This window comes from Stenotrophomonas sp. YJH_SMC_110 (assembly GCF_059369255.1).
The window spans coordinates 112,121-169,791 of sequence record NZ_JCAFSM010000002.1 but is presented as its reverse complement, the minus strand read 5'-3'; the positions used below and the strand labels follow the sequence as shown (position 1 = coordinate 169,791).

The window sequence follows — 57,671 nt, the reverse complement described above, 5'->3', positions numbered from 1 at the left end:
GACGACAGGGCCTGCTCAAGGCTGGCCTGCACGCTGGGACCACCCTCGCCCAGGTTCTGCCAGCCCCTGAAATCGCTGCCGTCGTACTCGACGCCAAGCGCGTAACGCATGTGCTACCTCGATGTTGCGGGAGGGGCGGCGCTCAGGCCGGATCGCGTTCGGACCAGACCGCCAGTTCGTTGCCACCGGGCTCGACGAACTGGAAGCGGCTGCCACCGGGGAAAGAAAACACCGGCCGTACGATCTCACCGCCAGCGTCGCGCACCGCCGCCTCGATGGGCGCCAGCTGGTCGGCATACAGCACCAGCAGCGGCGCGCCGCTGTCACTGGCCCGTTGCGGCTGGCCGCGGAAGAAGCCGCCCTGCAGGCGGCCATCGTCGAAGGCGGTGTAGTCGCTGCCATAGTCGACGAACGACCACCCGAACACCTTTTCGAAGAAGGCGCGGCTGTCGGCCGGGTCACTGGAGGCGAATTCAACGTAGTCGATACGGCGCTCGCGGCTCATGGCACGGTCCTTGTCGGCGGGTTCGGTCACGGCAGGCGGGCCAGCAGTTCGCGAGCCTGGGCCTGGCAGTGCAGGTCGCCGCCCTCGGCCACTTCCAGCAGCAACGTCCGTGCGGTCTGCGCATCGCCCAGGTCGAGGTAGGCGATGGCCAGTTCCAGGCGTTCCTGCCCGGCGCGCGGCGCCCAGCCGGCATCGCTGGCCGGCGCGGCAGTACCGTCTTCATGCGCGGCCGCGGCCAGCGCGTCGTGCGGCGCCGCGCTCGAATCCCCGCCGTCATGATGCTCGGCCGGCAGGTCGAACACGCCGCGGAACTGCGGCTGCTGTTCGGCGTGCAGCGCGTAGTCCGGCACTGCGATCTCGTCAGGGACCGCCTGCGCGGGCGGCTCATCCTGCACGGGGGTGTCCTGCATGGCCACCGGCTCGTCCCAGCGCGGCAGGTCGGTCACGGCCCCGGGCAGCTCCACTACTTCGTCATCGCGCAGCGTCTGCGCCTGCCAGTCAGTCTGGGCGGCGACGTCGGCGACCGCTTCGGCAGCCACGTCATCCTGCACCTCGGCTTCGGTCGCCCAGGCAGGCATCGCCGGTTCCTGGCGGCCACTGTCGGACACCGCCGTCGACCACGAAGACTGCTCGGCCAGCGTATCCAGCGCCGCGCCGGCCGGTACCGCAGCGGCCAGGCCGGCGGCGTCGCCTTCCTCGCGCAGCGGCGGCAGTGGCGACGGCTTGCGACGACGCAGCAGCCAGGCCGCGCCGGCCGCCAGCAACAGCACCGGCAGACCCAGCCAGTACCACGGCGTTGCCGCATCGCGGGCATCCGGTGCCTGCGCCAGGCGCTGCTGCGCCGCGGCCAGGTCGTTGTCCTTCATCGCGATCAGCGACTGCTGCTGTTCCTTGAGTTTTTCCAGGTCGGCCACCCGCTGCTTCAGCTCGCCGATCTCGGCATCGCGGGTCGCGATGTCCTCGCGTGCCTGGCGCAGTTGTTCGTTGCCCAGCATGTCACCCTCGCTGCCGGCTGCAGTGCCGGTGGTTGTGCCCGCGTGCGCGGCGTCGGAGGCCAGCGCCGGAGCGATTTCAAGTCGTGCCCCAGTGGCCGCAGCCGGGGAAGAAGCGTTCGTGGTTCCCGCCGTGGCGACCGGGGCGACAGTACCCGCCGGTTGCGGCACGGTGCGCGCCTGACGCCACTGTGCGGCATGCTCGCGCACCAGCGCGGCGGCCTCGGCGGCATCGACCGCCGCCAGTGCATCGCTGCCGGGCATACGCAGCACGGCGCCCTGCCTGAGCAGGTTGACGTTGCCACGGATGAAGGCCTCCGGGTTGGCCCGCAGCAGCGCAATCATTGCGCGGTCGCGGCTGACCTGGTTGCCGCGGGCCACCACGCTGGCGATCTGCGACAAGGTCTGCCCACGCTGGACGGTAACGCTGCCATCGGCTGCCGGTGCGGCAGCGGGTGCAGCCACTGCACGCGGACGAGCCGGTGCGGGTGCCGGCGTGGTGGCGGTGGACGGCGCAGGCGCGCTCACGCTCTCCGCGGCGGCGGGCGCCGGGGCGGCCTCACGGGCGATGGTGTTGGAGAGCGTACCTGCGGGTGCAATGATTTCCGGCTCGGCCACGGCCAGTGCGCTGGACGGTGCATCGACCAGCGCCGAGTACTCGCGCACCAGGCGGCCCTGGCCCCAGTCCGCCTCGATCAGGAAGCTCAGCGACGGGGTCTCGACCGGCGTCTGCGAGGTCACCCGCACCACTGCCCTGCCCTGCGCATTGCGGGTCAGTTCGAACTGCAGTTCGCCGACCAGCCCGGTCGGCCGCTGCAGGCCGACGCGCTCGAAGGTGACCGGTGAGGCCAACGCGACACGCAGGTTCTCCAGCTCGGACGGATCGGCCGAGACCACCGGGATTTCGGCCAGCAGGGGCTGGCCCGGCTTGGACAGGACACGGATGTCGCCCAAGCCCAGGGCAAGCGCCGAACTGCTGGCCAGGGCCAGCAGCGCGGTGGAAAGATAGAGGAGGGGGCGCTTTGCGCCCCTGGCCCGTTTATTCATGGCGACACTATAAAGCGTGCGGACCGCGGTCCGCACCCACCGATGGAGACCTTCGGTAGTGCCGGCCGCTGGCCGGCAGACACTCACGTGCCATCACGGCAATGCCGGCCAGCGGCCGGCACTACCGGTGAGGCAACCGCTGTGATCAGCGCTGCTCGGCGGCGACCAGCTCGGCCAGCTGCACGGCATTCAGGGCGGCGCCCTTGCGCACGTTGTCCGATACGATCCACAGGTTCAGGCCGCGCGGGTGCGACAGGTCCTCACGGATGCGGCCGACGTACACCGCGTCGGTGCCCGAGGCGTGGGTGACCGGGGTCGGGTAGCCACCGGCCTCGTGACGGTCCACCACTTCGATGCCCGGCGACTGCTCCAGCAGCGCACGTGCTTCGGCCACGGTGACCTTGTCGCGGGTTTCGATCGCCACCGACTCGGAATGGCCGTAGAACACCGGCACGCGCACTGCAGTCGGGTTCACCAGGATGCTGTCGTCGCCGAGGATCTTGCGGGTCTCCCAGATCAGCTTCATTTCTTCCTTGGTGAAGCCGTTGTCCTGGAAGTCGTCGATGTGCGGGATCAGGTTGAAGGCGATCTGCACCGGGAAGCGCTGCGGATCGATCTCCTGGAAGCTCAGCAGCTGGCCGGTCTGCTTGCCCAGCTCCTCGGTGGCCGAACGACCACCGCCGGACACCGACTGGTAGGTGGAGACGTTGATGCGCTCGATGCCGTACTTGCGGTGCAGCGGCGCCAGCGCCACCAGCATCTGCATGGTCGAGCAGTTCGGATTGGCGATGATGCCGCGCGGACGGTTGGCGACCTGTTCCGGGTTGACTTCGGACACCACCAGCGGCACGTCATCGTCGTAACGGAAGGCCGAGGAGTTGTCGATCACCACCGCACCTGCGGCGGCGAACTTCGGTGCGTATTCCTTGGACACGCTGCCACCGGCCGAGAACAGCGCGATCTCGACGCCGGCCGGATCGAAGGTGGCCAGGTCCTGGACCGTGACCTTCTGGCCGTTGAACTCGATCTCGCCACCGGCCGAACGCTCGGAGGCCAGGACGCTCAGGGTACCGACCGGGAAATCACGCTCGGCCAGGATCGACAACATGGTCTCGCCGACGGCGCCGGTGGCACCGACGACGGCGACGTGGAAACTGCGCTGTGCATTGCTCATGGGGGAACTCTCACGAAAACGGGAATGGGGAAAAACACGCACGACAGCTGGGTTCGGGGAACCTCCTCAAGCGGGGCGCGCGGAGGTTCCCTATCGTTTCCCGGTTTTTTTGCCCAGCGTCACGCGCGCGGCCATCGCCGCGTCAGCGTTGATCGCGCTCGGCATCCGCGACGGGCCGCCGTCCAGGCCGAGCCCGGCAAGCAGATTATCCACGGCCAGCTGTACCATCGCCGTGCGCGTGGCCAGCGAGGCGCTGCCGATATGCGGAGTGAGCACGACGTTGCGCAGCGCCAGCAGTTCCGGGCGTACCGTTGGCTCGCCTTCGTACACATCCAGACCCGCCGCAGCCAGGCGACCGTTGGCCAGCGCATCGGCCAGCGCGATCTCATCGACCAGGCCACCACGGGCGATATTCACCAGCGTCGCCGCCGGCTTCATCTTCGCCAGTGCGGCGGCATCGATCAGATGATGCGAGGCCGGCGTGTACGGCAGCACCAGCAGCAGGTGGTCGGACTGTGCCAGCAGCGTATCCAGGTCCACATAGGTCGCGCCCACTTCCGCCTCGGTCGCCGCCGGCAGCTGCGAACGGTTGTGGTACAGCACCTTCATGCCGAAACCGTGCGCGCCGCGACGGGCGATGCCCTGGCCGATGCGGCCCATGCCAAGGATGCCCAGCGTGCTGCCATGGATATCGGCACCGAGCATGGTCTGGAACGACCACTGCTGCCACTGCCCTTCGCGCAGCCAGCGCTCGGACTCGGTGATGCGGCGCGCGGTGGCCATCAGCAGGGCGAAACCGAGATCGGCGGTGGTTTCGGTCAGGACGTCCGGTGTGTTGCTGGCCAGGATGCCGGCCGCGCTGAGCGCGTCGACGTCCAGGTTGTTGTAGCCCACCCCGACATTGGCGATCACCTGCAGCTGCGCGGCGCCGGCCACCTGGGCCGCGCCGATGCGCTCGTTGAGCGTGATGATCGCGCCGTCGGCGCTGGCCAGTTGTCCGGCGATCTGGTCCGGGGCCCAGGCGGTGACGGTGTCGGTGCTGCGCAGCTGCACGCGATCGCGCAGCGGCGCGATGGCCGCGTCGATCAGCGGCTGGCTCACCCACACGGTCGGCCGCGTGTCAGCCATCGATCTGCCCGGGAATGCGCGGGGTGATCGTGCCCACATCGCCGCACTGCGCGCGGTGACGCAGCGCCTGGTCCATCAGCACCATCGCTACCATCGCCTCGGCGATCGGGGTGGCGCGGATGCCGACGCAGGGGTCGTGGCGGCCGGTGGTGACCACCTCGACCACGTTGCCGGACGTATCCAGCGACGGGCCCGGCAGGCGCAGGCTGGAGGTCGGCTTCAACGCGATCGAGGCGACCACCGGCTGGCCGGTGGAAATGCCACCGAGGATGCCACCCGCGTGATTGCTGGCGAAGCCCTGCGGGGTCAGCAGGTCGCGGTGTTCGGTGCCCTTCTGCGCGGCGCTGGCGAAACCGTCGCCGATCTCCACGCCCTTCACCGCGTTGATGCTCATCAGCGCGGCAGCCAGTTCACCGTCGAGTTTGCCGTAGATCGGCTCACCCCAGCCCGGCGGCACATTGTCGGCGACCACGTCCACGCGCGCGCCGACCGAATCTCCGGACTTGCGCAGCGCGTCCATGTACGCCTCCAGTTCGGGCACCTGTGCAGCGTGCGGCCAGAAGAACGGGTTGTCTTCCACCGCCGACCAGTCGAAACCGGCCGGGGTGATGTCGCCCAGCTGCGACAGGTAGCCACGCACGGTGACGCCGAAGCGCTCGGCCAGCCACTTCTTGGCGACCACGCCAGCGGCCACGCGCATGGTGGTCTCGCGTGCCGAGGAACGGCCGCCACCGCGCGGGTCGCGGATGCCGTACTTGTGCCAGTAGCTGTAGTCGGCATGGCCCGGCCGGAACTGCTGGCCGATGTTGGCGTAATCCTTGCTGCGCTGGTCGGTGTTGCGGATCAGCAGCGCGATCGGGGTGCCGGTGGTCAGGCCCTCGTACACGCCGGACAGGATCTCGACCTCGTCGGCCTCGCGCCGCGCCGAAGTATGCCGGCTCTTGCCGGTGGCGCGGCGCTGCAGGTCGTGGGCGAATTCGGCCGCGTCCAGCGCCAGCCCCGGCGGGCAGCCATCGATCACGCAGCCGATGGCCGGCCCGTGCGACTCGCCGAACGTGGTGACGGTGAACAGCTTGCCGAACGAATTGGAGCTCACGGGCGCTGCGCCGCCAGTTCGGTGATGCGTGCGCTGTGGGCGATCAGCTCGCGGCATTCAACCGCGAAGATACCCATCTGGCCGACCTTGAATTCGATCCAGGCGAAATCGACTTCCGGCAGCAGCTTGACCAGATGCTGCTCGGATTCGCCCACTTCACAGATCAGCAGGCCGTCCTCGCTCAGGTGCAGCGGGGCATCGCGCAGGATCTTCAGCACCAGGTCCAGGCCGTCGTCGCCGGCACGCAGGCCCATCTCCGGCTCGTAGGAGTATTCCTGCGGCAGGGCATCGGTCTCGTCGTTGGTGACGTATGGCGGATTGGTGACGATCAGGTCGTAGTGGCGGCCGGACAGGCCGTTGAACAGGTCCGACTTGATCAGGGTGACGTTGTGCGCCTGCAGGCGCTCCTTGTTTTCTTCGGCCAGCGACAGTGCATCGTCGCTCAGGTCGACGCCGTCCACCTGCCAGTTCGGGTAGTAGTGGCCCATGGCGATGGCGATGCAGCCCGAACCGGTGCACAGGTCCAGTGCACGGTACACGTCGCGGCCGGCCAGCCACGGCTCGAAGCCGCATTCGATCAGTTCGGCGATCGGCGAGCGCGGTACCAGGGCGCGCTTGTCGCTCTTGAAGCTCAATCCTGCAAACCAGGCCTCACCGGTCAGGTAGGCGGCCGGGATGCGTTCATCGATGCGGCGCTGGAACAGCTCCAGCACGCGCAACTTTTCGGCCTGCAGCAGGCGCGCCTGGCCGTAGGCCGGGCCGAGGTCGTGCGGCAGGTGCAGGCTGTGCAGCACCAGCTGGGTGGCCTCGTCCAGCGCGTTGTCGTAGCTGTGCCCGAAGGTCAGCCCGGCTTCGTTGAAACGGCTGGTGCCGTAGCGGATCAGATCGATGATCGTGTGGAGTTCGGCGGCCGTTTCAGCGGTCATGGCGGTACTGCGGGCAAAGTGGCCCCCGATTATAGGGGCTGGCGCCCGTGGCGGCATCCGTTGCGGCGGAAACGATTCGGGCCACAGCCGGTATGATGGGGCCCACTTCGCGCGGGAGCCCCCATGTTCAATCGCAACGCCGGCATCATCCTGCTGATCGCCCTGGCGGCGGGTCTCGGCCTGCTGGCCGCCCAGCAGGTGTTCGCGCCGAAGCCGCCGGCCAATGCCCCGGCCACCGAAGCGATCACGCTGTACCCACAGCCGCGCGAACTGCCCGACTTCAACCTGGCCCAGTCCGACGGCACCCGCCTGATCCCGGGCGAACTGAAGGGCCACTGGACCCTGGTGTTCCTGGGCTTCACCTTCTGCCCGGACGTCTGCCCGACCACGCTGGCCGCGCTGGCCGGCGCGCAGAACCAGTGGGAAGCCCTGCCCGACAGCCTGCGCCCACGCGTGCTGTTCATCTCGGTCGACCCCGACCGCGACAGCGCCACCCGGCTGGGCGAGTACGTGCACGGCTTCCACAAGGACACCCTGGCCGCCACCGCTGACGTTCCCTCGCTGGAGCGCTTCGCCACCTCGTTGGGCTTCGTGTTCCAGAAGGTGCCGGGCAAGCATTTCGACGAGAACCCCGAGGATTACACCGTCGAGCATTCGGCCAGCCTGGCCGTGCTCGACCCGCAGGGCCGCCTCGCCGGCCTGGTACGCCCCCCGTTCAACGCGCCGGCGATCGCCCGCGACCTGCAGAAGCTGACCGAGAAAACCGCCCCATGAGCCTCACCACCGCCCTGACGTATGCCCTGCCCCACCGCCTGCTGTCCTCGATGGCGCGTTCGCTGGCGTACTCGGACGATCCGCGCGTGTCGCGCTGGCTGATCGACACGGTCACCCGCAAGTTCAACGTCAACCTGGACGAAGCGGCCAACCCGGACCCGCGCAGCTATTCGACCTTCAACCAGTTCTTCACCCGTGCGCTGAAGCCGGGCGCACGCGTGGCCGATGCCGATCCGCGCAGCCTGGTGATGCCGGCCGACGGCCGCATCAGCCAGCTCGGCAGGATCGAGGCCGGCCGCATTTTCCAGGCCAAGGGCCAGTCATTCACCGCTGCCGAACTGCTGGGCAGTGACGAGGACGCCAAGCCATACAACGATGGCCTCTACGCCACGGTGTACCTGTCGCCGCGCGATTACCACCGCGTGCACATGCCGTGGACCGGCACCCTGCGTGAGACCGTGCACGTGCCGGGGCGCCTGTTCAGCGTTGGTCCGGCGGCAGTGAACGGCGTACCGCGCCTGTTCGCCCGCAACGAGCGCCTGGTCTGCCACTTCGACACCAGCTTCGGCCCGATGGTCAGCGTGATGGTCGGTGCACTGCTGGTGTCCGGCGTGGAAACCGTGTGGAGCGGCGAGGAGATTCCGCACTACGGCGACCGCATCACCCGCAAGGACTACCGCGGCCAGGGCATCAGGCTGGAGCGTTTCGCCGAGATGGCACGCTTCAACTACGGCTCGACCGTGATCGTGCTGCTGCCGCCGGGCGTGGCCGAATTCGCCCCGCAGCTGGGCGCCGAAAGCCCGGTACAGCTGGGCCAGGCCCTGGCGAAGCTGCGCTGATAAAAAGGGGACGGAGGGGATTAAGTCGTTTATGCATAAACGACTTAATCCCCTCCGTCCCCTTTTCCACAACGGGATGCCGGCCAGCGGCCGGCACTACCGGTACGCGCGTTACTGAAGGGCCGGGGCCGGGCCGACGTCCATGCCGTCGTAGTCTTCCACGCCCTTCTCCGCGGCCAGCGCTGCGAATTCCTGGTTGCGACGGTCCAGCGAGGCTTCGTCGTGGATCTCCACGCGCTCCACATGCAGCACGTGGAACGGCGCGTCACCCTCTTCCGGATCTTGTTCGAACAGTTCCACGAAGGTGTAGCCCTGCGCCTGCAGGTGCTCTGCCAGTGCCTGCAACGGCTCAGCAGTGGAGTGCACGAAGAAGTACCCCCACAGCAACGGGCCGTTGATGTCCCAGTCGGTGTTTTCGCGGAGGTTGGCGAACAGGTTGCGGGTGTCTTCGAGATCCATGCGGGTTCCAGGGGTCGAGGGAATTACTTGTCGCAGCCCTGCAGCTTCAGCGTCTGGCCGTGGCGCAGGCTGTAGGCCGGGGCCTTCAGGCCGTTGGCGCGGGCCAGGGTCGGCACGTCGCACTGGAACTTCGCCGCGATGGCGCCCAGGGTCTCGCCCTTGCCCACCTTGTGGCTGCGCACCGGCTTCGGGCGCGCGGCCGGCGCCGGGCGAGGCGTCGCCACCGCCGCCACCGGCGTGGTCGGCACACTGGTGGAGGCCGCAGCGTCGGCCACCGGCACCACGCCGCCCACGGCGACGCTGCCGGTGTAGCTGGCCGCGGTCGGGCGCTTGATCGCCGCGTTCAGATCGGCGGTGATCAGGGTGCGGGCCAGGTCGGCACGCGGGCCACTGACGCAGTTGCGCTGGTACAGCCCGGCGATGCGGGTGGTGGCGTTGATCAGGGTGCCGGCCGGAATCCAGCCATCGGCTTCATAGCGCGGGTTGAGGTTGCGCAGCGCGCGCATGTAGCCATCACGGGTGCCGTGGCTGCCCAGGCAGATGGTCAGTTCATAGATGGTGGTGGACTTGGCCAGGCGCAGCGTGGCCGGCTGCGCGCTGATCTTCGGGAACTCCACGCCATACTGCTGCGGGTGCAGGAAGATCCAGGCCGCGGCAATCACCATCGGCACATAGTCCTTGGTCTCGCCCGGGAACTGGTTGTAGACACTGTCGGTCCAGAAGCTCTGGCCGGCGCTCTGCTTGAACACGCGTGCGGCACGGCCTTCGCCACCGTTGTAGGCGGCCACCGACATTTCCACGTTGTTGTTCAGTTCGCGCAGGCGTTCGTTGAGGTAGCTGGCGCTGGCCTCGGCGGCGCTGCGCGCATCGAAGCGCGTGTCGAAGCCGGTGCCATCCGGGCCGAGGCCGAAGCGACGGCCAGTGGCCGGCATGAACTGCATCAGGCCGGCGGCGCCGGCACGCGAGGAGGCGTGCACGCGGCCGTTGGATTCCTTGGCCATGATGCCGAACAGCAGCGCCTCAGGCAGGCCACGCTTCTCCCACTCCGGCCACATCACCGCGCGCAGGTTCTGGTAGTTCTCGTAGCTGGTCAGCAGCGCAGGACGCATGTCGGTCAGCCAGCGACGGATGCCGGCCTGCACCGCCGGGTTGTACTCGACCATGCTGTCGAAGGCGTGCCGCTTGTCGTTCAGCAGCGCGGCAGCGCGCGCGGCCTCGGGCACATCCGCGGTCAGCGGGCCGATGTGATCCGGGTCGGCTTCCAGGCGGTCCCCCCCCTCGTCGGCCACGTCATCGCTGGCAGCGGCATCGGCGTCGTGCTTGAGCAGGCGCTTGTAGCTGGCCAGCAGGGTGCCCATCTGGCAGCCCTTCTGCTTCACGCAGTCGTTGAGGACATCTTCCATGTCCTCCAGCGCGGCGTCGGCCTCGTTGCTGCCCTTGGGGTCGGCATTGGCGACCAGCAGCAGGGCGTCGCTGTAGCGCTTTTCGGCGACGGTCATGCGCTGCTGCAGCGCATCCACCTTCACCTTGTCCCGGGCCGAAACCCGCTGCGCATGGGCGTCGGGCGCCAGGGAAACCAGGCCGGCCAGGGCCAGCAGCGGCCAACCGCGGGAAATCAGGACAGGAACGGGCATTGATGGCACTGTGTGCGAAACAGGCAGGCAGAGTAGCGGCGCCGCCAAGGTCCGGGCAAGCCGACCTTCGGACCGTCACTGCCGGCGGTTAACATTGGGCTATTCATCACAAGGGCTGGACCATGGATCCGATTCTGCTCGGCAAAGGCATTACCGACGATATTGCCGTCACCCTGCTGCCGAAACTCGGCAACCGCCACGGCCTGGTGGCCGGCGCCACCGGCACCGGCAAGACCGTGACCCTGATGACGCTGGCCGAGGGGTTTTCGCGACTGGGCGTGCCGGTGTTCCTGGCCGATGTGAAGGGCGATGTCTCCGGCCTGGCCGTGCCCGGCAGCGGTGCCGAGAACCTGCTGCAGCGTGCCGCCGAGATCGGCGTGGCCGACTATGCGCCGGCCGCCAGCCCCGCCATCTTCTGGGACCTGTACGGCAAGCTCGGCCATCCGGTGCGCACCACGGTCAGCGAAATGGGCCCGACCCTGCTGGCGCGCATCCTCGAGTTGAACGACACCCAGTCCGGCGTGCTCGACATCGTGTTCAAGCTGGCCGACGACCGCGGCCTGCTGCTGCTGGACATGGACGACCTGCGCGCCCTGCTCGGCCTCGTCGCCGAGGAGCGCAAGGACATCTCCACCGAGTACGGCCTGGTCAGCGCGCAGTCGATCGCCGCGATCCAGCGTTCGGTGCTGCGCCTGGCGCAGGACGGTGGCGAGCACTTCTTCGGCGAACCTGCGCTGGAGCTGGCCGACATCATGCGGGTCAACCACGACGGCCGCGGCATGATCGGCATCCTCGCCGCCGACCAGCTGGTACTCAAGCCCAAGCTGTACTCCACCTTCCTGCTGTGGCTGCTGTCGGAGCTGTTCGAGCAGCTGCCGGAAGTGGGCGACCTGGACAAGCCGAAGCTGGTCTTCATCTTCGACGAGGCGCACCTGCTGTTCGACGATGCGCCGCCATCGCTGGTGCAGCGCATCGAGCAGGTGGTGCGCCTGATCCGCTCCAAGGGCGTGGGCGTGTATTTCTGCTCGCAGTTCCCCGACGACGTGCCAGGCAACATCCTCGGCCAGCTCGGCAACCGCGTGCAGCACGCACTGCGCGCGTTCACCCCGCGCGACCAGAAGGCGGTGAAGACCGCGGCCGAAACCTTCGTGCCGAACCCGAAGCTGGACGTGGCCAAGGTACTGAGCCAGCTCGGCACTGGTGAGGCCCTGGTCTCCACGCTGCAGGACAAGGGCATCCCGATGCCGGTGCAGCAGACCATGATCGCGCCGCCACGCTGCCGGATGGGGCCGATCACCGAAGCCGAACGCGCCCAGGTGCGTGCCGGCAGCCCGGTCGGCAGTCGCTACGACACCGCGATCAACCGCGAATCGGCCGCCGAACTGCTGGCCCAGCGTGCACAGAAGACTGTCGAACAGGCGCAGGCGCCGGCCGCGCGCAGCCGCGAGCAGGACGAAGCGCAGGAAGGCGGTTTCGGCCAGGCGATCAAGGATGCGATCTTCGGCACCAAGCGCCGCCAGGGCATGATCGAGACGATGGCCAAGCAGACCACGCGCACCGTCGGCACCAAGCTGGGCAACCAGATCGTGCGCGGCATCCTGGGTGGCATCTTCGGCGGAAAGCGTTGATCTGCCACGGCCGGGGTCAGAGCCCTTTCCGCTGGAAAGGGATCTGACCCCAGGGTCGGATCCCCCCGCCAGGGAGGGCTCCGACCCCACTCCCCGTTCGTCATCCAGAAAAGAAGTCGTATTGCATGTCGCGTTGGCGCCCCCCCGCAGAAAAAAGCACGGCACTGATCACCGCCTCCGGGCATGCCCGGCTGAAGGCCGAACTGGATGAGCTGTGGCGCGTGCGCCGCCCGGAGGTGGTGAAGGCACTGGCCGCGGCCGCCGCGGAAGGTGACCGCTCCGAGAACGCCGAATACACCTATCGCAAGAAGCAGCTGGGCGAGATCGACCGTCGCGTGCGCTACCTGACCAAGCGGCTGGAATCACTGCGCGTGGTCGACACCACGCCGACCGACCCGCTGGCGGTGTTCTTCGGCGCATGGGTGGAACTGGAGAATGTGGACAGTGGCGAGACCAGCCGCTATCGCATTGTCGGGCCGGATGAGACCGATGCCGGGCTGGGCTGGATCAGCATCGATTCGCCGTTGGCGCGGGCGCTGCTGAAGAAGCGACTGGATGATGAATTCTCGGTGGAGCTGCCCGGCGGGCAATTCACCTTTGCGGTGATCGGGGTGGAGTACGCGCCGTTGTAGAGTCGAGTCATGCCCGACCTCGCTGCCGTTGTAGAGCCGAGCCCATGCTCGGCTGATGGGCAAACGCAGCCGAGCATGGACTCGGCTCTACAACGGCGGCGGATATGTGCGCCCTGCGCGCAACGGGCGGAAATACCCGGCATTGCGATAGAAGGCGGAATCCTGCACGCCGTGCCAGCCAGGAATACCGGCCAACGGCAGGGGCCGCAGCTGTAGCGGATCGGTCACTGCCCTGCCTTCGGCAATGGCCGCAGTCACCGCGTCAACGCAGGCAGCATCGGCATCACCCTGCACCACCACGCACTTGCCCACCAGCAATCGCCCCGGCAGCAGTGCCTGTTCCATCAACGCGTGCCCGAATACCGTGGCAATGGCGATGTCACCGCTCTGCCAGCGCGTTGGCTCGAACAACGCAGGCCAGTCATGCCCATCCCACGCGCGCAGCAACGTGACATCCCCCACACGCACGATCACGCCGGTTTCGTCGAACTGGGTCAAGGCGGCCTGCGCGCGGTTGCGCTGGCCGGGTGGCATGGCTTCGATATGCCGGCACTGCTGCACGTTGAGTGCCCGCTTGAGCTGCGGGTGGGAGGCCCACACCAGCGCGTTGAACAGGTCGTGCCAGTTGTCGGCACGGGTGGCGATGCGCCCCTGCGCGATGCGGGCCTCGTAGTGCAGGCCATCGGCCAGCAACGCGGCATCCTGTTCGACCAGCTGCCAACCCGGCAGGGACAGGCGTGCGTCAAGCGCCGCGATGGACGGCCAATGGGGGCCATCCAGCAGATCACGGAAATCCTGCAGCCCGGCAAACAGCGGCTGCGCGAACACCTGCGGATCGATCGCCGCACGTGGCGGCGGTACGAAGCGCCGGACGCCGCCCCCGTCATTGGCGGCGGTCGTCGCTGCGGTCACAGCATCTTGAGGTCGAATGCCGGGCGGGGAGCGGCGGGCAGCGCGTCACCGTACAGGTCGTGCTCGTCGCTCTCGGTGATTTCCACGTCGACGAAGTCGCCCACGCGCAGCGGCACCTGGTCGGCGTTCTGGATGTGCACCAGTCCGTCGATCTCCGGCGCATCGGCCCTGGAACGGGCCACGGCGATATCGCCTTCGATGGCGTCGACCAGGCACTGCTGCACGGTGCCGATCTTGGCCTCCAGGCGTGCGGCGGAGATCTGCGCCTGCTTCTCCATGAAGCGGGCCAGACGCTCCTGCTTCACTTCCTCCGGCACAGCATCGGGCAGATCGTTGGCGGTGGCCCCCTCGACCGGCGAATAGGCGAACGCGCCCACGCGATCCAGCTGCGCTTCGTCGAGGAACGACAGCAGTTCTTCGAACTCGGACTCGGTCTCGCCCGGGAAGCCGACGATGAAGGTCGAACGCACGGTGATGTCCGGCGCGATACGGCGCCAGTTCTGCACGCGCTCCAGGGTCTTCTCGACCGCACCGGGGCGCTTCATCAGGCGCAGGATGCGCGGACTCGCATGCTGGAACGGGATGTCCAGGTACGGCAGGATGCGGTTCTCGGCCATCAGCGGCACCACTTCGTCCACGTGCGGATACGGGTAGACGTAGTGCATGCGCACCCACGCATCCAGCTCGGACAGGCCTTCGCACAGCGCCTTCAGGCGGGTCTGGTAGGCCTTGTCGCGCCACATCTTCTCGGCGTACTTCACGTCCACGCCGTAGGCAGAGGTGTCCTGCGAAACCACCAGCAGCTCACGCACGCCACCACGCACCAGGCGCTCGGCTTCGCGCAGCACCTCATCCACCGGGCGCGAGACCAGCTTGCCGCGCATCGACGGAATGATGCAGAAGCTGCACTTGTGGTTGCAGCCTTCGGAAATCTTCAGGTAGGCGTAATGGCGCGGGGTCAGCTTGATGCCGTAGTCGGGCACCAGATCCACGAACGGATCGTGCTTGGGCGGCAGTGCTTCATGCACCGCTTCCATCACGCTCTGGTAATCCTGCGGGCCGGACACCGCCAGCACGTTGGGGTACGCCTCGCGGATCTGCTCAGGGCGCTTGCCCAGGCAGCCGGTGACGATGACCTTGCCGTTCTGGTTCATCGCCTCGCCAATGGCATCCAGCGACTCGGTCACCGCCGAATCGATGAAGCCACAGGTGTTGACCACCACCACGTCGGCCGAATCGTAGGACGGGACGATGTCGTAGCCTTCCGAGCGGAGCTGGGTGAGGATGCGCTCGGAATCGACGAGGGCCTTCGGGCAGCCAAGGCTGACGAAGCCGACTTTGGGGTTCAGCTGGGACATGGAATCGCGGGACTCTGGGGGCCTGGGCCCCTGCCGGCATGGCAGGGGTTCCTGGGGGCCGGGGCCTGAAAGGGCGCCAGTATACCGGGCTTCGGGCCAGCGCCCTGAATCGCCGCTGCCGCCTGCGGCGCCTGGCCCGTGAAGGGTCAGTACCCGGTCATATCCAGCACCACTGCAACCGCCCGGTCTCAGCCAGCGGCTGCTTCAATGGGCAGCGCTTCTTCCACCTCGATCGCCTCGAACCGGTACAGTGCCCCGAACTTCAAGGCATACGCATCCAGCGGCGATACCGGGATCACCATCTGCGGAAGAAGGTTCTCGCCCTCCGGCCGGAAATGCAGATTGACCACCCCCGACTGCTCCACTGCGCGGGTCAGCAGGACAAGACGTGCGTTGAACTTCATGTTCGATCTCCAAAAAAAGGGCCGCATCCACCGGCGGCCGGAACGGTTTTCATGCAGGGCACCCACCGCGACGGGCAGGTGCACGGGTCACCACACGCCCATGCGCACGCGCAGGCGTCCGGCTTCGTCATAGACCCGCCAGTTGCCATCGCTGTACTCGGTACGACGCCCGCCACCGGGGGCACTGACACTGAACGCGTCGGCCACCACATCGAAACGCGAGACCTGGCCGCTGGACGCCAGTTGCACGCCCCCTACCCGGCCATCTGCACGGACGTTGACCGACCACTGCGCGGAAGACTCGGTGCCTCCGGCCGACCAGGTGGGCGGGGCGGTTGCTGCCGCGTCCACCTGGCTGAGCATCGGGCGGAACATCCAGAAATAGGGCGTGTTTCCACCGGTGCCGATCACGATCACGCGAAAGCGAGCGAAGGTCGCCGTGGCGGGCGCCTTGGTGATCAGGAACGTGCGCGTCAAGCGGTCGAGCGTGATCGGGGTTCCGGTATCGCTCCTCACGCCCGGGCTGTGCACCAGCCCCAGGTGATTGCCGGCCGCATCGAAGAACGTCATCTCCAGCTTGGCTTCCACGCGATGGGTATTGATCCAGGCGGACGCGCAATAGGTCTTGCCGCCTTCGATGGCGATGTCGTACTCGGTTCCCCACCATGCCATTTCGCCTGCTGCGACGACGCCGGGCGTCACCGCGCCCAGCCCGAAGATCCCCTGCGGATGCCAGTTGTCATCGCCGGTGGGGTTGCCCAGTTCGGTCCACCGCCCGTTCGGATTACTGCCCCAGCCCCACCCCGAGCGCTGCCAGAAGGGGAACGTGGTGTTCATCAGCAGGTTGCCACCGGCGCCCAGATTCTTGACCTGTGCCTGCATGCTGGTGACCACGGCTGCATCCGCCTTGCCACCCAGTGAGGCCTGCACGCCATCGATCCGCCCGGACAGCGCGGTCAGTTGCGTACCCTGCTGGCTGACCTGGCTGTTCAGCTGCGAGAAGCCGCTGGCCGATACATCGCCCACCTGGGTCTTGAGCTGGGTCAGGTCACGCGCGGTGGTGTCCAGCTTGGTGCCCTGCTGGCTTACCGAGGTGCTCAGCCCCGTGATGGCCGAGGCATTGGCATCGTTGGCCACCTGGTCGGTGATGTCATAGACCTGGACGCTGTCCACCCGCACCTGACCGTTGTCGGGATGAACATAGAGGTTCAAGCGCCAGGCATCGATGCCGCTGTTGAAGGCATCGAAGTCGAACGATCTGGTCTCGAACGCCTCCACCGCGAACACGGCACGCAGATCCTGGTAGGACTGCTGGCCTGCCGCATTCTTGCGATATATCCGCACCAGCAGATTGTTGGCGCCGCCAGCACCGCAGGCGCGGACGATCACCCGCAGGCGGCGCGCGCCGTTGATCGGCACCCATTTGCCACCGTTGGCCTGCAGGGTCGGATTCACGTTCGTGTAGCGGTTGAGCAGCACACCTGGGCGTCCGTCGCCGTTGACCGTACTCCACACCGCCCCATTGGCCGCCGCCGATGCCGTCCACCCCCCCAGCCCTTCGGCGAAGTCGGGATTGGGCAGCAGGCCGCTTCCGGTGTTGAGCACGCCCTTCAGCCCGCTGGACAGGTCGGTGAGCTGCTGCGCCTGCGCGTCGACCTTCGTGCCCTGCTGATCGACTTTGGTGGTCAGCGCGGTCACCGCGGTGGCCGTGGCAGCGGCGCTCTGCTGCGCGGCGTAGGCGTCGGTGACATCGATCATGCGGATGTCGTCCACCTGCACGCGCACGCCCACTTCGCGCGCACCACTTCCTCCCGGAATGCTGACCAGCATCCGCCACTTCGCCGCAGACGCGGCGGTGTTCAGGTAGCCGCTGACCTTGGTCCAGCCATCCTTGCGCAGCGAGGCCAGTGCGTAAGCCTGCAAGGGCCACGAATTCTCCGCGTTGGCTTCGTTGGTGGTCTGCCAGCCCACCCGGATGGAACCACCGGTCGGCTGGATACTGTCCGGATGCAGGCGGGCGTAGTACTCCACATAGATGCGGCGATTGCCGGTGATGGGGGTCCACTGCCCGAAGTACAGGTCCGCATTGGTGTTCGGGCTGGTGTTGGCCGCAACGTTCACATCCAGACCGCGCTCACCGGTCCGGCGAGCATCGGCGCGGACGGTGTAGATCGTGCCCGCCGCACTGCCCAGCAGTTGGCCATCCTGGAACGTTTCGAACGCACCCAGCGGGAACAGGCTGTCGCTGCCATTGAGGACCGACTGCACGTCCGACTGCAGCTTGAGCACACTGGACGCACTGCTGGTGACACGATCGCCCAGCTGCACCACGTCGCTGCGCAGGTTGGCGATGGCCGTCGCGTTGCCGGCGATGTCCTGCGCATCGGTGATGTCGTAGAACTCGATCCGGTCGAACAGCACCTTGCCGCCGGCGTTGGTCAGATGCACCTGTGGCATGATCTCGTTGCGATCCTGCGCGGCAGACCATTCGGCCGTGTAGGTTTTCCAGGACGCATCGGACAGGTTCAGCGTCACGTCGGCATGGCTTTCGCCTGTACCCGTGGTTCGCACGCGCAACCGGCAGACCAGGGTCGCCGTGGCTTCATCAAAGGCGCGAGCCACCATCACCAGTCGGTACCGGCGCGACCGCCCCGCAACCACCGGCAGCCACCGCGCGTCATTGGCCGTGATGGCCGGATTCTGCCCGGCCTGCGGCCCATGCGTCATCAGCAACGCATCACCACTCTGGCCCGATGCCTTCACCCACTCCACGGTGTTGGCCGACACGGTACGGGTCAGCGTCCACCAGGCGGCACTGCCAGCAAAGTTACTGTTGCGCAGCACGTTGTCGCTGCTGGTCACCGAGGTGTCGACCCGCGCGGCCAGGCTGGTCAGGCTGTCGGCGGCGGACACCAGGTCGGTACCGAGCTTGCTGACGTCGGTGCGCAGCCCGGTCAATGCGTCCGCATTGCTCCGCGCCGTACGATCGAGCATCGACGAATCCTGCGATCCGGTCGGCACGCCATTGAGCACGGTGACGGTCATTTCCACCCACATGCCAGTACGGCCGGTCTCCGGCAAGGGCGACAGGATCTGCCTGCCACCGCCGGCACCACTCCTGCGCCGCCCGATCATCACCAGCATCCGCGACCCCGACAGGGCCGCCAGGTTTTCCTGTGACAGGCCCGCGTCCAGCAGGCGGGTGCGCAGGCCACTGGTGTCGCTGTTGCTGGCACTACTGATCGCCCCCACTGCATCGGACGTATAGGCAATGAAGTACTGGTTGTCCTTCAGCGTCTGGTCGTACCAGGTGTTGAAGCGGGCCGACTCGGTCTGCAGATTGCCATGGGTATCGAACACCGCCGTATCGGTGATGCTGTTGTCCGCATTGATGATGCCCACCCGCAGCCCCCGGTTGGCGCCCATGCCTGGCACGATGCTGCCATTGGCACGGTACACACCCGATGCACGGGGGCCACCGGTGGGCCAGGCGAGGATATGTGCGTTGGCGATGATGTTGTAGGCCACCATGTTGCCGATGCCCGAGGCCAGCCGGGTGACGTCCTCGGCGGCACTGCTCAGCTTGCCATCGATCTGTTCCACCCTGGTCGACAGGCCACTGACCGCCGCAGCGTTCGCGTCGACATCGGTCACATCCTCCACCCACAGATCGTCCAGCCACAACGTGCCGGCCGTGCCATTGCGATTGATCGTGACCTTGATGCCCTGCACCGTGCCGGTAGGCGGCAACGTCACGAAGGTCTCGGTCTTGACCCAGTCCGCCGATTTCGGGAACGACTGCGTGGCGCCGCCCATCAGGTTGCCGTTGTGGTCGGCGACGCGCAGCTTGGTATTGTCGGCGGTGCCGTCGAAGTCCTCGCTGGTCCGCGTCCAGCACGACACCCGATAGCGACGGCCGGCGGTCAGGGTGATGACGCGCCCCTCATTGACCGCGGCGCTGACCACCGTATTGCTTCCGCCCGCATAGGGCTCCGCCTTCCAGCACAGGCTGTTGCCGCGGCCCTCGCGCACCACCGATGCTGCGGTGGTGTTGAAGAACGTCCAGCCGGTGCCAGCGCCCAGGTTGAAGTCGCCATTGAGCGCGAGGTTGCTGCCCGCGCCCATCACCGCTTCCATGCGACTCTTCAGCTGCACCAGGTCCTGGCTGCTGCTGGTAACCCGGCCATCGAGCTGCCCGACTTCGGTCTTCAACGCATTGAAGGCGCTGGATCCGATCTTGTCCCCCATCGTGGCATCGAGGCTGTCCACGCGCCGCCCCAGCGCGGTGTCAGCGGTCACCATCGCCTGCTGCAGGCTGCTGACACTGGCACTGGTGGCCAGCGCGCCGGTGCCTGCCGGCATCCGTGCCTGGAGTGCCTGGATCGACTGCGCGTTGACCTGGTCGCCACTCAGCCGTGCGGTCTTCTCGGCCGCGATCAGGCCCTGGCTGACCCCTGCCAGGTCACCGCCCTCGTAGCTGCCGCGCAACTGCACGGCCAGCGACTCGCGCCGGCCCGCTTCGCTGCTGTCTGCTGCGACGCGTGCAGTGGCTTCGTCCTGCAGCATGGCCACCGACGCACCCGGCGTCGGGCGACCGATCGCCACCCAGTCCAGCAGGAAGTAGTCGGCATCGGTCTGCGCCTTGGACAGATCCAGGCGGATCTGGTCGACGATGGTCCCGTTCCATGGAATGTTGTCCACGTCCAGCGTCGCGATGCCGTTGCTGTCATAGCTTGGCTCCGCGAACTGCACCATGCGTGCGTTGTCCCACGACTGGCCGGGACCATTCCACAGCAGGCGCCCGTCCCAGGCAGGACTGCCCACCTTGCGGATGCGCAGCTTGACGAAGCGGTGCGCCGCGCCCTGGACATCCTGGCCGCGCGGGCTCGTCACGAAGGCGTCGCTGGCATGGTTGGCCGGGCGCAGCCAGCCCTCCACCAGCGTCGGACTGCCGCCATTCGCGCCCCAACCTTCCACGCTGCTGTCGAAGTACCAGATGCGCTTGCTGTCGAACTGCACGCCACTGCCTGCCGACAGCTGGCTCACCATGCGGGTCAGGTTCTCCACATCCGACCGCCGCTCGCTGGTTTCGCGGGTCACCGCCGTGGTCAGCTCGGTGCGGGTATTCAGATCGCCGGCAGCACGGTCCAGCACTTCGCGCGCCAGGCCATCGGTGTTCGCCTTGAGCGCCTGCGCCTGCTGGTCCAGCCGTTCGGCCTGGCCGGCAAGTCGTTGGGCGCTGGCGGTGATCTGGTCCTGCAGGCGCAGCGATTCGCTACGCAGCGCCTCGGCTGCACGGGTGGCGGCGGCCAGGTCGCTGTCGATGCGGGCGTTGATTTCCTTGCCCAGGTCCTGCTTGACCGATTCGACCACACCGCCGATTCCCTCCAGCGTCTGCCCGGTATTGCGCCCCAGCGAGCGTCGCAGGTAGCGGGCACCGACGGACAGCACGCCAGCGGTGTTGCGACTGCGGCACGCAAACGTCCAGCTGCCCGCCTCTGGCAATACGGCTTCGACTGCGGAGGTGAAGAAGCCACCGGCATCGCCCAGCGGGGTCATGTGCTCCCACAGCGGGTTGTCGATACTGCCGGCTGTATAGCGGATTTCCACGCCGGCGAAATCAGCCGACTGCACGGTGTCGCCGGAGAAGCCCCACACATACCGGCGCACGCCACCGCTGAGCTCTTCGATGTCGAACAGATCGACCAGGACCGGCGGCGCATCGGCACCCAGCGTGGTGTACTGGGTGGACACGGCAACGCCGGCACGGCCATCGGGGCTGTACGGACGAACGACCACCGGATAGGTACCCGCTCCGGGAATCGCCCAGCTCGCTGATCGCGTGGTGGTGCGTGCCACTTCCTCCAGCGCGGCATTGCCGTCTGGATCGGACAGGACCCGCGTTTCGCCGGTGGGTCCACTGATATCGAAGCTGGCCTGCAGTTCGGTATGCACGCTGCCACCCCGGCTGACCTGGCGCTCGACCACCTTCAGATTGCTGGCCACCGGCCGGGTCTGCAGCGAGGATTCATTCGACGGCGGCACATACTGCCCGGTCCGCACGTAGTGCCAGAACTCGGGCCCCTCCTGCACCACCTCCACCGCGGCGCCCTTCAGGTCACCTTCCGGGCGGATGCCGGTCACGCGCACGCGGGTACCCGGCGTCTGCTTGAAGTCGTAGATCCAGATCGTGTCGTGTGCAGGATTGCCGTCGTTGTGGCCCGGCAGCGGTGCATCTGCCGGCCACGGATCGGCCAGCACCAGCCTGTCACTTGGCTCAGCGCCCGGAACCACGCGCAGTACGCGGTAGACACGCTCGCCTGGAATACGCAGGCCGATGAACGCACTGCCCAGCGAAGGTGCCGGGACCGTCTCGTCCAGTTGCAGCGTGGCAACGCCTGCAGCGTCGACGGCGGCATCGATCAGGCGGCCACCGAAGCCCCACTGGGTAAGGTCGTGCTGCAACGCCAGCACCGACAACCGCGAGTAGGCCAGGTGCTCGATGTCGGTGCTGTAGCTGATCGACTTGTATTGATAGACGCTCTGCGCCAGATGCCAACGCGCCAGCATCGCGGCATGGGCTTCGGAGCTGACGCCCTCACCGGTGATCTTGGCCGGATTGAGCATCACCTCCACGCCCGGCGCCGGCACGCGCAGCGTCGCCGCCTTCCAGGTGCGGCGGTCCAGGTAGCTGTACTCGATGCCGTCGGCAGCGTTGGCCAGGGTGTAATCGACCTGGAACTGGCCCTTCTTGATCGTGGCCATGTTGACCACGCCGGACAGGGGCTGCTCATCGGCCGCCCAGGCCACGCCCAGCCGGCCCTTGGCCCAGGTCACCTGGCCGAAGCCGGCCAGCGCGATGGCGTCGAGCACTGCCTGGTGGCTGCGCACCTCGGTCAGCCAGTAGTCGTAGCCCAGCGCGTTGTCCGCGCAGTGCAGCATGAAGGCTTTCAGGCTTTCGATATCGATGCGCCGGTCGGCCATGCCCAGGCCGGCGATGCGCTTGCCGTTCTCATCATGGATGCCACGCGCGTAGGCCAGGATCTGTGCGCCCGGGTTGCTGGTTTCCTCGGTCACCCAGCCGGCCGCTTCACCCTTCCACACCGGAATCGGTCGCGCGTGGGCCACGCAGCGGATCTCATCCGGGGTGCCATTGAGCTGGCCGGACGCCTTCATCTGCAGGCCGATGGCAGGAATTCCGGCATGGCTGGCGTCGTCGCGCTGCACGCTGACCAGCGTGGTCCAGGTGAAATTCGCCTGCGCGCCACTGCCATCGGTGTTCTGCCCGGCCACGCGTACGCGCACGTCGTACTGGCCCAGCTCCACGTCGCGGCCGTAGCTGACGCGGCGCGCCTTCTGCGTGCGTCCCACGACGCTGTAATTGCCGAACGACTGCCAGGCATCGGAGCCGACCGGCCGGTACTGGATCTGGATCTGCTCGCGGTTGTCCTTGTCCTTGCCCTTGGACGTGGTATCCCACAGCCGGAACTCGATGTTCACCTGCAGGCGCAGAGAGTCAGCGGAGCTGGTGCGCTCCACCCACGGGCTGGCCACGTGCTTGGCATCGCTGCCGGTATCGAGCAGCTGCGCGCCTTCAATCACATCCGCGTTGCTGTACAGCGGAATCGCTTCGTCGGGCATCTGCGGGAAGCCGCGGAACCAGGTGCGCACGCCTTCGTAGCTGGACAGCGCCGAATCACCGTTCTGCAGGGCCTCCACCCGGCCAACGTTGATGCCCGGGCTGAGGGTCAGGCCGACATACTGCTCATCGCCCTCGAACCAGGTATAGGGGCGGCTGATCAGGTCCGGAGCGAGGCGCGTGGAACCGAACAGCAGGCCCAGCGGTTCATAGGCACGCACACGGTTGCGCGGCGCTGCCAGGGAATACGCCGTGTCGGCGCCACCGCCACCGCCACCTGCACGGGGAGGCTTCGGGCCCAGCACCTTGTTGATCAGCACGCTGCCGGCAACATAGACCGCCGACGCCAGCGCGGTGCCGTAGGTGGCGCTGAGCCCCGCAACGGCGCCTGCGCCCCAGGCGGAACCGGCCACCAGCGTGCCGATGCCGAAGGTGAAATAGGTCAGCGCGATCATCGCCACCAGCGGAATCACCGCCTTGCCCACCACGCTGCGCACTTCGATCAACTGGCCATGGCGCGGTCGCGTGTGCATCCACTGCTCGCGCGGCACCTCCAGCCCGTCAACGCAGACCTGCCATGCGCGGCCATCGAGCCCGTCTACATGGCGCATGAGGAATGCGTACAGGCTTTCACCCGGGCGCAGTTCGACCGGCACGTTGCGCTGGCCATCCAGCAGCACCGGGTGCGGGGTGATGATGAGGCGGCCGTCGACCGCCGGTTGTGGTGTCAGTTCCATGCGTAGTATCCCTCGATCCTCAGCCCAAATCCGGGCAGGTCACGAACGCGGTGCAGCACGCTGCAGCCGTTCGTTTCGTTGCTGTGCAAGACCCAGCCCTCATGAGCCAGGAAAAAGAAAACCCCGGCGTGGCCGGGGTTGTGTTGTCCGCGTTCGATCATCAGTACCAGGTCGCCGTCCTGTGGAGGGCCCTCGCGAGGTACCGCCTGCGCGCGCGACAATGCGCCCAGCTCGGCCGAGCCGCGCCGCCCGCGCGGCCGGCGTCCGGGCAGTGCCACTTCACGGGCGAACAGCGCCCGCTGCACCTGCATCACCAGGTCGGCGCAGTCGCACGCTGCTTCGTCATAGGGGATGCCCACCCATCGCTCGACGTCGACCAGGCGCATCAGAAGATTCCCGGCAGCGTGAACGGATTGGCATGCAGCAGCACGGCCTGCTGGCGCATCAGGAAGTCGACACCACACTGGGCACTGACCGTGCGCGTGTTGACCGACACCTGGGTCATCGGCAGGTCGTACTCGGCCTCGATGGCATCCGGATCGGCGCGATCGGTCAGCATCAACCGTGCGGTCACCATCTCTCCGGGGGCAAGCCCTTCCAGGTCCTCGGTGAGTGCGCGGCCGATGTTGTCGATCACCAGCTGCGCGCGCGGTGCCTGTCCACTGACATCGTCGGGAAGCTGGAAGCCGAACGGTGCGGCAATGAACTCCTTGCCGTTGCTGGTCCAGTTGACGTTGTCGTTGACGATCCGCAACACCTCCGGCATCGACGGCGCCGACACTTCCAACAGCATCAGCGGTCCCTGGGTGTCGGCCAGGCGCTGGCGGCGCTCATGGAAGGAACTCATCGCATGTACTCCAGTACAAGATCGCGCTTGGAGAAGCGGAACCGGGTGTTCAGTGGCACCAGGCGGCCGATGCCCTGCGGGAAGCGGGCGCTGATCGGCTGCCCGGTCCGCGGGTGCTCCATCGTGAACCAGCCGACGCGACCGACATCGTGCAGGTACCACGCTTCGAATGCCTCGGCGTCAGCCGCGGTGCGGAACTGCACCGAGGCGTACACGTTCTTCATCACCCGGCTGTTGAGCGCGCGCATCTTGCTGGGGCCGCGCTCCATCTCGGTCCGCTCTTCCGAAGCGACGATCTCCTCGCCGTAATCCGCAAAGCGGATTTCTGCATATTCTGGCCAACTGCTCATCCCACTGCCTCCGTCCATCCGTATCGGGCCCGTCCAATGGCGCCCAGCTCACCACCGTTGAGGCTGTCGCCCACGATGTCGATCACCAGCCGCCGTACTTCGCTGCCATCGGGCATGCGCTGCCGCTCTTCCCGGGTGTTGACCCGGCTTTCGCCGTAGTTGTTGATTTCCACATTCATCCCACCCTCGCCGGCACGGGCGATCGGTACCTGCACATAACCCCCGCTATCACCACCGGACAGGCCATTGCCGGTTCGCAGCGAAGTGCGCAGGGCGAAGAATGCCGATGGGCCGCCGAGCGCAGCCATGTCTTCCTGGCTGAGCACGCCCTCGCCCTTGTGGACGATGCCGGCCGGCTCGTACTTGCCCCCTGGGCCTGTATAGCCGCCGATGGAAAAACCGGTGATCTTCGGTCCGAACATCTGCCCGATCGAACTGATCAGCCCACTGACCATCTGTTTGGCTGCCACGCGCGCCAGATCGGCGATGATCGAGTCGGCGAGGTCGGAGAAGGACAGCTTTCCGGTCTGGGCAAACTTGACCAGACTGTCTTCCAACCCGCCCAATGCATTACTGAAGACGCCGTGGCTCAACTCGGCGGCATTGGCCGCGGCATCGGCATAGTCCTCGAACGCCCGCATTGCGCCGTTCTTCCAATCGGACTGGTATGCCTTCTTGTTCTCCTGGAACTCTGCCTCGCGTTGCAGTGACTGTTCATGGAATGCATCGAGCTCGGCCAGCCGGGCTCTGTAGCGCTCCGACTCGATGACCTTGCCGTCCTCACCACGCGACTCGTCGTCCAGCGCGCGCTTTCGATTGTCCCGATCCTCATCCAGAGCGGAACGGCGTTGCATGCGATCCACGCTCGCTGCGCCATGGCCGATGCCGAACAGCGCCTGGTCGTTGCCGCGCTGCTGTGCATGCGCCGCCTGCTGGAGCTCCCGCTGCAGCTTCAGCAGATCCTGCTGGGCCTTCTTCGACGCTTCAGCGGCTGCCGCTTCCTTGGCCAGGGCCACCGCGGCGTCCAGCGAGGCCTTCACCCGCAGTTGCTTCTGCTCGCTGAGCTTCTTCTCGGCATGCTCCATCTCGTCAAGGAGGGTGACCTGCAGCTTTTCCGCCTCTGTCATCCCCTCCTTCAGCTTCTGCCGCACCCGGTCCTGGGCGATCTGCTTCTCGATGCGATCCATCAGCCCGGCGTACGCATCAGCCTGCTCGTGCACGCCCCTGACCGACTGCTGGGCGGCCTGCTGCTGTTCGCGGAACTGGGCCTTGCGTTCGATGTCGGCCTTCTTGCGCGCGGCATCCCTGTTGAACTCTGCGCGCTGGGCCGGGTCCATCTTGTCCGGGCCGCCCCTTGCGTTGATCTCCGCGCCGCGTTCAGCCATCCAGGCCGCGTACTCGCCACGGGTCAGCCGGATCCACTCGACCTCGTCCCGCCACGCCTCTCCGCGCATGGCGCCCAGCATGCCGTTGAAGGCATCGGTCGCCTTCAATGCGTTCCATTGCGTCGCACCCAGAGACGCGATGAGCTGGTCAAGCGTCTGGTTGTCCACGTTCTGGATGGCCGCGGCAATCGCATTGAACAGCTTCTCGTCGAGGGCGCCCCTGATCGTTTCTTTCAGGCCCCGGAACTTCTCCTGGACCGGCGCGACCTCCGCCTGGAACGCTTCCAGGTTCGCCCTGGCCTTCTCCAGCTCGGCGTAGTCCGAGGCTGCACTCAGGCCCGCCCCTTCCCGTCCCGATCGCTGGCCATGACTCACTCGGCCTTCCCAATGGACGACCGAGCCCTGCAGCGCCTTCTCGCGTGCCTCCAGCTCTCGCAGCGCCCTGGCCTGCTCATGCAGCGTGGCGACCGCCTGCTCCAGGGGCAGCGTGCCCGCGCCCATGCCCAGGCCGGCCTGGTCCATCGAGAACGACATCTGCTGCAGCGACTGCATCTGCTCCTTGTACTCGCTGCGCGCACGTTCGGACGCCTTGACCATGTCCAGGTACGCTTCGCCCAGCTTCTGCACCGACGCGATGGCGATGCCCCATGGGCCACCGGCGGCCGTCAGCAGGCCGCTACCAAGCTCCTTCAAGCCACTGCCGAGCACATCGCCGCCGACGTTGGCCTTTGCCTTTGTCGCGGCCTTGCCCGTTGCGCCCTCCGGTGCCGCATGCACGCGCGCCAGCGCGGCGGCCGTCCGCTCGGCCTCCGCGCGCAGTGTCTTGAGATTCTGCGTTGCCAGGCGGCTGGCCTCCGCCATTGCGGTACGGAAGCCCGTCGTGTTGACCCGCAGTACTACGTCTAGATTCTGGTTAGTGGACGCCATACGCGTTCCTCCAAGAATGATGAGGGGCCCCGCAGGGCCCCAGGTTCGATTGCATGCCACGCATCGGAGAAGCAATGCCCTGCCCCGCCCGGAATCACGCCGCAGCGTTGCGCCGCGATGCGCTGCCGAACAGTTCCAGCAGCTGCTGCGAGCGCTCCTTTGCCGCCCTCTCCGGCGACGCACGCGGTCGCACCAGCAGGAAGTCGTCGGCAGTGGTCGTATTGCCGTGCACCTGCGCCAGCACACTGGTCAGCTGGGCGAGCATCCCCTGCAGGGGCTGGTCCAACGGCTCCAGGCGTGCGAACGCATACATCTCCGAGAGCTGGCGGGAGGTCACTCCCGCCAGCAGGTGGTCCGGATGCGGGAGGCCCAGCCTCCACGCGATCCGGAACTGAAGCCGGCGCTCAGGCCGGCGGATCAGTTTTTTTCCAGCTCTCCCACGGCCGCATCGCCGAGCGCATTGAGCGTCTGCGCGACACGGAACACGCGATCCAGCGCCGCGGCCGATTTCGTGCCCAGCTGGGCCACCTCGTGGTCGGAGAACAGGCGCTCGCCCATTTCATCGACCAGGCACAGGCCGACGAATCGCGCGCGGAAGTCATCCACCTTGGGCGTGTCACCGCCATAGGTCTCCTGCTCCCAGCGATCACGGTCACGCGCCGACATCATCGCCACGCGCACGCTGCCGCCCCATTCGGGTACGGCGACGTCCTCGTGCCGGCGATCCTGCGCGTCCAGGATCTGCTGCTTGCCCAGCAGCATCACGGGGTGCCGCCAGCGGTCACGGTTACCAGCGCGAACTCACGCGGCAGCAGGTCCGCAGTGAACGTCAGCACCTGGTTGGTGCCCGGGGCCACGTTGAAGGCGGCGACCTTGGCGACGAAGGTAGCGGCATCGCCGGTGGGCAGCACCATCAGGAAGTGCAGGTCGGCATCCGGATCGGCGTCGCGCAGGATCTCCTGGCCTGCCGAGCTGCCGACCGGCCAGCGGTGGCCGGACACCTGCACGGCCTGGCCGCCGGACAGACCCGCGATGTTCTCCATCTGCTTGGAACGCAGGTTGGTGGCATCAAGGGTGTTGGCCTGGCCGCGGCCGAACGGGAAGGCGGTCAGGCCGTCGATTTCGGTATAGCCGGCCGGATTGTTCGGCGCGGTCGGGGCGGTACCGGCCTTCACGTACAGCGCGGAGTCCTGGGCGGAAATGGCTTGATTGATGGACATGGTGTTGAATCTCCTGGAAATGAAAAAGCCGCCTTGCGGCGGCTGGGGTTCGGGGTGATCAGGCTCGGGGCTGCCTGCAGTGGGTCATCGTGGCTGGCCCGTCACAGCCACCGGTTGCGCGTTGCGACCCGCAACACGCGGACAACAAAAAAGCCCCCGGCTCGCGCCGGAGGCTTGTATGTCATCGTGGCTGAAAGCTTAGGCTGCGGGTGTGCACCGGTCAATGCAGAAACAGCCCTCTGCACCGCCTTGGGAACGCACTGCCGCAAACCCGCAGCCGCCCGATCCGGCACAGCCGCTGACGCCGCGCTAACCGGCGCAGCGCCGACAATGCAGCTCTGTTCCCAGCAACGAGGAAGATGACGATGGCCGAGTGGATCACCCTGGATACGCATCACGGCCCGGTACGGGCCTGGCAGGCCCTGCCGGACGGCACCGCGCGCGGCGGACTGGTGGTGGTGCAGGAAATCTTCGGCGCCAACCCGCACATCCGCAGCGTGGCCGAGCGCTTCGCAGCCGAAGGCTATGCGGTGCTGGCGCCCTCGTTCTTCGACCTGGTCGACGGCCCCGACGCCGACCCGGATGCGCTGCCCTACGACGCCGAGGGCGTGAAGCAGGGCCTGGAACGGGTCGGCGCGCTGGGCATGGAACGGGCGCTGGAGGTCGTGCGCGCGGCGGCCACCCGGCTGGCGCCCTACGGCAAGGTCGGCACCGTCGGCTACTGCTGGGGCGGCACGGTGGCGATGCTGTCCGCACTGCGCCTGGGGCTGCCGTCGGTCAGCTACTACGGTGCGCGCAACGTGCAGTTCCTCGACGAGGCGCCCAAGGCCCCGGTGATCTTCCACTTCGGCGCCCAGGACCGCAGCATCCCGCCGGAAGCGGTCCAGGCCCACCGCGAGAAGCTGCCGCAGATGGCGACCTACGTCTATCCGGCCGATCACGCCTTCAACCGGGAGGTCGGACATGCGTATGATCCAGACAGCGCCGCCCTGGCGCTGCAACGCACCCTGGACTTCTTCTCGGAGCATCTTGGATGAGCGAATTCGAACTCGATTCACGCCTGGCCACCGATAGCGTGCTGGTGGCGGAAGGACCGTTGTCGCAAGTGCGGCTGATGAACGACGAACGATTCCCCTGGCTGGTGCTGGTACCGCGCCTGGCCGGGGTGACCGAGTGGATCGAGCTGGACGGCGAGCAGCAGGACAAGCTGCGCACCGAGCTCAACCGCGCCTGCAAGGCCCTGAAGGGCGCAGACGGGGTGGAGAAGATCAACATCGGGGCGCTGGGCAACATCGTGCGCCAGCTGCACTTCCATGTCATCGGCCGCCATGACGGTGATCCGGCCTGGCCGGGCCCGGTCTGGGGCAGTGGCCCGGCGCACCGCTACGAGCCGGCGGCGCTGGACCAGCATGTCGCCTACTGGAAGGAACGGCTAGGATATCCGGCCCAGTCCTGAGCCTTCGCCGACCCGATGCGATTCAACCTCGTTGCCGCCGTCCTGCTGATCCTGATCGGCCTGTTCATGCTCGCCAGCAATCTCGGCTGGACGCACCTGAACCTGTCCAAGCTGCTGTTGACCTGGTGGCCGGTGGCCCTGGTTGGTGTCGGCATCGCGATGCTGTTCGGTCGCGGCAAATAAGGAAGGCGGCGCATTGCGCCGCCTTCCCTCATGTAGAGCCGAGCCATGCTCGGCTTCAATGCAGGGCAACCGAGCATGGCTCGGCTCTACAAATCGCCTGCAATCGTCAGGTCCGCGGCAGGGTCACGCCGGTCTGGCCCTGGTACTTGCCGCCACGGTCGCGGTAGGACGTCTCGCAGACGTCATCGGCGGCCGCCTGGAAGAACAGCATCTGTGCCACGCCTTCGTTGGCGTAGATGCGCGCCGGCAGCGGCGTGGTGTTGCTGAATTCCAGGGTGACGTGGCCTTCCCATTCCGGCTCCAGCGGCGTCACGTTGACGATGATGCCGCAGCGCGCGTAGGTGCTCTTGCCCAGGCACACCACCAGGGTATCGCGCGGGATGCGGAAGTACTCGACGGTACGCGCCAGCGCGAAGCTGTTCGGCGGGATGATGCATTCGTCGGCGGTGATGTCGACGAAGCTGCCCGAGTCGAAGTGCTTGGGATCGACGATCGTCGAGTTGATGTTGGTGAACACCTTGAACTCGCGCGAGCAGCGCACGTCGTAGCCATAGCTGGACGTGCCATAGCTGACGATGCGCTGGCCGTTGGCCTGCTTCACCTGCCCGGCCTCGAACGGCTCGATCATGCCGTGCTGCTCGGACATGCGGCGGATCCAACGGTCACTCTTGATGCTCATGCTTTGTCCTGGGGGTACGAGGGGGCGCGAGGATTCTAGCAGGGGCCCGGCCTCGGCCGGCGGCCCCTGCCCCGGCCCTTACAGCAGCGACGACAGGATCGGGATCGAAGCCCGCGGGCGCCTGCCCACTTCCTCGATCAGGCGCTGTGCGGCATGGCGGTAGGCCTGGGCCGGCGCCGAATCCGGCTGGGCGACGGTGATCGGGGTGCCTGCATCGCCCTGTTCACGGATGCCGATCTGCAGGGGCAGAGAGCCCAGCAGCGGCACGCCGTACTGCGCGGCCATGCGCTCGCCGCCGCCCTCGCCGAACAGGTGCTCGATGTGCCCGCAACTGCTGCAGGTGTGCACCGCCATGTTCTCGACGATGCCCAGCACCGGCACCTCGACCTTCTCGAACATCTTCAGCGCTTTCTTCGCGTCCAGCGTGGCGATGTCCTGCGGCGTGGTGACGATCACCGCACCGGCCAGCGGAATCTTCTGGGTCAGGGTCAGCTGGATGTCACCGGTGCCCGGCGGCAGGTCGATCAGCAGGAAATCCAGGTCGTCCCACAGGGTGTCGTTGAACAGCTGGGTCATCGCCGAGGTGGCCATCGGGCCCCGCCAGATCATCGGCGTGTCCTCTTCGATCAGGTAGCCGATCGACATGGTGTCCACACCAAAGGCACGCAACGGCTCGATGCTCTTGTTGTCCGGGCTTTCCGGGCGACCGGACAGGCCCAGCATGGCCGGCACGCTCGGCCCGTAGATGTCCGCATCGAGCACGCCCACGCGCGCACCGAGCTGCTGCAGCGCCACGGCCAGGTTCACCGAGGTGGTGGACTTGCCGACGCCGCCCTTGCCCGAACCGACCGCGATCACGTTGCGGATGCGGGCATGCGGCGTAAGTCCCTTCTGGACCTGGCTGACATGGGGACGGCGGGGAGAACTGTTCACAACGGGCACCGGCGGGGTCAGGGGGATAACCCGACATCATACAAGCTGGATGCAAGCTGACTGAAATTCAGGAATGCGACAGATTCGTGCACAGATTGTTAAGTTCATGTTACGTTCGATGAGCACTGTTTTGAGCTGCGGAGCCGGATATTCCAGCCCGCGCGATGGCGCATGCGCAGTGCCGTTTTTGTTTTTGCTCTCCAATGGAATTACATGAAACACGTCAGCAATACCGCACGTCGCAACACGCTCGCCGTCGCCCTGATGTCCGCTCTGATGGCCGCCGCCCCGGCAATGGCCCAGGACAAGGCGACCAACCTGGACAAGATCACCGTCACCGGTTCGCTGATCCCGCAGACCCAGGTCGAAACCCAGACCCCGGTGATGTCCATCACCGCCGAAGACATCCAGACCCGCGGCTTCAGCAGCGTTGCTGAAGTTCTGCAGCAGTCGTCGCTGACCACCGGCGGCCTGCAGGGTGGACAGACCTCGGGTGCGTTCACCCAGGGCGCCGAAGCCGCCGGCATGTTCGGCCTGAACCCGGGCTACACCAAGTACCTGATCAACGGCCGCCCGATGCTCTCGTATCCGGCGCTGTACAACGGCAGCGAGTCGTTCAACAACATCAGCGGCATTCCGATCGACATCGTCGAGCGCATCGAGGTCCTGCCGGGCGGCCAGTCGTCGCTGTACGGCTCGGACGCGATCGCCGGCGTGGTCAACATCATCCTGAAGGAACGCATGGACGGCGGCACGATGTCGATCCGTGGCGGCACCTACACCGAAGGTGGTGGCAGCAACATCCGCTTCAGCGCCGCCAAGGGCTTCAATGCATTCGACGACCGCTTCCACGCGCTGGTCAACGTGCAGATCGAAAACGGCAGCCCGATCTGGGGCTACCAGCGTGACATCACCAAGCAGAACAACCCGGTCGGCTACACCGCACAGCTGCCGTCGAACGACTTTGCCGTCATCGGCAACGCCGACAACAAGCTGTACATGATGGACCCGACCCGCTGCGCCAACGTCGCAGGCCTGTACGACGGCACCACCACCGTCGGCAAGCGTGCATCGGGCGAATCGTGCGGCTCGGTGTACAGCGCCGGCTACAAGACCCTGAAGAACGGCAAGAACAGCGGCCAGTTCTACTCGTCGATGACCTTCGACGTGAACGACAACTTCCAGCTGTTCGCCGATGTGCTGTACAGCAAGGAAAAGACCGAGTTCACCTCCGGCTCCAGCGCCCTGTGGTGGGGCACCAAGTCGGTGATGGGCGGCTTCTACGACCAGGGCCTGGGCAAGGTCGTGAACCTGCAGCGCGCCTTCGCACCGGAAGAAATCGGCCCGGGCCACTACAACAACATCCTGAACTCCGATGAGAGCCGTTCCTACCAGGTCACCCTGGGTGGCAAGGGCATGGTCGGCGACTGGGACTACAGCGCCAGCTTCACCCGCGGCGAATACCGCCTGGACCAGAACCGCTTCGCGCGCTGGAAGGACAAGATCGAAGGCTTCTTCGGCGACACCGTGCTGGGCCCGCGCCTGGGTACCACCGCTGATGGCTTCGGCATCTACAACCCGGACTACGCTGCGTTCTACTCGCCGATCACCCCGGACCAGTTCGCCAGCTTCACCGGCTATGGCACCCACCGCAGCAAGACCTGGCAGAACCTGGGTCGCGTGCAGGTGACCAACGGGTCGCTGTTCTCCCTGCCGGGCGGCGACGCCGGCCTGGCCGTGGTGCTGGAAGGTGGCAGCGAAGGTTGGGATTACTCGCCCGACCAGGCCTTCGTAGATGGTAACGCCTGGGGCGCCACCGCCGTGGCCGGTGCCGGCCACCGCAGCAACTACGCGGTGACCAGCGAACTGCGCATGCCGGTGTTCGAGTCGCTGACCATCAGCGCCTCGGGCCGCTACGACGCCTTCAAGATCGCCGACAAGACCGTTGACAAGGCCACCTACAGCATCGGCCTGGAATACCGCCCGGTTGAGAGCCTGCTGCTGCGCGGCAAGTACGGCACCGCATTCCGTGCGCCGACCCTGTCCGATGCCTTCCAGGGCATGAGCGGCTCGTTCGCCTCCGGCCAGAACGACTACTACCGCTGCAGCCAGATGGGCTACGCGCTGCGTGACGAAGCCTGCTCGTTCTACAAGACCACCTCGGTGTACAGCGAAAAGTCCGGCAACCCGGACCTGAAGCCGATCACCGCCGACGTGTGGAGCGCGGGCGTGGTGTGGGCCCCGGTGAGCAACTTCTCGCTGTCGGTCGACTACTACAACTGGAAGATCAAGAACGAGGTCAAGACCCTGAGCACCGACCAGCTGCTGCTGGCCGAGTACCAGTGCCGCAACGGCCTGCCGAACAACACCTCGGCCAGCTGCCAGAACGTGACCGACTGGGTGTCCCGCGACGCCGGTGGCAACCTGGCCCGCGTGTACACCCCGAAGCTCAACGTGGCCAGCCAGAACCTGGAAGCGGTGACCGTCGGCGCCAAGTACCAGCAGGACCTGGGCCGCTTCGGTTCGCTGATGTTCTCGGGCAACTACACCAACATGCTGAAGCGTGAAGTGGTGCCGCTGCCGGGCGCACAGAAGCTGGATCTGCTGAGCGATCCGTACAACATGTGGTACTACGACAACTTCGCCAAGGTGCGCGGCGATGTGTCGGTGGGCTGGGCCATCTCCAAGTTCACCACCACCCTGTACGCCAACTACGTCGGCAGCACCCCGAACTACCTGGCCTACACCGGCCGCAGCTATGACTACGTCCACTCCTCCGGCGCCAAGGCCGGCAAGTGGGGCTCGTACACCACCTACAACATGAGCCTGAACTACCAGGCGCAGGACGATCTGACCCTGTCGCTGATGGTCAACAACGTGTTCAACAAGCTGCCGGAAGGCCAGCGCTACAACTACCCGGGCAACGAATCGACCCCGTTCAACGACGGCTTCTACAGCGTCTACGGCCGTCAGATCTCGGCCCAGGTCAAGTACGACTTCTGATCCCGTCGTATTCCGGACTGCGTGTCTGGACCAGGCCCCGCTTCGGCGGGGCCTTTTTTTGTCCGTCGCACAGCACGGCCACATCCCGTTCACGGTTCAGACACGTTTGACATGAACCGAAACAAATCAATACATATCAATGAGATGAAGGAGAAATGGGCCCTCCTGTCACTGCAAGGCGCGCCCATCACCCACAGCTTCATGACTCCCTCGTGAACGTTTGACAGGCTCGGTTAATGTCGTGTTAATCTCGGGTCATCGGCACGTGAAGCCGGTACCAGCGCCGGGTGGCAGCACGCTGCCGACCCCGGGCAAGGGGCACACGGAGACGCCGACAAGGACCTGTCCCGGTGTACGACGCAATCATTCGATTCAAGGGGATTTCAGATGATCAATCGCAAGTCGCTCAGCAAGCACCCGCTGAGCTTCGCCCTCGCCTCCGCCGTGCTGCTCGCTGCGGCTGCCCCGGCGATCGCACAGGACGCCTCGGGCTCGACGCAGACCACCGAAGAGGCATCCAAGTCCAAGGCCACCAATCTGGATACGGTGACCGTCACCGGCTCGCGCATCAGCCGCGACGTGTTCAACTCGGTCTCGCCGGTGCAGGTCGTCACCCGTGAAGAAACCACCCTGGCCGGCTTCAACTCGACCACGGCGGCCCTGCAGAGCACCGCGGTCACCGCCGGTGCGGCGCAGATCAACAACGCCTATGGAGGCTACGTCACCGACGGTGGCCCGGGCGCCAACACCCTGGGCCTGCGCGGCCTCGGCCCGACCCGCACGCTGATCCTGCTCAATGGCCGCCGCGTGTCGCCGGCGGGTACCCGCGGCTCGGTGGGCTCGACCGACCTGAACGTGCTGCCGAACTCGATCGTCGACCGCGTCGAAATCCTGAAGGACGGTGCGTCCTCGATCTACGGCTCCGACGCCGTTGCCGGCGTAATCAACATCATCACCAAGAAGAAGGTCGATGGCGTCAGCTTCGAAGCACAGCACAACGCCACCGATGGCGGCGGCGGTGAAGAGCGCCGTTACTCCATCATGTTCGGTGCCACCGGCGAGCGCTCGCACTTCTCCGGCTCCTATGAGTACTACACCCGCAACGAGCTGACCCTGGCCGACCGCAGCTGGGCCGGTGGCTGCCCGACCGACATGTACCGCGACATCGACGCGGGCGACTATTGGGGCAGCGGCGACTTCATCGACCCGCTGACCGGCAAGCCGAAGTGCTGGTCGCTCGATGCCGGCGGCACCACGCTGAACACCATCGGCACCAACACCCGTACCGGTGTTGCGGCCCCGGGCGGCGCCGGCACCCGCTTCAACCGCTGGCGCCCGAATGCGGCCATCACCACCGGCCTGGTGGGCTACGAAGGCGTGGACCTGAACACCCGCGACACCTTCGATCCGGCCATGCGCAACCAGTCGCTGATCTCGCCGACCAAGACCCACACCCTGTACCTGCAGGGTGGCTTCGACCTCAACGCACTGGGCGATGCCGAGCTGTACTACGAGTTCCTGGGCAACAAGCGCAAGTCGACCCAGACCGGCTATCGCCAGCTGACCCTGGACTATGCCGTGGGCAGCCCGCTGATCCCGGCCAACCTGCGTGACAGCGTTGCCGGTGCTCCGACCGACCAGACCAGCGGCAAGAACCTGGGCGTGCGTGCGTTCATCGGTTTCGGCAACGACACCAACAAGCAGAACGTCGACTTCCTGCGCTTCAATGCCGGCCTGCGTGGCCACCTGAGCTCGGAGTGGAACTATGACTTCAACGTCATGCACTCGCGCAGCGACGCCGACTACACCTTCGAGAGCTTCCTGACCAGCCGCCTGCGCCAGAGCCTGGACGTGGTCTCCAACGGTGCCGGTGGCTATGTCTGCCGGGACGGTTCCAACGGCTGCATCGCCGCGCCGGCGCTGAACACCAACACCATCGGTGGCAAGCTGCCGCAGGACTGGAAGGACTGGGTGTTCGTGCCGGTCACCGGCAACACGCTGTACAAGGAAACGACGGTCAACTTCAACGTCAACGGCCCGCTGTTCGACATGCCGTACGGTTCGGCCGGTGGTGCATTCGGCGTCGAGTACCGCAAGGCACGCATCGACGACACCCCGTCGCCGTACTCGATCAATGCCGACCTGTACAACCTGACCAACGCCACTCCGACCCGCGGTTCGGACTCGGTGTTCGAAGCCTACGGCGAACTGGAACTGCCGCTGCTGTCCGGCGTCACCGCTGCCGAGGAACTGACGGTCAACCTGTCCGGCCGCTACACCGACTACAAGTCCTACGGCTCGGATGAGACCTACAAGATCGGCGCGCTGTGGACCCCGGTGAAGTGGCTGTCGTTCCGTGCGTCGTACGGCACCTCCTACCGCGCACCGGCGCTGTTCGAACAGTTCCTGGGCGGCACCACCGGCTTCCTGAGCAGCAGTGCCGACCCCTGCAACGAGTATGGTGATCGCAACCCGAGCTCGCCGCGTTACCAGAACTGCGCATCGCTGGGCCTGGCACCGGACTACCTGGCCACCCAGGGCGTGACCGTGGTCACCCAGGGTGGTGCCGAGGCCGGCCTGGAAGCCGAAACCTCCAAGGCCAAGACCCTGGGCGTGGTGATCCAGCCGGAATTCGGCAGCGGCTTCGGTGACCTGTCCTTCGCCGCCGACTACTTCGACATCGAAGTGAAGAACGGCGTCGACAGCGCGGGCGGCGCGAACATCCTGTCGCGCTGCTACGACAGCGGCAGTGCCGACTTCTCCTCCGGTTCGGGTCTGTGCCGCCTGGTGGCCCGCAACCCGGTCAACAACCAACTGGTGGTGACCAACGGCTTCATCAACCTGTCCACCGACAAGGTCCGTGGCCTGGACTTCACCACCCGCTATGTCCGCGAAATCGGCCCGGGCACCCTGCGCACCACGCTGCAGTTCACCCACTACCTGGAACAGGCCAGCAAGGTCTTCTCCGACGATCCGCTGGTGGACTACAACGGCATGCTGTCGCGTCCGGAAAACACCGCCTCGCTGGACCTGAGCTACAAGTGGAAGAACTGGCAGGTGCGTTACGGCCTGGACTGGATCGACAAGATGGACAGCTACGCGTACTACGAGGAGCGCAACCCGGGTGACTTCGATCCGGCCACCTCGGCGTACAAGCTGTACACCCCGAACTACTTCCTGCAGGCCATCTCGGTGAAGTATGAAGCGGACAAGTGGTCGGTCACCGGTGGCGTGCGCAACTTCGCCGACCGCAAGCCGCCGACCATCTCCCAGGGTGTCTACAGCACCGTCGGCAACGCGCTGCTGTACAGCGGCTTCGACTACTTCGGTCGCAGCTACTTCCTGAACATCACGCGTTCGTTCTGATCCTGCTCCCTGCAACCGCCGCCCTTCGGGGCGGCGGTTCCATTTCAGGCACCGGATTCTCCGCAGGCCGGTGCCAACGCATTCCGAGGTTGCAATGAAGCGAGCCCTGCTGCTGGCGGCCCTGGCCAGCCTTTCACCGTTGCTGCACGCCAAGCCTGTGGCGCCCACCATCGAACAGATGGCCGCCTTCCCGGCCATCTCCAGCCTGTCGTTGTCACCAGACGGAAAACACATCGCCGGCCTTCGCGCCGATGGCGAGGAGCGCGTGATCGTGGTTTGGCGGACCGATGCACTGGACAAGCCACCCACGGTGATCGGCGCCAACCGCATGAAGTTCCAGAGCGTGTCGTTCATCAAGAACGGACAGCTGGCCGTCGTGCTGTGGCAACCCTACGACCTGCGCGCCGACCGGGTGACCAAGACCTTCGTCAGCAAGTTCTTCATCACCGACATCGAAGGCAAGCAGTGGAAGGAGCCGATCACGCCGCCGCGCGCCTCCAGTCGCAATGAAGAGCTCGAGCAGGCACTGGCCAACGCCACGGTGCTCGACACCCTGCCCAACGATCCCGACCACATCCTGGTGGTCAACGGTTCGGGCAGCAGTTCCGGTGACGTCTACAAGGTCGACCTGCGCAACTTCACCTCCCAGCGCATCCAGAAGACCGAAGAGCGCGTGGCGGGCTATCTCACCGACCTGGACAGTGAACTGCGGGCACGCCTGCGGCAGGACGTCGACGGTACCGGCGCCTACGTCGCCACCGAGTTCCGCTCGCCTGCCAACGGTGCCTGGGAGGAGCATTTCCGCTCCTACGTGAAGAACCGCGACGTTAACCAGGTGATCGGCTTTGCCGATGATCCGAACATCGCGTTCGTACTCAGCAATGTCGGCCGCGACAAATCAATCGTCTACGAGTACGACATCACGGCCCGCAAGCAGAAGGAAGTGCTGTTCGAGCACAAACTGTTCAACGCCGGCTCGATGCTGATCAACCGCCACCGGAGCGGTGCGGTACCCTTCGGCGAGATCATGGGAATCGGCTACGCCGGTCCGCGCGGCGACGACATCCAGTGGACCTCTCCGCGCATGAAGGCCCTGGACCAGGGGCTGCGCCAGGCGCTTGGCATCCGCCAGGAGCCGCTGGCGATGGTCGATACCGCGAACGGCCAGCGCTACACCGCCAACTACGATACAGGCCTGAGCTACCGCATCGTCGACTACACCGCCGATCTTTCCAATGTGCTGGTGGCTACCTCCGGCCCTTCCAACCCGCCCGAGTATCACCTGCTGCACGACGGCAAGCTGACCCTGCTGGCCAAGACCTATCCGCAGATCCAGCCAGCCGCGCTGGGCACCACCCGGCTGGTCTACTACAAGGCACGCGACGGGCTGGACATTCCGGCATTCCTGACCACGCCCAGCACCGAGCTGTGCGGTGCCGGCCCGTGGAAAGCCGTGGTGCATCCGCACGGCGGCCCGTGGGCGCGCGATGGCATGGACTTCGACGGCTCGATGTGGGTACCGCTGATGGCATCACGCTGCATGGCGGTCCTGCGCCCGCAGTTCCGCGGCTCGGCCGACTGGGGCCGCAAGCTGTGGATGGCCGGTGATGCCGAATGGGGCCAGAAGATGCAGGACGACAAGGACGATGGCGCGCAGTGGATGATCGACCAGAAGATCGCCCAGCCCGGCCACATCGCCATGTTCGGCTTCTCCTATGGCGGCTACTCGGCGTTCGCGGCTTCGGTGCGTCCCAATGGCCTGTACAAGTGCGCCATCGCCGGTGCCGGCGTTTCGGACATCAAGAAGATCTGGTCGCGCTTCTATACCAACCCGTTCTTCCGCCAGGCCCAGGCGCCGACCGTGGCCGGCCTCAACCCGGTCGACAAGGCCGGTGAAATGAAGATTCCATTGATGGTCTACCACGGTGACCGCGACCGCACGGTGCCGATCGAGCAGTCGGAGTGGTTCGTGAACAAGGCCAGGGGTTCGGGGCAGCCGGTCGAGTTCCACGCCATCGCCGACTACGCGCATGGTCCCGCCTGGACCCGCGCGATCATGGGTGACCAGCTCAGGCTGATCGACGACTACCTGGGCAAGGGCTGCTGCGGCGGCGGCCTGTAAGCCGCACCGCTTCCTGCAAGGGCGCCCACGGGGCGCCCTTGCACGTTCTGGCCCTTGCGCCCGGACATGACCTTCGACACCCTTGCAGGCCAGGCCGGCGGCGTATCGTTCGGCCCACGGCCGTACCTGCGGCTTCTCCCTGACTCACTCGGCCTGGAGGCCAAGAATAGTGATGACGCGCACTCCCAAGATCGTCCTGCTCAGCCTGGCCGTGTCGGCCGTGCTGGCCGGCTGCGGCAAGAACGAAACCCCGGCCAAGGATGCCGCGACCCCCGCCCCGGCCACCGCCGAAGCCACCACCTACAAGCTGGACGACAGCAAGCTGCCGGCCTACAACGCCTTCCAGCCGAGCGACCTGGACACCACCAAGGACGCGTGCACCGCCTTCGGCGACTACGTCAACAGCAAGTGGCTGGCCGCCAATGAAATCCCGGGCGACCGCACCAGCTGGGGCGCGTTCACCATCCTCGACGAACGTTCGGTGGCCGTGCAGCACCAGCTGGCCGAACAGGTTGCGCAGGTCAAGAATCCGAACCACATCGAGAAGATCGTCGGCGACCTGTGGGCCACCGGCATGGACGAAGCCAAGATCAACGCCCAGGGCATCGAGCCGCTGAAGGCCGACCTGGCTGCGATCGACGGCCTGCAGGACAAGGCGGCCATCGCCAACTACCTGCGCACCAGCGCCGCCAAGGGTGACAACCTCCTGTTCGGCTTCGGCGCTGAAGCCGACTTCAAGAACTCCGGCGTGAACATGGCCTATGCCAGCCAGGGCGGCCTGGGCCTGCCGGATACCACCTACTACACCGATGCCAAGAACGCCGACAAGCTGAAGGCCTATCAGGCGCATGTCGCCAAGGTGCTGGAGCTGTCCGGCGTGGCCGCGGCCGATGCAGCCAAGCAGGCCGAGGACGTGGTCAAGTTCGAAACCCGCCTGGCCAATGCCTCCAAGTCGCGCGTGGAGCTGTCGCGCAACGTCGAGCTGTACTACAACCCGGTCACCCTGGCCGACGCCGACAAGCTGACCCCGAACTTCAGCTGGACCGAGTTCTTCAAGTCGCAGGGCGTGGCCGCGCCGGAGAAGTTCTCGCTGGCCATGCCGGCCTTCCATGAGGAAGTGAGCAAGTCGCTGGCCGACACCGATCCGTCGGTGTGGCGCGCCTACCTGCGCTTCCACACCGTGGACAGCGCCTCGCCGTACCTGGCCGATGCCTTCGTGCAGGAGAACTACGAGTTCTACGGCAAGACCCTCAACGGCCAGAAGGAGCAGAAGCCGCGCTGGAAGCGTGTGCTGGGCACCATCGAAAACGATGCCGGTGAAGCCTTCGGCCAGCTGTACGTGAAGGTGGCCTTCTCGCCGGAAGCGAAGGCGAAGATGGAAGAACTGGTGAAGAACCTGGCCGCCTCGCTGAAGGACCGCATCCAGGGCCTGAGCTGGATGAGCGAGGAAACCAAGGCCAAGGCCATCGCCAAGTGGGAAACCTTCACCCCGAAGATCGGTTACCCGGACAAGTGGCGCGACTGGTCGGGCCTGCAGACCCAGCGCGACAGCTACCTGGGCAACGTGCGCGCGGCCAACGAGTTCAACTACAAGTTCAACCTGTCCAAGATCGGCAAGCCAGTGGACAAGACCGAGTGGGGCATGTCCCCGCAGACCGTCAACGCCTACTACAACCCGCTGCAGAACGAGATCGTGTTCCCGGCCGCCATCCTGCAGCCGCCGTTCTTCGATCCGAAGCCCGACGACGCGCTGAACTACGGCGGCATCGGTGCGGTGATCGGCCATGAGATGACCCACGGTTACGACGACCAGGGCGCACGCTTCGGGCCGACCGGCAACATGGAAGACTGGTGGACCCCGGCCGACAAGAAGAACTTCGAAGGCCTCACCGGCAAGCTGGTCAAGCAGTTCGACCAGTACAAGGTCGACGGCCAGGCAGTGAACGGCCACCTGACCCTGGGCGAGAACATCGCCGACCTGGGCGGCCTGGCCACCGCCTACGACGCCCTGCAGAAGGCCACCGCCGGCAAGGAAGATGCGAAGGTCGACGGCTTCACCCGCGACCAGCGCTTCTTCTTCAACTGGGCCACCGTGTGGCGCACCAAGTACACCCCGGAAAACGCCAAGGTCCGCCTGGCCACCGACCCGCACGCCCCGGCGCAGTTCCGTGCCATGGGTGCGCCGTCGAACCTGCCGACCTTCGCTGCCGCGTTCCAGTGCAAGGCCGGTTCGCCGATGGCCCGCACCGGCGAGCAGCAGGTGGTGATCTGGTAAGCCACGGCTGACGCTGCGGCAGACCTGCAAAGGCCCGGGAATCCCGGGCCTTTGTTTTTCACAGCGCCCGTCATCCACGCATGGCTCAGGCCGTTGGTAGATGCCGACCCTGGTCGGCGCACGGCCCGGCGGCGCCACCGTGACGCGTGCATGCCGCGCCCATGCACGGCTTGCTATAGTGCGCGCGCCCTCAATCCATCACGGATTCGTTCCACATGCCCAATTTCCGTCCGCTTGCCATCGCCCTGGGCATCAGCCTGGCGACGCTGGTCCCGACCCACGATGCGTTCGCCGCCAAGAAGAAGGCCGCGCGCGCCCCGGCCGTCAGCGCCCAGTGCAGCGACTTCTACGACGCCACCAACGCAGGCTGGCTGAAGGCCAACCCGGTGCCGCAGACCGGTGCCACCACCGCGCTCGGCCAGCTGGTCGAGCGCAGCCGCCAGCAGCAGCGTGAACTGCTCGACGCCGCGATGAAGTCGCCGCAGGGCAACGTGCAGAAGCTGCTGGGCGACTTCTGGGCCAGCGGCCTGGACGAAGCCGCCGTGGAAGCGGACGGCTCCAACCCGATCGCGCCGCTGCTGACCCGCATCAACGCCATCAAGAAGGCCAAGGATGTGCCGGCCTCGATCGCCGCGCTGCACCAGGTGGGCATCCCGGTGGCCTTCAACTTCGGCCCGGACGTCGACCTGAAGGCACTGGACCGCCACATCGGTTACTTCATGCAGGGCGGCATGGGCCTGCCGGACCCGGCGTTCTATACCCGCACCGACGCCGATACCGTGGCGCTGATGGCGCGCTACCGCAACTACGTCAAGCAGATCCTGGCGCTGACCGGCACCCCGGCGGCCAGGCTCGATGCCGAATCGCAGTCGGTGATCGCGCTGGAGACCGAGCTGGCGCGCAATGCGCAATCGCTGGCCGGCATCAACAACCCGTTCAACAACTACGCGCCGATCTCCACCAAGGAGCTCAACAGCCGTTACCGCAACCTGCAGCTGGACGCGTTCCTGAAGGCACAGGGCGTGGACGACGACCTGGTCTCGCTGGCCGACCCGGGCCTGTTCAAGCAGCTCGATGGCATGGTCACCAAGCTCAAGCCGGACCAGTGGAAGGCCTACCTGCGCTGGCGCGTGGGCGACTCGATGGCACCGTACCTGTCCAAGGCCTACCGCGACGCGGAGTTTGAATTCCGTGGCCGCGTGCTGCGTGGCGAAACGCTGCCGCCGCAGCGTTGGGAAGACGTGCTGGAGGCGATCAACGTGGCCGCCGGCCCGATGGTCGGCCGCGAATATGCGGCCCGTTACCTGTCGGCCGAAGACCGTCGCCAGGCGGCGTGGATCGTCGACAAGCTGCGCGAAGTGCAGATCGAGGCGGTCAAGAACAACAGCTGGATGAGCGCCGAAGCCAAGACCGAAGCGCAGGCCAAGCTGGCTGCGCTGAAGATCGAGATCGGCACCCCGTTGCGCGACCTCGACTACAGCGTGCAGCCGATGGGCCGCGGTTCGTTCGGCGGCAACATGCTGATCGCGTCGACCTGGCGCCACCGCGAGGAAATGAAGCGCATCGGCAAGGGCAACGCCGACCGCCGCTGGGACGTGCTGCCGCAGCAGCCGTCGCTGGCCTACGACCTGGCACAGAACCGCCTGATCGTTACCGCGGCGATCCTGCAGGGCCCGGTGTTCAATGCCAAGGCCGACGCCGCCGACAAGTTCGGCAGCTTCGGTGGCCTGGTCGGCCATGAGCTGACCCGTGCGATCGACGCCAAGGGTGCACTGGTCGACGCCAAGGGCGAACTGCGCAGCTGGTGGACCCCGGCCGACAAGACCGCCTGGACCCTGCTTGGCAACCGCGTGGCCGCGCAGTACAGCGCCTACGATTTCCCGGGCGTGAAGGGTGCCAAGGTCAACGGCACGCTCACCCAGGAAGAGAACCTGGCCGACATCGCCGGTCTGGAACTGGCCTGGGCGGCCTATACCGCGCAGGAGCCGAAGGCCAAGCCGGCACAGCAGCAGGGCTTCTTCCGCGCCTGGTCGGCGTTGTGGGCACAGCAGCTGTCGCCGAACGAGGCCGTGCGCCGCCTGACCGCCGACATCCGCGCGCCGGGCCTGTGGCGCAGCAACGGCACGCTGGCCAACCTGCCGGCATTCGGTGCCACCTTCAGCTGCAAGGCCGGCCAGCCGATGCAGCGCAGCGAAGCCGACCAGATCAAGGTCTGGCGCTGAGCCACGCGCACTACCCGTAGTACAGGGGGCGCCTTCGGGCGCCCTTTTTTGCGGGTGCAGCACGATCCCGGGTTAACACCGCGCGTGCTATCGCTGCGGCTTCGTCCATCGCGGAGCCCCGACATGGCACACAAGAACACGATCTGCCTCTGGTACGACAACGGCGCGCTCGAGGCCGCCACCTTCTACGCCAGCATCCTGCCCGACAGCGCGGTGATCGCCGTGCATCGCGCCCCCGGCGACTTTCCGGATGGCAAGGAAGGCAACGTGCTGACGGTCGAGTTCACGGTCTGCGGCATTCCCTGCGTCGGCCTCAACGGCGGCACCGCGTTCAAGCACAGTGAAGCGTTTTCCTTCCAGATCCAGACCGAGGACCAGGCCGAGACCGACCGCCTGTGGGATGCGATCGTCGGCAACGGTGGACAGGAAAGCCAATGCGGCTGGTGCAAGGATCGCTGGGGCATCTCCTGGCAGATCAGCCCGCGCATGTTGATCGAAGCCGTGACCAGCAAGGACAAGGCATTGGCCAAGCGCGCCTTCAACGCGATGATGCCGATGAAGAAGATCGACATCGCCACCATCGAAGCGGCAATCAAAAAAGGGGACGGAGGGGATTAAGTCGTTTCTCCCCATGCCCCGTGTGCAGATGCAGATTGCGACTTAATCCCCTCCGTCCCCTTTTTGCGAGGTGTTGATGTCCTGGGATGCGATCGTCGTTGGTGGCGGCCACAACGGCCTGGTCTGCGCGGCCTATCTGGCGCGCGCTGGAAAGAAGGTGCTGGTGCTGGAACGTCGTGGCGTTCTCGGCGGTGCCGCAGTCACCGAGGAATTCCATCCCGGCTTCCGCAACTCGGTGGCGTCGTACACGGTGTCCCTGCTGCAGCCCAAGGTGATCGACGACCTGCAACTGCATGCGCATGGGCTGCGCATCATCAATCGCCCGGTCAACAACTTCCTGCCGATGGAGGATGGTCGTTATCTGCTGTCGGCACCGGGCCGCACCCAGGCAGAGGTCGCGAAGTTCTCCGAGCGGGATGCGCAGCGGCTTCCCGAATACGAAGCGCGCCTGGAGATCTTCGCCGATGTGCTGCGCGCGTGGGCCCTGCGCGCGCCACCGGATGCCGGCGTTGCGGGTGGTTGGCGCGCGTTGCCTGCGCTGTGGCAGATGGGTCGTCTTGGTCGTGAACTGGCCACGCTGGATGCCTCGCTGCGGCAGGAGCTGCTGGACCTGTTCACGCTGTCGGCAGCCGAGTATCTGGATCGCTGGTTCGAAAGCGAACCGATCAAGGCGCTGTTCGGCTTCGATGGCATCGTCGGCAACTACGCAAGCCCCTATACACCGGGCAGTGCCTACGTACTGCTGCACCACGTATTCGGCCAGTGCAATGGCGTGAAGGGTGCGTGGGGCCATGCGATCGGCGGCATGGGCGCGATCAGCCAGGCGATTGCAGCCTCGGCACGCGAGGCCGGAGCGGAACTGCGCGTGGAGGCCGGCGTGCAGCGCGTGCGAATCGAACAGGGCCGCGCGGTGGGCGTCGAACTGGCCAACGGCGAGATCCTGCGCGCACGCACGGTGGTCGCCAACGTCAATCCGAAACTGCTGTACGAACAATTGCTGGAACCGGCACAGGTACCCAACGCGACACGCGAACGCATGGCGAACTGGCGCTGCGGTTCCGGCACGTTCCGGATGAACGTGGCGCTGTCGCGGCTGCCGGAGTTCCGCGCCCTGCCCGGGCCCGGCGATCACCTCAGCGCCGGCATCATCATGGCACCCAGCCTGGATTACATGGACCGCGCCTGGCTGGATGCGCGCCGCGACGGTTGGGCGCGCGAACCGATCGTGGAAATGCTGATTCCGAGCACGCTGGACGATTCGCTGGCGCCGCCCGGGCAGCACGTGGCCAGCCTGTTCTGCCAGCATGTGGCGCCGGTGTTGCCTGAAGGCCGCCATTGGGACGATCACCGGGAGACCGTGGCCGACCTGATGATCGCCACCGTCGAACGGCATGCGCCCGGCTTCACCGCCAGCGTGCTCGGTCGGCAGGTGCTGTCGCCGCTGGATCTGGAACGCACCTTCGGCCTGGTCGGCGGCGACATCTTCCACGGCGCACTGAGCGCCAACCAGCTGTTCTCGGCACGGCCGATGGTCGGCCAGGCCGGCTATCGTGGTGCCCTGCCCGGGCTGTACCTGTGCGGTTCGGGCACACACCCCGGCGGTGGCGTCACCGGTGCACCGGGGCACAACGCGGCGCAGGTGGTGTTGCAGGATCTGTAGAGGCGTGCCCACCAACGGTCGGCACCTGCAGCGTCAAATGATCCTTCGGATCATTTGACGCTGCGCAGATGGTTCGGGCGCTTCGGTGGGCCGGGCGGGCGGCGCCTGAACGGCGGCTGCCCGCGCCAGTAGCGGATCAGCAACCAGCCGAACAGCATGCCGCCGAGGTGCGCGAAGTGGGCCACGCCCGGCTGCCAGCCGGTCATGCCCAGCACCAGCTCGCCCACACCGAACAGGATCACGAAAGTGCGCGCCTTCATCGGGATCGGCGGGAACAGCAGCATCACCCGCTGGTTCGGGAACAGCATGCCGTAGGCCAGCAGCAGGCCGAACACGCCGCCGGAGGCGCCCAGCACCGTGGCAGGGTTTTCCAGCAGCGTACCCACCAGCAGCTGGCAGACACCGGCACCGGCCACGCACACCAGGTAGTACAGCAGGAAGCGCTTCTCGCCCCAGGTCTGCTCCAGCGGCGCGCCGAACATGAAAACCGCCAGCATGTTGAAGAACAGATGGCCGAAGCTGCCATGCAGGAAGCCGTAGGTCAGCAGCTGCCAGGGCTGGAAGTTGCCGCCCAGCGAGAACGCGTCGAAGCCCTGCTGCAACGGTTGCAGCATGAACGGCTCGAAGGTCTGCATGCCGAGCAGGAACGGCTGCTGCAGCAGGAACAGGATCGCGTTGGCGATCAGCAGGGCCTTGGTGACGGTTGGCAGTCGCGGGAACATGGGAGCACCGGCATGGAACGGCCTCCATCATAGCCGCAGCATCGTGTCTTGTTGGCGACCCGCAGGTCCGGCCTGTTCAGTCGCCAGCGGTGCTCAGCCCGGGCCCCACACCGCTGCGTCCAGCGCCGCCGCCGGATCGGTCGCCGGCATCCGCACCCGGCCGTTCTCCACCCGCACACCCTCGGCGCGCAACCGTTGTGACTGCTCGCGCCAGCCGGCCGACCCTTCTTCCATGGCAATGCGCCCGTCCGAGCGCAGCACGCGGTGCCAGGGCAGGTCCGGGTCGTCGTTCTGGCCCAGGATGCGTGCGGTCAGGCGTGCACGCCCGGGCAGGCCCGCGCGCATCGCCACCTGGCCGTAGCCCATCACCTGCCCCGCCGGGATTGCGCGGATCACCGCCAGGATGCTCGCACGCGCCTGCTCCGGCGTCAGCGCCGCAGGCGGGTCACCAGCAGAACGCCGATCAGCACCAGCACGGTGCCGGCGATCTGCGCCGGCCCCATCGGTTCGTCGAGCAGCCATAGGCTCATCACGATGGTGGAAACAGGGCCCAGCATACCGACCTGCGCGGCCAGCGACGAACCCACGCGCTGCACCGCCAGCATGATCGCCAGCACCGGCAGCACCGTGCACACGGTGGCATTGACCAACGACAGCCACTGCACCGGCGCCGGTGCCTGCCACAGCAGCGGCAGCGGATGGGTCACCGCGAAATGCAGCAGCACCAGCACGCTGGCCACGCAGCTGGCATAGGCGGTCAGCCGCACCGCACCGATGCGCGCGACCACCTGCCCACTGCCGAACAGGTACAGCGCATAGCTGAGGGCACTGCCCAGCACCAGCAGGCTGCCGACGATGATCTGCCCACCCTCGCGCTGCAGATCGTGGCCGAAGGCCAGCAGCACGCCGAGGTAGCTCAGCACCAGCGCACCGATCTGCCAGCGGCCCGGCCGCTGGCGCGCCAGCAGCACGTTGATCAGCAGTACCAGGGTCGGGTTCAAGTAAAGGATCAGCCGCTCCAGGGTCACGCTGATGTACTGCAGTCCCTGGAAGTCGAGCAGGCTGGACAGGTAGTAGCCGGTGAAGCCCAGCCACAGCACGCGGGCACGGTCGGCCCAGGACAACGGCTCGGCCCGGCGCGCGGCCCACGCTGCCATCAACGCGAACAGGGGCAGCGCCATCAGCATGCGCAGGGCGAGCAGCGTGGTGGCATCGACGCCGTGGCGCAGGCCGAGCTTGACGATGATCGCCTTGCCCGACGCGGCGATGGCGCCGATCGCGGCCAGGCCGATGCCGCCCAGCGCAATGCGTGGGGAAGCAGTGGCGATGCGGGAAGCGGGAGTGGACATCAGGACGACGGCGGGCCGCGCAGAGCGGCCCGGTAAGGCATGGGGGACGCTCATTGTCGCATGGGGGCGCCCGCTGCCCTGTAGAGCCGAGCCTGCGCTCGGCGTCGCCAGGCCGGGGCGAAAGGCTGCCGAGCAGGGCTCGGCCCCACAACATCCCGGCTCAGCGCATCAGCACCACTTCTTCGGCCGAGGTCGGGTGGATCGCCACGGTGTCGTCGAACTGGGCCTTGGTCGCGCCCATCTTCACCGCCACCGCAAAGCCCTGCAGGATCTCGTCGGCCGCTTCGCCCAGCAGGTGGATGCCTACCACGCGTTCTTCCGGGCCGGCACAGACCATCTTGAACAGGCTGCGCTGGGTACCATTGGCCAGCGCCTGCAGCATCGGGCGGAAGCGGCTGTGGTAGACGCTCACCTGGTCGAAACGCCGGCGCGCTTCTTCCTCGCTCATGCCCACCGCGCCCAGCGGCGGATGCGAGAACACCACGCTGGCCACGTTCTCGTAATCCATTTTGGACTGCGGGCGCCCCCCGAACAGGCGGTCCATCAGCCGCCGCGAAGCGGCCACCGCCACCGGGGTCAGGCCGACCTTGCCGGCGATGTCACCGACCGCGTGCACGCTCGGCACGCGGGTGGTCTGCCACTCGTCCACCTGCACCTGGTCGTGCTCGCCGATGTCGATGCCGAGCGCTTCCAGACCCAGGCCACGGCTGTTGCCGCGGCGGCCGGCAGCGAAGAACACCGCATCGAACACACTGTCGATCGGGCCGTCATGGCCGAACGCCCGCACGCGCTCGCCATCGCGCTGCAGTTCGCGCAGGCGATAGTCGAAATGGATCCGCACGCCCTGCTGTTTCAGGTTCTCGGCCAGCTGATCGGTCAGCTCGTAATCGAAGCGCTCCAGCAGGCGCTTGCCGCGCACCAGCAGGCTCACGCGGCTGCCGAGCGCCTGCAGCAGGCCAGCCAGCTCCACCGCGATGTAACCACCACCGATGATCGCCACCTCGGCCGGCGCCGCACGCAGGTCGAAGAAATCGTCGGAGACCAGGCCCAGCTCCGCGCCGGGAATATCCGGACGCAGTGGATGCGCGCCAGTGGCGATCAGGATGTGTTCGGCGCTGTAGCGCACGCCATCACTGCAGGCCACGGTGTGCGCATCAAGCAGATGGCCACGTGCCGGAATGCGCACCACGCCGGTTTCGTCCAGGCGCTTGTGGTAGCTGGTGTGGATGTTGCTGATGTAGGCCTGGCGATGGATCACCAGTTCCTTCCACGACAGCGCCGGGCGTGCCTCGACATCGAAGCCCATCGCATTGGCCAGGCCGATGCGCTCGTGCAGGTCGGCCGCCAGCCACATCGCCTTCTTCGGCACGCAGCCGACATTGACACAGGTTCCGCCCAGTTCGCCGGGTTCCAGCATTGCCACGCGCTTGCCATGCTGCGCGGCGCGGATCGCACCGGCCAGGCCGGCGGAGCCGCCGCCAAGGACGATCAGGTCGTAATCATAGGATGCAGTGCTCATCGGAATCGCTCGGGTCGGTAAGGGGCAGGATCGATCGCTGGCGTGTGGCCGCAGACGAGATCGGCGATCCGCTGGCCGATGCCGGCGCTCATGCTGACGCCGAGCATGCCATGCCCCGCTGCAGGCCAGACGTGAGGATGCGCGGGCGCGCGGCCGATCAGCACAGCGCGTGCGCGCTCATCGCTCACCCCTGCTTCGTCCTGCGCCGCATCGGTGGCCACTGCCGGTAGGTCATTGCACGCCACAGCCATTCCATCGGACCAAAGCGGAAGCGCGCCAGCCACGCGTGCGAAACAGCCACCTGCACGGCAAACAACAGCAGCGCGAACAGCAGCTGCACGCTGCGCGGCATCATCTCGAACCTGCCCAGGCCGTAGTGGTAGAAGGTCCAGGTACACAGCAGCGACTGGCCAAGATAGTGGGTCAACGCCATGCGCCCCACCGGCGCCAGCCACGCCAGCCGCGTGCGCCAGTGCACGATCCACGCCAGGTAGCCCAGGCACATCGGCAGCCCGCCAACCGTGACCAGGGCCATCGCCGCGGTCACCGGCAGGTTGTAGGCGCCGGGTGCAAGGTAGGGTTTCCAGGCAACCCCCAGCAGCGTGACCAGCAGCCCCAGCGGCAGTGCGATCCAGCGCAGCGACGCGTACAGCCGCGGGAAGCGCTCCGGCGTCGCCAGCGCGCCACTGCCGGCGAACCAGCTGCCGAGCAGGAACATGCCCAGCACTTCCGGGCCGCTGATCAGCAACGCGCCCATCGAGGTGCCGAACTCGCTCAGGCGCTGCACAGTGGCCTGCGCCCAGCTGCCCTGCCCGTACACCTGCCGCTGCAGGTCGATGCTCTGCTGCGCCTCGGCAAGCATGCCCTGCACCTCTTCGGCCGACGCCATCGACACCATCGCACCCACCAGCAGCATCATCGCTACACCGCCGAGGTAGACGATCACGCCCATCCACGGCAGCCAGCTGCGCGGCGCCTCGCGGCAGGCCAGCAACGGCAACGAGACCAGCGCATACATCACCAGGATGTCGCCGGACCAGACCAGCAGTGCATGGCACAGGCCGATCAGCAGCAGGCCGGCGCTGCGGCGCAGGTAGAACGGGGTGAAGTCGCGCCCGGCCACCTCGGCGCGTTGTGCCATCACCGCAAAGCCGGCACCGAACAGCAGCGAGAACAGGGTGAAGAACTTGCCCTGCACGAACACATAGACGAAGGCGTCGGCCCAGTAATCGATGCCCCGCCAGTGCACGTCAATGCCGGTGAAGGCCAGGTCCAGCGGGCCGCTGAAAGCCTCGATGTTCATCAGCAGGATGCCCAGCAGCGCAGCACCACGCAGCACGTCCAGCACGGCGATGCGTTCGCCGGAAGCCACCGGCTGCAGGGAAGGAGAAGCGGCGTTCACGGGGCGTCCGTCAGGCAGGTCCGCCATTATGCCGCCGGCCCGTGCACCATGGATGGCCGCGGCGTGTTCCAGAAACGCAACGGCCCGCCGAAGCGGGCCATTGCTGCCATCACGATCGCGCTGCGATCAGTGCTGGTGACCGCCGTCGCCGTGGACGTGGCCGTGGTCCAGCTCTTCCTTGCCGGCCTCGCGCACGTCGACGATTTCGACGTCGAAGTGCAGGTCCTTGCCAGCCATCGGATGGTTCAGGTCAACGTCGACGACGCTCATGCCGACCTTCTGCACGGTCACCGCACGCGGGCCGAAGTTGGTCTGCAGCACGACCTGCTGGCCCGGCGCCAGCTTGGTATTGCCGAAGTGCTTCTTCGGCACGCGCTGGGACAGGCCCTCACGACGCTCGCCGTAGGCATCGGCCGCCTTGACGTCGACGTTGAAGGTCGCGCCGGCTTCCTTGTCCATCATGGCGTTTTCCAGGCCCGGGATGATGTTGCCGTGACCGATCAGGATCGCCAGCGGCTCGCCGCGGTCCTTGGACGATTCGATCGGCTCCTGGCCGACTTCGGAAACGGTGTAGTGGAAGCGGACAACGCGGTCTTTTTCGATCTTCATGCGCAACTCTGTCTGGATCTGCCGGAGGCAGGCGGGTTGGGGCGGGTTGTCGCCCGGCGGGGACGCCGCCATCATGACGGCCAATCCAAGGTGGCGCATTATCCGGAGATCATGCACATCACGCCAGTTTCGTCCGGCCAGCGCCGGTTTCTCGCCCCGGCCCTGCTGCTGGCCCTGCCCGTGTTGATGACCGCCTGTGGCGGTGGCAAGGCCACCCGCCCGGCCCCGCCCCCGCCCACGGCGAACTGGCCAAAGACCGTGCCGGACAACCCCGAGGCTGCCAACTCGGTGCTGATGCGCGCCATCAGCCTGGTCGGCACGCCCTACCGCTATGGCGGCAACACCCCGGATTCGGGCTTCGACTGCAGCGGCCTGGTCGCTTATGTCTATCGCGAGATGCTGGACCTGCGGCTGCCGCGCACCTCCCGCGACCTGGCGGCGGTGCAGGGCCCGAAGATCGACCCGCAGCGCCTGGCCACCGGCGACCTGGTGTTCTTCGGCAGCCGCGGCAGCGTCACCCACGTCGGTATTTATGTAGGTGAAGGGCGTTTCGTGCATGCGCCGAGCACCGGCGGCACCGTGCGCCTGGACTCGCTCAGCGGTCCCTACTGGAAGGACCACTACACAGGGGCGAAACGCGTCCTTCGCTAAAATGAACAGGCGATATATTCAAAACTGTGACGAACATCACTGTGCAACTAACGAATTACTAACGGAATTTTTAACTTATCCGCGCTTTTACAGGGCATGATGCCCCATCGTTTTTTTCCTGTGACCGACGCGTGACGACTGACGACCTGAAAAGCGAAGGCCAGACTTCCGTATCTTCACGTAGTGCCCGCCCGCTGTTGCTTGGCCTGGCACTGTGTCTGACCAGCCTTCCGGCCTGGTCGCAGACTGCTCCGAACCGTTCCGATGTGACCCCGGCCCCGGTGGCCGAGAGCACCGCCCGACCGGCCGCCAAGGCCGAGGCTGCCGCTCCGCAGCGCAGCCGCGTCGATGCCGCCGCCAGTGCCACGCTGGCCGCCCTGCTGCCGCACCTGGCCGCCAACGACACCATTCCGCTGATGGACCGCTCGGCCGTGGTGGCCGGCGACCTCAGCCGCCTGCTCGCCAACTACGACACCAGCAGCGCCGCCAATGGCAGCGTCGTCGGCACCGCCGCCGACAACGGCAAGGTGCAGTCGCTGCTGCGCCGCGCGATGACCCTGCTGGGCACCCCGTACCGTTGGGGTGGCAGCAACCCGGACAGCGGTTTCGACTGCAGCGGCCTGGTCGGTTATGTGTTCCGTTCGGCCCTGGGCATCGAACTTCCGCGCGTCTCGCGCGAGATGGCCCACGATGACAATGCCGAACTGATCAACGACCGCACCGCGCTGGCCGCGGGTGATCTGGTGTTCTTCGGCCGCAAGGGCCGCGTCGACCACGTCGGCATCTACGTCGGCGATGGCCGTTTCCTGCATGCGCCGAGCTCGGGCAAGGACGTCCGCGTGGACACCCTGCTCAGTGGCTACTGGGGCAACAAGTTCATGCAGGCCCGCCGGGTCGACCTCTGACCGGCTGGCGTCACAGCGCCGCCTGATACGCAAAGCAAAGCCGCTGCCCTGCAGCGGCTTTTTTGTTGGGCCCGCGTAATGGTGGGTAGCTGCCGACCTTGGTCGGCACCGCCTCCATTCACGCATGGCGTGGATCTACCACGGCCGGCAGCGCGTCAGCCATCTCCCAAACGAAAGGCCCGCCGGTCAGGGCGGGCCTTTCATCTCCACGCAACCTCAGCTGCGTGGCGGTGTCGGGTCAGGATCGTCCACGCCCACATTGCTGGACGGATTGTCATACACCGCCTGGTCCAGCAGCCCGGTTTCCTTGGCCACGATCACCGGCACCAGCATCTGGCCGGTCACATTCGTCATCGTGCGCATCATGTCGAGGATGCGGTCGATGGCATACAGATAGCCGATGGTCTCCAGCGGCAGGTTGGCTGCGCTCAGCACCACCGTGGCCATGATCACCGCGGTACCCGGCACGCCGGCCGTACCGAAGCTGCCCAGCACCGAGGCGATCAGCACCACCACGTACTGCTCCGGGGTCAGCGGCACACCGCTGTACTGCGCGATGAACACCGCGCACAGCGCCGGATAGATCGCGCCGCAGCCATCCATCTTGATGCTGGCGCCCAGCGGCACCGCGAATGAACCGTAGTCCTTGTTCACGCCCAGGTTGTGGGTGATCGAACGCAGCGCCACCGGCATCGCGGCGAAGCTGGACGAGCTGACGAAGGCCACCTGCATGCCCGGCGCCGCGCCGCGGAAGAACTTCAGCGGGTTCAGGCCGTGCGCCAGCAGCAGCGCGCTGTAGACCACCACGATGTGCAGGGCGCAGGCCACGTACAGGGCCAGCACGAAATGGCCCAGCGGCAGCAGCTTCTCGAAGCCATAGCTGCCGACCAGGCCGGCGATCAGGCCGAAGGTACCGATCGGGGTGACTTCCAGCACGAAGCGGGTCACCTGGATCATGATGTCGCTCATCTGGCCGACCAGCTTGCGCGCCTCGGTCACCTTCTCGCCCAGCTTGACGATGGCAAAGCCCACCAGGCCTGCGAAGAAGATCACCGGCAGGATCGAGCCGCGACCGGCCGCCAGCACAGTCTCACCGGCCGCATTGACCTTGGTACCGATGCCGGACAGCGCGTAGAAGACATTGGCCGGCACCACGTCCAGCAGCACCTGCACCACACTGGGCACTTCGCGCGGCACGTAGTTGCTGGCCATTGTCAGCTGCAGCCCGCCGGCACCGGGCTGCAGCACGGTCCCCACGCCCAGCCCAACGCATACCGCCAGCGCCGCGGTGATCACGAACCAGAGGAAGGTGCGGCCACTGAGCGCGGCGACCGACTTCTGCCCGTGCAGCGACGAGATTGCGTTGATGACCGCGAAGAACACCAGCGGCACGGCGATCATCTTGATCAGGGTGACGTACAGCTCACCGAGCGGGCCGAACCACGTTTCCGCGGCCGGGCCAAGCGCCCAGCCGGCCAGCGCGCCGAGCACGAAGCCACCGACCACGCGCTGCCAGAATGGAATCCGCAGCCAGGCAGAGACCAGCTTCATAGGCAATCCAGAGGGGAAGGAAGGGATGCTGGCACGATAGCCCAAGGCGGCCCGCAGAACGACCGCCCGGCCGGCAAATCAGTGTGTCATCGGCGTGCCTTGCAGGGGCGGGCATAATGAACGTCCCGTTACAGTTTGTGAGATCCCAGCGTCCATGCGCCGTTCCGTCTCCCTGTTGGCCGCCTGCGCCACCACCCTGCTGCTGGGCGCCTGCGCCAGCACCACCCCCGCCTCTGCCCCGGCCGGCCTGCAGGTCGCCGTCGACCCGGTCGCCCATCCGGCCGGCGAGACCCCGCAATGGTGGTACCGCAGTGGCGCCGCCCAGGCCGCCGCCAACGGCGCGATGTCCGGCAAGGCGAAGAACGTCATCCTGTTCCTCGGCGACGGCATGAGCCTGACCACCGTGGCCGCCTCGCGCATCTACGAAGGCCAGCAGAAGGGTGGCTCGGGCGAGGAGAACCTGCTGTCCTGGGAGCGCTTCCCGGCCACGGCGTTCAGCAAGACCTACAACACCGATTCGCAGACGCCGGACTCGGCCGGCACCATGACCGCCATCACCACCGGCGTGAAGACCCACATGGGCGCGATCGGTGTCAGCGCCGGCAGCCGCACCGACTGCGCCGACAGCCTGTCCAAGGGCCTGCTGACCTGGCTGCAGCTGGCCGACAGCGCCGGCCTGGCCACCGGTGTGGTGTCCACCGCGCGCCTGACCCATGCCACCCCTGCTGCCACCTATGCGCACTCGCCCGAGCGCAACTGGGAAAACGACACCGACCTGACTGAAGCGGCCAAGGCTGCAGGCTGCAAGGACATCGCACAGCAGCTGCTGTCGACCTCGCGTTATGGGCGCGGCCCGCTGGTCGCTCTCGGCGGCGGTCGCGGTGAATTCACCACCGTGGAAGAGCGCGATCCGGAATACGACGACAAGGTCGGCCAGCGCCTGGATGGCCGCAGCCTGGTGCAGGAATGGCAGCAGGCGCACCCGCAGGGTGCCTACGTGTGGAACAGCAAGCAGCTGGCGGCGGCCGCCAATGCGCCGGCCATCCTCGGCCTGTTCGAACCGGACCACATGCGCTACGAATACGAGCGCCCGCAGGATCCGGGCGGTGAGCCGAGCCTGGCCGAACTGACGGCTGCAGCGATCAGGAATCTGGCCAGGCACCAGGAAGGCTACGTGCTGATGATCGAAGGCGCGCGCATCGACCACGCCAACCACAGCGGCAACGCCTACCGTGCACTGACCGAGACCGTGGCGCTGTCCGACGCGGTGCGCGTGGCCAACGAACTGACCTCGGCCGACGACACCCTGATCATCGTTACCGCCGACCACTCGCATACGCTGAACTTCGTCGGCTACCCGGCACGTGGCAATCCGATCCTGGGCAAGGTGAAGGACAAGGGCGGCGAAGATGGTGCCGGCAAGCTGGACTACGCGCTGGACGGCACGGGCCAGCCGTACACCACACTGAGCTATGCCAACGGCCCGGGCCATACCGGCAGCAGCAACCAGCAGCCGGCCGGCCCGAAGCGTTACCCGCACAACCCGAGCAGCTTCGAACCGGCCAACGGCCGCCCGAACCTGCGCGAGGTCGACACCGAGCATCCGGACTACATGCAGGAAGCACTGGTGCCGATGAAGTCCGAATCGCACGGTGGTGAGGATGTCGGGATCTGGGCGCGTGGCCCGGGCAGCAAGGCGATCCGCGGCACGCTGGAACAGAACGCGATCTACCACATGATCGTGCAGGCCACCCCGGCCCTGCGCGAGCGCCTGTGCCAGGCCGGCACCTGCGATGACAAGGGCGTGCCGGTGCAGCTGCCGGCACCGACGGC

General features: G+C 66.6%; 46 protein-coding genes and 1 pseudogene (2 of these 47 running past the window's edge). 17 read left to right on the top strand and 30 right to left on the bottom strand.

What is annotated here, in order from left to right:
* The 7 genes from truA to prmB all read right to left on the bottom strand — a co-directional run.
* Positions 1–110, bottom strand: partial view of a tRNA pseudouridine(38-40) synthase TruA gene (gene truA, locus AC5P6H_RS05380; protein ID WP_014647888.1) — the start only. Its footprint begins 661 nt before the window's first position; only the first 110 of its 771 coding nucleotides appear in the window; its start codon is at positions 108–110; its stop codon lies beyond the left edge, outside the window.
* Positions 111–142: 32 nt separating this feature from the next.
* Entirely contained in the window at positions 143–505 is a 363-nt protein-coding gene (locus AC5P6H_RS05375) for a VOC family protein (protein ID WP_014647889.1), read from the bottom strand.
* Between the two features lie 26 nt (positions 506–531).
* Positions 532–2,544: a FimV/HubP family polar landmark protein gene (locus AC5P6H_RS05370; RefSeq protein WP_134966182.1), complete on the bottom strand. Its 2,013-nt coding sequence runs from the start codon at positions 2,542–2,544 to the stop codon at positions 532–534.
* Between the two features lie 145 nt (positions 2,545–2,689).
* Positions 2,690–3,718 (bottom strand): aspartate-semialdehyde dehydrogenase, encoded by a 1,029-nt coding sequence (locus AC5P6H_RS05365; RefSeq protein ID WP_014647891.1) that lies wholly within the window; start codon positions 3,716–3,718, stop codon positions 2,690–2,692.
* A gap of 90 nt (positions 3,719–3,808) precedes the next feature.
* The gene (locus AC5P6H_RS05360) at positions 3,809–4,846 is read right to left on the bottom strand and encodes a 2-hydroxyacid dehydrogenase (RefSeq protein WP_495202372.1); all 1,038 of its coding nucleotides are present in this window, start codon (positions 4,844–4,846) and stop codon (positions 3,809–3,811) included.
* Positions 4,839–5,942, bottom strand: coding sequence for a chorismate synthase (aroC, locus tag AC5P6H_RS05355; protein ID WP_014647893.1), 1,104 nt, complete (start codon positions 5,940–5,942; stop codon positions 4,839–4,841). The genes AC5P6H_RS05360 and aroC overlap by 8 nt, the downstream gene beginning before the upstream one ends.
* The gene (gene prmB, locus AC5P6H_RS05350) at positions 5,939–6,868 is read right to left on the bottom strand and encodes a 50S ribosomal protein L3 N(5)-glutamine methyltransferase (RefSeq protein ID WP_014647894.1); all 930 of its coding nucleotides are present in this window, start codon (positions 6,866–6,868) and stop codon (positions 5,939–5,941) included. Before prmB ends, aroC begins: the two co-directional genes overlap by 4 nt.
* 123 nt (positions 6,869–6,991) lie before the next feature.
* Between prmB and AC5P6H_RS05345 the strand changes: the two genes are divergently transcribed.
* A complete protein-coding gene (locus AC5P6H_RS05345; protein ID WP_014647895.1) occupies positions 6,992–7,642 on the top strand; it encodes an SCO family protein in 651 nt (216 codons plus the stop codon).
* On the top strand, positions 7,639–8,481 hold the full coding sequence (gene asd, locus AC5P6H_RS05340; protein WP_075076287.1) for an archaetidylserine decarboxylase: 843 nt from the start codon (positions 7,639–7,641) through the stop codon (positions 8,479–8,481). The genes AC5P6H_RS05345 and asd overlap by 4 nt, the downstream gene beginning before the upstream one ends.
* A gap of 111 nt (positions 8,482–8,592) precedes the next feature.
* On the opposite strand, the gene AC5P6H_RS05335 is transcribed toward asd, so the two are convergent.
* The gene (locus AC5P6H_RS05335) at positions 8,593–8,940 is read right to left on the bottom strand and encodes a ribonuclease E inhibitor RraB (protein ID WP_046431838.1); all 348 of its coding nucleotides are present in this window, start codon (positions 8,938–8,940) and stop codon (positions 8,593–8,595) included.
* Between the two features lie 23 nt (positions 8,941–8,963).
* Positions 8,964–10,574, bottom strand: a complete 1,611-nt coding sequence (locus AC5P6H_RS05330) for a transglycosylase SLT domain-containing protein (RefSeq protein WP_014647898.1) — start codon at positions 10,572–10,574, stop codon at positions 8,964–8,966.
* 122 nt (positions 10,575–10,696) lie between these two features.
* On the opposite strand from AC5P6H_RS05330, the gene AC5P6H_RS05325 reads away from it, so the two are divergent.
* Complete coding sequence (locus tag AC5P6H_RS05325) at positions 10,697–12,202, top strand: helicase HerA-like domain-containing protein (RefSeq protein ID WP_197621655.1); 1,506 nt, start codon at positions 10,697–10,699, stop codon at positions 12,200–12,202.
* Between the two features lie 125 nt (positions 12,203–12,327).
* Positions 12,328–12,834 carry a transcription elongation factor GreB gene (gene greB, locus AC5P6H_RS05320; protein ID WP_014647900.1) on the top strand — a complete coding sequence of 169 codons (507 nt, stop codon included), beginning with the start codon at positions 12,328–12,330 and terminating at the stop codon, positions 12,832–12,834.
* A gap of 87 nt (positions 12,835–12,921) precedes the next feature.
* Here the strand turns inward: greB and AC5P6H_RS05315 are convergent, their stop codons facing one another.
* From AC5P6H_RS05315 to AC5P6H_RS05265, 11 genes are all read right to left on the bottom strand, one after another.
* Positions 12,922–13,746 (bottom strand): DUF3025 domain-containing protein, encoded by an 825-nt coding sequence (locus AC5P6H_RS05315; RefSeq protein ID WP_495202371.1) that lies wholly within the window; start codon positions 13,744–13,746, stop codon positions 12,922–12,924.
* The gene (rimO, locus tag AC5P6H_RS05310) at positions 13,743–15,104 is read right to left on the bottom strand and encodes a 30S ribosomal protein S12 methylthiotransferase RimO (protein ID WP_049442367.1); all 1,362 of its coding nucleotides are present in this window, start codon (positions 15,102–15,104) and stop codon (positions 13,743–13,745) included. The genes AC5P6H_RS05315 and rimO overlap by 4 nt, the downstream gene beginning before the upstream one ends.
* A 188-nt stretch (positions 15,105–15,292) precedes the next feature.
* On the bottom strand, positions 15,293–15,508 hold the full coding sequence (locus tag AC5P6H_RS05305; RefSeq protein WP_041863666.1) for a hypothetical protein: 216 nt from the start codon (positions 15,506–15,508) through the stop codon (positions 15,293–15,295).
* Between the two features lie 87 nt (positions 15,509–15,595).
* Positions 15,596–23,884 (bottom strand): host specificity factor TipJ family phage tail protein, encoded by an 8,289-nt coding sequence (locus tag AC5P6H_RS05300; protein ID WP_495202370.1) that lies wholly within the window; start codon positions 23,882–23,884, stop codon positions 15,596–15,598.
* The gene (locus tag AC5P6H_RS05295) at positions 23,875–24,270 is read right to left on the bottom strand and encodes a hypothetical protein (protein ID WP_014647904.1); all 396 of its coding nucleotides are present in this window, start codon (positions 24,268–24,270) and stop codon (positions 23,875–23,877) included. The genes AC5P6H_RS05300 and AC5P6H_RS05295 overlap by 10 nt, the downstream gene beginning before the upstream one ends.
* Positions 24,270–24,731: a DUF1833 family protein gene (locus AC5P6H_RS05290; protein WP_014647905.1), complete on the bottom strand. Its 462-nt coding sequence runs from the start codon at positions 24,729–24,731 to the stop codon at positions 24,270–24,272. Before AC5P6H_RS05290 ends, AC5P6H_RS05295 begins: the two co-directional genes overlap by 1 nt.
* A complete protein-coding gene (locus AC5P6H_RS05285; protein ID WP_014647906.1) occupies positions 24,728–25,081 on the bottom strand; it encodes a hypothetical protein in 354 nt (117 codons plus the stop codon). Before AC5P6H_RS05285 ends, AC5P6H_RS05290 begins: the two co-directional genes overlap by 4 nt.
* Positions 25,078–27,393 carry a phage tail tape measure protein gene (locus tag AC5P6H_RS05280; RefSeq protein ID WP_069116152.1) on the bottom strand — a complete coding sequence of 772 codons (2,316 nt, stop codon included), beginning with the start codon at positions 27,391–27,393 and terminating at the stop codon, positions 25,078–25,080. Before AC5P6H_RS05280 ends, AC5P6H_RS05285 begins: the two co-directional genes overlap by 4 nt.
* Before the next feature lie 94 nt (positions 27,394–27,487).
* Positions 27,488–27,730 (bottom strand): phage tail assembly protein T, encoded by a 243-nt coding sequence (locus tag AC5P6H_RS05275; protein ID WP_227864145.1) that lies wholly within the window; start codon positions 27,728–27,730, stop codon positions 27,488–27,490.
* Positions 27,731–27,810: 80 nt separating this feature from the next.
* Complete coding sequence (locus tag AC5P6H_RS05270; RefSeq protein WP_014647908.1) at positions 27,811–28,155, bottom strand: hypothetical protein; 345 nt, start codon at positions 28,153–28,155, stop codon at positions 27,811–27,813.
* Complete coding sequence (locus tag AC5P6H_RS05265; RefSeq protein WP_346601446.1) at positions 28,155–28,613, bottom strand: phage tail protein; 459 nt, start codon at positions 28,611–28,613, stop codon at positions 28,155–28,157. The genes AC5P6H_RS05270 and AC5P6H_RS05265 overlap by 1 nt, the downstream gene beginning before the upstream one ends.
* A 365-nt stretch (positions 28,614–28,978) precedes the next feature.
* Between AC5P6H_RS05265 and AC5P6H_RS05260 the strand changes: the two genes are divergently transcribed.
* From AC5P6H_RS05260 to AC5P6H_RS05250, 3 genes are read left to right on the top strand one after another with little or no spacing between them, the layout of a single operon-like run.
* Positions 28,979–29,650, top strand: coding sequence for a dienelactone hydrolase family protein (locus AC5P6H_RS05260; RefSeq protein ID WP_032957503.1), 672 nt, complete (start codon positions 28,979–28,981; stop codon positions 29,648–29,650).
* Entirely contained in the window at positions 29,647–30,069 is a 423-nt protein-coding gene (locus AC5P6H_RS05255; protein WP_014647910.1) for an HIT domain-containing protein, read from the top strand. The genes AC5P6H_RS05260 and AC5P6H_RS05255 overlap by 4 nt, the downstream gene beginning before the upstream one ends.
* Positions 30,070–30,084: 15 nt before the next feature.
* Positions 30,085–30,252, top strand: coding sequence for a LiaI-LiaF-like domain-containing protein (locus AC5P6H_RS05250; RefSeq protein WP_005418011.1), 168 nt, complete (start codon positions 30,085–30,087; stop codon positions 30,250–30,252).
* A gap of 106 nt (positions 30,253–30,358) precedes the next feature.
* Here the strand turns inward: AC5P6H_RS05250 and dcd are convergent, their stop codons facing one another.
* Together dcd and apbC are read right to left on the bottom strand one after the other, a co-directional pair.
* Positions 30,359–30,931 (bottom strand): dCTP deaminase, encoded by a 573-nt coding sequence (gene dcd / locus AC5P6H_RS05245; protein WP_014037995.1) that lies wholly within the window; start codon positions 30,929–30,931, stop codon positions 30,359–30,361.
* 78 nt (positions 30,932–31,009) lie between these two features.
* Positions 31,010–31,864, bottom strand: coding sequence for an iron-sulfur cluster carrier protein ApbC (gene apbC, locus AC5P6H_RS05240; RefSeq protein WP_014647911.1), 855 nt, complete (start codon positions 31,862–31,864; stop codon positions 31,010–31,012).
* 213 nt (positions 31,865–32,077) lie between these two features.
* Here apbC and AC5P6H_RS05235 point away from each other — a divergent pair, with 213 nt between their 5' ends.
* From AC5P6H_RS05235 to AC5P6H_RS05205, 7 genes are all read left to right on the top strand, one after another.
* Positions 32,078–34,867 (top strand): TonB-dependent receptor plug domain-containing protein, encoded by a 2,790-nt coding sequence (locus tag AC5P6H_RS05235; protein ID WP_014647912.1) that lies wholly within the window; start codon positions 32,078–32,080, stop codon positions 34,865–34,867.
* Positions 34,868–35,254: 387 nt separating this feature from the next.
* Positions 35,255–38,233, top strand: a complete 2,979-nt coding sequence (locus AC5P6H_RS05230) for a TonB-dependent receptor plug domain-containing protein (protein ID WP_014647913.1) — start codon at positions 35,255–35,257, stop codon at positions 38,231–38,233.
* 94 nt (positions 38,234–38,327) lie between these two features.
* Positions 38,328–40,355, top strand: coding sequence for an alpha/beta hydrolase family protein (locus AC5P6H_RS05225; RefSeq protein WP_495202369.1), 2,028 nt, complete (start codon positions 38,328–38,330; stop codon positions 40,353–40,355).
* A gap of 172 nt (positions 40,356–40,527) precedes the next feature.
* The gene (locus AC5P6H_RS05220; RefSeq protein WP_495202368.1) at positions 40,528–42,630 is read left to right on the top strand and encodes a M13 family metallopeptidase; all 2,103 of its coding nucleotides are present in this window, start codon (positions 40,528–40,530) and stop codon (positions 42,628–42,630) included.
* A 215-nt stretch (positions 42,631–42,845) separates the two neighbouring features.
* On the top strand, positions 42,846–44,852 hold the full coding sequence (locus AC5P6H_RS05215; RefSeq protein ID WP_495202367.1) for a M13 family metallopeptidase: 2,007 nt from the start codon (positions 42,846–42,848) through the stop codon (positions 44,850–44,852).
* Between the two features lie 123 nt (positions 44,853–44,975).
* Positions 44,976–45,470, top strand: a complete 495-nt coding sequence (locus AC5P6H_RS05210) for a VOC family protein (protein ID WP_049442362.1) — start codon at positions 44,976–44,978, stop codon at positions 45,468–45,470.
* Between the two features lie 76 nt (positions 45,471–45,546).
* Positions 45,547–47,130 (top strand): phytoene desaturase family protein, encoded by a 1,584-nt coding sequence (locus tag AC5P6H_RS05205; RefSeq protein WP_014647918.1) that lies wholly within the window; start codon positions 45,547–45,549, stop codon positions 47,128–47,130.
* A gap of 50 nt (positions 47,131–47,180) precedes the next feature.
* Here AC5P6H_RS05205 and AC5P6H_RS05200 read toward each other — a convergent pair whose 3' ends face one another.
* The 7 genes and pseudogenes from AC5P6H_RS05200 to AC5P6H_RS05170 all read right to left on the bottom strand — a co-directional run bounded on the left by AC5P6H_RS05200 (position 47,181) and on the right by AC5P6H_RS05170 (position 52,731).
* On the bottom strand, positions 47,181–47,852 hold the full coding sequence (locus tag AC5P6H_RS05200) for a rhomboid family intramembrane serine protease (protein ID WP_495202366.1): 672 nt from the start codon (positions 47,850–47,852) through the stop codon (positions 47,181–47,183).
* Positions 47,853–47,945: 93 nt separating this feature from the next.
* Positions 47,946–48,374 (bottom strand): MGMT family protein, encoded by a 429-nt coding sequence (locus tag AC5P6H_RS05195; RefSeq protein ID WP_414615635.1) that lies wholly within the window; start codon positions 48,372–48,374, stop codon positions 47,946–47,948.
* Positions 48,281–49,201, bottom strand: a complete 921-nt coding sequence (locus AC5P6H_RS05190; protein ID WP_014647921.1) for a DMT family transporter — start codon at positions 49,199–49,201, stop codon at positions 48,281–48,283. Before AC5P6H_RS05190 ends, AC5P6H_RS05195 begins: the two co-directional genes overlap by 94 nt.
* Before the next feature lie 160 nt (positions 49,202–49,361).
* Complete coding sequence (gorA, locus tag AC5P6H_RS05185) at positions 49,362–50,720, bottom strand: glutathione-disulfide reductase (RefSeq protein ID WP_126411224.1); 1,359 nt, start codon at positions 50,718–50,720, stop codon at positions 49,362–49,364.
* Positions 50,717–50,869, bottom strand: a pseudogene (locus AC5P6H_RS05180) (amino acid dehydrogenase); the annotation flags it as partial. The pseudogene AC5P6H_RS05180 and the gene gorA, both read right to left, overlap by 4 nt.
* A 35-nt stretch (positions 50,870–50,904) precedes the next feature.
* Complete coding sequence (locus AC5P6H_RS05175; protein ID WP_041863671.1) at positions 50,905–52,149, bottom strand: DUF418 domain-containing protein; 1,245 nt, start codon at positions 52,147–52,149, stop codon at positions 50,905–50,907.
* Positions 52,150–52,248: 99 nt separating this feature from the next.
* A complete protein-coding gene (locus AC5P6H_RS05170) occupies positions 52,249–52,731 on the bottom strand; it encodes an FKBP-type peptidyl-prolyl cis-trans isomerase (RefSeq protein ID WP_014647924.1) in 483 nt (160 codons plus the stop codon).
* Between the two features lie 111 nt (positions 52,732–52,842).
* On the opposite strand from AC5P6H_RS05170, the gene AC5P6H_RS05165 reads away from it, so the two are divergent.
* A complete protein-coding gene (locus AC5P6H_RS05165; RefSeq protein WP_126411225.1) occupies positions 52,843–53,382 on the top strand; it encodes a C40 family peptidase in 540 nt (179 codons plus the stop codon).
* Between the two features lie 131 nt (positions 53,383–53,513).
* A complete protein-coding gene (locus AC5P6H_RS05160; RefSeq protein WP_005414115.1) occupies positions 53,514–54,287 on the top strand; it encodes a C40 family peptidase in 774 nt (257 codons plus the stop codon).
* 216 nt (positions 54,288–54,503) lie between these two features.
* Here AC5P6H_RS05160 and AC5P6H_RS05155 read toward each other — a convergent pair whose 3' ends face one another.
* Complete coding sequence (locus tag AC5P6H_RS05155; protein WP_014647927.1) at positions 54,504–55,838, bottom strand: dicarboxylate/amino acid:cation symporter; 1,335 nt, start codon at positions 55,836–55,838, stop codon at positions 54,504–54,506.
* A 154-nt stretch (positions 55,839–55,992) separates the two neighbouring features.
* Here AC5P6H_RS05155 and AC5P6H_RS05150 point away from each other — a divergent pair, with 154 nt between their 5' ends.
* Positions 55,993–57,671: the 5' portion of an alkaline phosphatase gene (locus tag AC5P6H_RS05150; protein WP_495202365.1), read on the top strand. Its footprint extends 28 nt past the window's final position; only the first 1,679 of its 1,707 coding nucleotides appear in the window; its start codon is at positions 55,993–55,995; the stop codon falls past the right edge of the window.

Coding starts and splice junctions, on each gene's coding strand:
- AC5P6H_RS05375 (WP_014647889.1), bottom strand. CDS start 505: ATGAGCCGCGAGCGCCGTATCGACTACGTTGAATTCGCCTCCAGTGAC.
- AC5P6H_RS05370 (WP_134966182.1), bottom strand. CDS start 2,544: ATGAATAAACGGGCCAGGGGCGCAAAGCGCCCCCTCCTCTATCTTTCC.
- AC5P6H_RS05365 (WP_014647891.1), bottom strand. CDS start 3,718: ATGAGCAATGCACAGCGCAGTTTCCACGTCGCCGTCGTCGGTGCCACC.
- AC5P6H_RS05360 (WP_495202372.1), bottom strand. CDS start 4,846: ATGGCTGACACGCGGCCGACCGTGTGGGTGAGCCAGCCGCTGATCGAC.
- prmB (WP_014647894.1), bottom strand. CDS start 6,868: ATGACCGCTGAAACGGCCGCCGAACTCCACACGATCATCGATCTGATC.
- AC5P6H_RS05345 (WP_014647895.1), top strand. CDS start 6,992: ATGTTCAATCGCAACGCCGGCATCATCCTGCTGATCGCCCTGGCGGCG.
- asd (WP_075076287.1), top strand. CDS start 7,639: ATGAGCCTCACCACCGCCCTGACGTATGCCCTGCCCCACCGCCTGCTG.
- AC5P6H_RS05335 (WP_046431838.1), bottom strand. CDS start 8,940: ATGGATCTCGAAGACACCCGCAACCTGTTCGCCAACCTCCGCGAAAAC.
- AC5P6H_RS05330 (WP_014647898.1), bottom strand. CDS start 10,574: ATGCCCGTTCCTGTCCTGATTTCCCGCGGTTGGCCGCTGCTGGCCCTG.
- AC5P6H_RS05325 (WP_197621655.1), top strand. CDS start 10,697: ATGGATCCGATTCTGCTCGGCAAAGGCATTACCGACGATATTGCCGTC.
- greB (WP_014647900.1), top strand. CDS start 12,328: ATGTCGCGTTGGCGCCCCCCCGCAGAAAAAAGCACGGCACTGATCACC.
- rimO (WP_049442367.1), bottom strand. CDS start 15,104: ATGTCCCAGCTGAACCCCAAAGTCGGCTTCGTCAGCCTTGGCTGCCCG.
- AC5P6H_RS05305 (WP_041863666.1), bottom strand. CDS start 15,508: ATGAAGTTCAACGCACGTCTTGTCCTGCTGACCCGCGCAGTGGAGCAG.
- AC5P6H_RS05300 (WP_495202370.1), bottom strand. CDS start 23,884: ATGGAACTGACACCACAACCGGCGGTCGACGGCCGCCTCATCATCACC.
- AC5P6H_RS05295 (WP_014647904.1), bottom strand. CDS start 24,270: ATGCGCCTGGTCGACGTCGAGCGATGGGTGGGCATCCCCTATGACGAA.
- AC5P6H_RS05290 (WP_014647905.1), bottom strand. CDS start 24,731: ATGAGTTCCTTCCATGAGCGCCGCCAGCGCCTGGCCGACACCCAGGGA.
- AC5P6H_RS05285 (WP_014647906.1), bottom strand. CDS start 25,081: ATGAGCAGTTGGCCAGAATATGCAGAAATCCGCTTTGCGGATTACGGC.
- AC5P6H_RS05280 (WP_069116152.1), bottom strand. CDS start 27,393: ATGGCGTCCACTAACCAGAATCTAGACGTAGTACTGCGGGTCAACACG.
- AC5P6H_RS05270 (WP_014647908.1), bottom strand. CDS start 28,155: ATGCTGCTGGGCAAGCAGCAGATCCTGGACGCGCAGGATCGCCGGCAC.
- AC5P6H_RS05265 (WP_346601446.1), bottom strand. CDS start 28,613: ATGTCCATCAATCAAGCCATTTCCGCCCAGGACTCCGCGCTGTACGTG.
- AC5P6H_RS05260 (WP_032957503.1), top strand. CDS start 28,979: ATGGCCGAGTGGATCACCCTGGATACGCATCACGGCCCGGTACGGGCC.
- AC5P6H_RS05255 (WP_014647910.1), top strand. CDS start 29,647: ATGAGCGAATTCGAACTCGATTCACGCCTGGCCACCGATAGCGTGCTG.
- AC5P6H_RS05250 (WP_005418011.1), top strand. CDS start 30,085: ATGCGATTCAACCTCGTTGCCGCCGTCCTGCTGATCCTGATCGGCCTG.
- dcd (WP_014037995.1), bottom strand. CDS start 30,931: ATGAGCATCAAGAGTGACCGTTGGATCCGCCGCATGTCCGAGCAGCAC.
- AC5P6H_RS05235 (WP_014647912.1), top strand. CDS start 32,078: ATGAAACACGTCAGCAATACCGCACGTCGCAACACGCTCGCCGTCGCC.
- AC5P6H_RS05230 (WP_014647913.1), top strand. CDS start 35,255: ATGATCAATCGCAAGTCGCTCAGCAAGCACCCGCTGAGCTTCGCCCTC.
- AC5P6H_RS05225 (WP_495202369.1), top strand. CDS start 38,328: ATGAAGCGAGCCCTGCTGCTGGCGGCCCTGGCCAGCCTTTCACCGTTG.
- AC5P6H_RS05220 (WP_495202368.1), top strand. CDS start 40,528: ATGACGCGCACTCCCAAGATCGTCCTGCTCAGCCTGGCCGTGTCGGCC.
- AC5P6H_RS05215 (WP_495202367.1), top strand. CDS start 42,846: ATGCCCAATTTCCGTCCGCTTGCCATCGCCCTGGGCATCAGCCTGGCG.
- AC5P6H_RS05210 (WP_049442362.1), top strand. CDS start 44,976: ATGGCACACAAGAACACGATCTGCCTCTGGTACGACAACGGCGCGCTC.
- AC5P6H_RS05205 (WP_014647918.1), top strand. CDS start 45,547: ATGTCCTGGGATGCGATCGTCGTTGGTGGCGGCCACAACGGCCTGGTC.
- AC5P6H_RS05200 (WP_495202366.1), bottom strand. CDS start 47,852: ATGTTCCCGCGACTGCCAACCGTCACCAAGGCCCTGCTGATCGCCAAC.
- AC5P6H_RS05195 (WP_414615635.1), bottom strand. CDS start 48,374: ATGGCTGCTCGACGAACCGATGGGGCCGGCGCAGATCGCCGGCACCGT.
- AC5P6H_RS05190 (WP_014647921.1), bottom strand. CDS start 49,201: ATGTCCACTCCCGCTTCCCGCATCGCCACTGCTTCCCCACGCATTGCG.
- gorA (WP_126411224.1), bottom strand. CDS start 50,720: ATGAGCACTGCATCCTATGATTACGACCTGATCGTCCTTGGCGGCGGC.
- AC5P6H_RS05175 (WP_041863671.1), bottom strand. CDS start 52,149: ATGGCGGACCTGCCTGACGGACGCCCCGTGAACGCCGCTTCTCCTTCC.
- AC5P6H_RS05170 (WP_014647924.1), bottom strand. CDS start 52,731: ATGAAGATCGAAAAAGACCGCGTTGTCCGCTTCCACTACACCGTTTCC.
- AC5P6H_RS05165 (WP_126411225.1), top strand. CDS start 52,843: ATGCACATCACGCCAGTTTCGTCCGGCCAGCGCCGGTTTCTCGCCCCG.
- AC5P6H_RS05155 (WP_014647927.1), bottom strand. CDS start 55,838: ATGAAGCTGGTCTCTGCCTGGCTGCGGATTCCATTCTGGCAGCGCGTG.